General features: G+C 51.3%; 49 protein-coding genes and 1 pseudogene (2 of these 50 only partly in view). 26 read left to right on the top strand and 24 right to left on the bottom strand.

What is annotated here, in order from left to right; translation table 11 throughout:
• From ACYVH9_RS06950 to metK, 12 genes are all read left to right on the top strand, one after another.
• Positions 1 to 1,089: the 3' portion of an SGNH/GDSL hydrolase family protein gene (locus ACYVH9_RS06950; RefSeq protein WP_460635574.1), read on the top strand. The gene continues 180 nt to the left of window position 1, outside the view; only the last 1,089 of its 1,269 coding nucleotides appear in the window; its start codon lies off the left edge, out of view; the stop codon is at positions 1,087 to 1,089.
• Between the two features lie 208 nt (positions 1,090 to 1,297).
• Positions 1,298 to 2,941 (top strand): TldD/PmbA family protein, encoded by a 1,644-nt coding sequence (locus ACYVH9_RS06955; protein WP_460635575.1) that lies wholly within the window; start codon positions 1,298 to 1,300, stop codon positions 2,939 to 2,941.
• Positions 2,942 to 3,031: 90 nt separating this feature from the next.
• Positions 3,032 to 4,381, top strand: coding sequence for a TldD/PmbA family protein (locus ACYVH9_RS06960; protein WP_460635576.1), 1,350 nt, complete (start codon positions 3,032 to 3,034; stop codon positions 4,379 to 4,381).
• Between the two features lie 294 nt (positions 4,382 to 4,675).
• The gene (locus tag ACYVH9_RS06965; protein ID WP_460635577.1) at positions 4,676 to 6,316 is read left to right on the top strand and encodes a TldD/PmbA family protein; all 1,641 of its coding nucleotides are present in this window, start codon (positions 4,676 to 4,678) and stop codon (positions 6,314 to 6,316) included.
• Positions 6,317 to 6,432: 116 nt separating this feature from the next.
• Positions 6,433 to 7,770 (top strand): TldD/PmbA family protein, encoded by a 1,338-nt coding sequence (locus tag ACYVH9_RS06970; protein ID WP_460635578.1) that lies wholly within the window; start codon positions 6,433 to 6,435, stop codon positions 7,768 to 7,770.
• 145 nt (positions 7,771 to 7,915) lie between these two features.
• Complete coding sequence (locus ACYVH9_RS06975; RefSeq protein WP_460635579.1) at positions 7,916 to 8,530, top strand: DUF4159 domain-containing protein; 615 nt, start codon at positions 7,916 to 7,918, stop codon at positions 8,528 to 8,530.
• Between the two features lie 3 nt (positions 8,531 to 8,533).
• Positions 8,534 to 9,508 (top strand): AAA family ATPase, encoded by a 975-nt coding sequence (locus ACYVH9_RS06980; RefSeq protein ID WP_460635580.1) that lies wholly within the window; start codon positions 8,534 to 8,536, stop codon positions 9,506 to 9,508.
• Positions 9,509 to 9,602: 94 nt separating this feature from the next.
• Positions 9,603 to 10,463 carry a DUF58 domain-containing protein gene (locus tag ACYVH9_RS06985; protein WP_460636455.1) on the top strand — a complete coding sequence of 287 codons (861 nt, stop codon included), beginning with the start codon at positions 9,603 to 9,605 and terminating at the stop codon, positions 10,461 to 10,463.
• A complete protein-coding gene (locus ACYVH9_RS06990) occupies positions 10,463 to 11,656 on the top strand; it encodes a BatA domain-containing protein (RefSeq protein ID WP_460635581.1) in 1,194 nt (397 codons plus the stop codon). Before ACYVH9_RS06985 ends, ACYVH9_RS06990 begins: the two co-directional genes overlap by 1 nt.
• The gene (locus ACYVH9_RS06995) at positions 11,653 to 13,929 is read left to right on the top strand and encodes a hypothetical protein (RefSeq protein WP_460635582.1); all 2,277 of its coding nucleotides are present in this window, start codon (positions 11,653 to 11,655) and stop codon (positions 13,927 to 13,929) included. The genes ACYVH9_RS06990 and ACYVH9_RS06995 overlap by 4 nt, the downstream gene beginning before the upstream one ends.
• The gene (locus ACYVH9_RS07000) at positions 13,926 to 15,599 is read left to right on the top strand and encodes a hypothetical protein (RefSeq protein WP_460635583.1); all 1,674 of its coding nucleotides are present in this window, start codon (positions 13,926 to 13,928) and stop codon (positions 15,597 to 15,599) included. Before ACYVH9_RS06995 ends, ACYVH9_RS07000 begins: the two co-directional genes overlap by 4 nt.
• Before the next feature lie 57 nt (positions 15,600 to 15,656).
• Entirely contained in the window at positions 15,657 to 16,910 is a 1,254-nt protein-coding gene (gene metK / locus ACYVH9_RS07005) for a methionine adenosyltransferase (RefSeq protein WP_460635584.1), read from the top strand.
• A gap of 75 nt (positions 16,911 to 16,985) precedes the next feature.
• Here the strand turns inward: metK and ACYVH9_RS07010 are convergent, their stop codons facing one another.
• From ACYVH9_RS07010 to ACYVH9_RS07045, 8 genes are all read right to left on the bottom strand, one after another.
• Positions 16,986 to 17,360: an HPF/RaiA family ribosome-associated protein gene (locus tag ACYVH9_RS07010; protein ID WP_460635585.1), complete on the bottom strand. Its 375-nt coding sequence runs from the start codon at positions 17,358 to 17,360 to the stop codon at positions 16,986 to 16,988.
• Positions 17,361 to 17,623: 263 nt separating this feature from the next.
• On the bottom strand, positions 17,624 to 18,484 hold the full coding sequence (locus tag ACYVH9_RS07015; RefSeq protein ID WP_460635586.1) for an SDR family oxidoreductase: 861 nt from the start codon (positions 18,482 to 18,484) through the stop codon (positions 17,624 to 17,626).
• Positions 18,485 to 18,498: 14 nt separating this feature from the next.
• Positions 18,499 to 19,353: an SDR family oxidoreductase gene (locus ACYVH9_RS07020; RefSeq protein ID WP_460635587.1), complete on the bottom strand. Its 855-nt coding sequence runs from the start codon at positions 19,351 to 19,353 to the stop codon at positions 18,499 to 18,501.
• A gap of 227 nt (positions 19,354 to 19,580) precedes the next feature.
• Complete coding sequence (locus tag ACYVH9_RS07025; protein WP_460635588.1) at positions 19,581 to 20,975, bottom strand: alkaline phosphatase family protein; 1,395 nt, start codon at positions 20,973 to 20,975, stop codon at positions 19,581 to 19,583.
• A complete protein-coding gene (eboE, locus tag ACYVH9_RS07030; RefSeq protein ID WP_460635589.1) occupies positions 20,972 to 22,198 on the bottom strand; it encodes a metabolite traffic protein EboE in 1,227 nt (408 codons plus the stop codon). The genes ACYVH9_RS07025 and eboE overlap by 4 nt, the downstream gene beginning before the upstream one ends.
• Complete coding sequence (locus ACYVH9_RS07035; RefSeq protein WP_460635590.1) at positions 22,195 to 23,343, bottom strand: 3-dehydroquinate synthase; 1,149 nt, start codon at positions 23,341 to 23,343, stop codon at positions 22,195 to 22,197. The genes eboE and ACYVH9_RS07035 overlap by 4 nt, the downstream gene beginning before the upstream one ends.
• A 94-nt stretch (positions 23,344 to 23,437) precedes the next feature.
• Positions 23,438 to 24,313 carry a UbiA-like protein EboC gene (gene eboC / locus ACYVH9_RS07040; protein WP_460635591.1) on the bottom strand — a complete coding sequence of 292 codons (876 nt, stop codon included), beginning with the start codon at positions 24,311 to 24,313 and terminating at the stop codon, positions 23,438 to 23,440.
• A gap of 105 nt (positions 24,314 to 24,418) precedes the next feature.
• Positions 24,419 to 25,351 carry a TatD family hydrolase gene (locus ACYVH9_RS07045; RefSeq protein ID WP_460635592.1) on the bottom strand — a complete coding sequence of 311 codons (933 nt, stop codon included), beginning with the start codon at positions 25,349 to 25,351 and terminating at the stop codon, positions 24,419 to 24,421.
• Between the two features lie 200 nt (positions 25,352 to 25,551).
• Between ACYVH9_RS07045 and ACYVH9_RS07050 the strand changes: the two genes are divergently transcribed.
• Positions 25,552 to 26,199 (top strand): DUF4136 domain-containing protein, encoded by a 648-nt coding sequence (locus tag ACYVH9_RS07050; RefSeq protein WP_460635593.1) that lies wholly within the window; start codon positions 25,552 to 25,554, stop codon positions 26,197 to 26,199.
• A 101-nt stretch (positions 26,200 to 26,300) separates the two neighbouring features.
• A complete protein-coding gene (locus ACYVH9_RS07055) occupies positions 26,301 to 26,972 on the top strand; it encodes a hypothetical protein (protein ID WP_460635594.1) in 672 nt (223 codons plus the stop codon).
• Positions 26,973 to 26,985: 13 nt separating this feature from the next.
• Here ACYVH9_RS07055 and ACYVH9_RS07060 read toward each other — a convergent pair whose 3' ends face one another.
• The 3 genes from ACYVH9_RS07060 to rpsU form a co-directional block, all read right to left on the bottom strand.
• Positions 26,986 to 27,738 carry an EboA domain-containing protein gene (locus ACYVH9_RS07060; protein ID WP_460635595.1) on the bottom strand — a complete coding sequence of 251 codons (753 nt, stop codon included), beginning with the start codon at positions 27,736 to 27,738 and terminating at the stop codon, positions 26,986 to 26,988.
• A 36-nt stretch (positions 27,739 to 27,774) separates the two neighbouring features.
• Positions 27,775 to 28,662 carry a tyrosine-type recombinase/integrase gene (locus ACYVH9_RS07065; RefSeq protein WP_460635596.1) on the bottom strand — a complete coding sequence of 296 codons (888 nt, stop codon included), beginning with the start codon at positions 28,660 to 28,662 and terminating at the stop codon, positions 27,775 to 27,777.
• 92 nt (positions 28,663 to 28,754) lie between these two features.
• Positions 28,755 to 28,952 (bottom strand): 30S ribosomal protein S21, encoded by a 198-nt coding sequence (gene rpsU, locus ACYVH9_RS07070; protein ID WP_038120545.1) that lies wholly within the window; start codon positions 28,950 to 28,952, stop codon positions 28,755 to 28,757.
• Positions 28,953 to 29,149: 197 nt separating this feature from the next.
• Between rpsU and ACYVH9_RS07075 the strand changes: the two genes are divergently transcribed.
• Genes ACYVH9_RS07075 through ACYVH9_RS07085 form a run of 3 tightly spaced genes read left to right on the top strand, consistent with a single transcriptional unit; the run spans position 29,150 to position 31,026 of the window.
• Positions 29,150 to 30,082, top strand: coding sequence for a Ppx/GppA phosphatase family protein (locus ACYVH9_RS07075; protein ID WP_460635597.1), 933 nt, complete (start codon positions 29,150 to 29,152; stop codon positions 30,080 to 30,082).
• Positions 30,079 to 30,516, top strand: coding sequence for a MarR family winged helix-turn-helix transcriptional regulator (locus tag ACYVH9_RS07080; protein ID WP_460635598.1), 438 nt, complete (start codon positions 30,079 to 30,081; stop codon positions 30,514 to 30,516). The genes ACYVH9_RS07075 and ACYVH9_RS07080 overlap by 4 nt, the downstream gene beginning before the upstream one ends.
• A 21-nt stretch (positions 30,517 to 30,537) precedes the next feature.
• On the top strand, positions 30,538 to 31,026 hold the full coding sequence (locus ACYVH9_RS07085; RefSeq protein ID WP_460635599.1) for a PaaI family thioesterase: 489 nt from the start codon (positions 30,538 to 30,540) through the stop codon (positions 31,024 to 31,026).
• A 46-nt stretch (positions 31,027 to 31,072) separates the two neighbouring features.
• On the opposite strand, the gene ACYVH9_RS07090 is transcribed toward ACYVH9_RS07085, so the two are convergent.
• On the bottom strand, positions 31,073 to 31,825 hold the full coding sequence (locus ACYVH9_RS07090; RefSeq protein WP_460635600.1) for an SDR family NAD(P)-dependent oxidoreductase: 753 nt from the start codon (positions 31,823 to 31,825) through the stop codon (positions 31,073 to 31,075).
• Positions 31,826 to 31,964: 139 nt separating this feature from the next.
• Here ACYVH9_RS07090 and ACYVH9_RS07095 point away from each other — a divergent pair, with 139 nt between their 5' ends.
• Positions 31,965 to 33,158 carry a dipeptidase gene (locus tag ACYVH9_RS07095; protein WP_460635601.1) on the top strand — a complete coding sequence of 398 codons (1,194 nt, stop codon included), beginning with the start codon at positions 31,965 to 31,967 and terminating at the stop codon, positions 33,156 to 33,158.
• Here ACYVH9_RS07095 and ACYVH9_RS07100 read toward each other — a convergent pair whose 3' ends face one another.
• The 7 genes from ACYVH9_RS07100 to sufC form a co-directional block, all read right to left on the bottom strand.
• A complete protein-coding gene (locus tag ACYVH9_RS07100) occupies positions 33,159 to 34,691 on the bottom strand; it encodes a capsule assembly Wzi family protein (RefSeq protein WP_460635602.1) in 1,533 nt (510 codons plus the stop codon).
• A 154-nt stretch (positions 34,692 to 34,845) separates the two neighbouring features.
• The gene (locus ACYVH9_RS07105) at positions 34,846 to 35,271 is read right to left on the bottom strand and encodes a BrxA/BrxB family bacilliredoxin (protein ID WP_460635603.1); all 426 of its coding nucleotides are present in this window, start codon (positions 35,269 to 35,271) and stop codon (positions 34,846 to 34,848) included.
• 52 nt (positions 35,272 to 35,323) lie between these two features.
• Positions 35,324 to 35,635: a DUF59 domain-containing protein gene (locus tag ACYVH9_RS07110; protein ID WP_460635604.1), complete on the bottom strand. Its 312-nt coding sequence runs from the start codon at positions 35,633 to 35,635 to the stop codon at positions 35,324 to 35,326.
• Positions 35,636 to 35,646: 11 nt separating this feature from the next.
• Positions 35,647 to 36,096 carry a SufE family protein gene (locus tag ACYVH9_RS07115; protein ID WP_460635605.1) on the bottom strand — a complete coding sequence of 150 codons (450 nt, stop codon included), beginning with the start codon at positions 36,094 to 36,096 and terminating at the stop codon, positions 35,647 to 35,649.
• 119 nt (positions 36,097 to 36,215) lie between these two features.
• Entirely contained in the window at positions 36,216 to 37,454 is a 1,239-nt protein-coding gene (locus ACYVH9_RS07120) for a SufS family cysteine desulfurase (RefSeq protein WP_460635606.1), read from the bottom strand.
• A gap of 102 nt (positions 37,455 to 37,556) precedes the next feature.
• Positions 37,557 to 38,876 (bottom strand): Fe-S cluster assembly protein SufD, encoded by a 1,320-nt coding sequence (gene sufD, locus ACYVH9_RS07125; RefSeq protein ID WP_460635607.1) that lies wholly within the window; start codon positions 38,874 to 38,876, stop codon positions 37,557 to 37,559.
• An 86-nt stretch (positions 38,877 to 38,962) separates the two neighbouring features.
• Positions 38,963 to 39,718: a Fe-S cluster assembly ATPase SufC gene (sufC, locus tag ACYVH9_RS07130; RefSeq protein ID WP_460635608.1), complete on the bottom strand. Its 756-nt coding sequence runs from the start codon at positions 39,716 to 39,718 to the stop codon at positions 38,963 to 38,965.
• 188 nt (positions 39,719 to 39,906) lie between these two features.
• Between sufC and ACYVH9_RS07135 the strand changes: the two genes are divergently transcribed.
• The 5 genes from ACYVH9_RS07135 (at position 39,907) to ACYVH9_RS07155 (ending at position 44,939) form a co-directional block, all read left to right on the top strand.
• Positions 39,907 to 41,379 (top strand): arginine deiminase family protein, encoded by a 1,473-nt coding sequence (locus ACYVH9_RS07135; RefSeq protein ID WP_460635609.1) that lies wholly within the window; start codon positions 39,907 to 39,909, stop codon positions 41,377 to 41,379.
• Between the two features lie 15 nt (positions 41,380 to 41,394).
• Positions 41,395 to 42,324, top strand: a complete 930-nt coding sequence (gene ctlX, locus ACYVH9_RS07140) for a citrulline utilization hydrolase CtlX (protein WP_460635610.1) — start codon at positions 41,395 to 41,397, stop codon at positions 42,322 to 42,324.
• Positions 42,325 to 42,533: 209 nt separating this feature from the next.
• A complete protein-coding gene (locus tag ACYVH9_RS07145; RefSeq protein ID WP_460635611.1) occupies positions 42,534 to 43,082 on the top strand; it encodes a MarR family winged helix-turn-helix transcriptional regulator in 549 nt (182 codons plus the stop codon).
• 165 nt (positions 43,083 to 43,247) lie between these two features.
• A complete protein-coding gene (locus ACYVH9_RS07150) occupies positions 43,248 to 43,967 on the top strand; it encodes an SDR family NAD(P)-dependent oxidoreductase (RefSeq protein WP_460635612.1) in 720 nt (239 codons plus the stop codon).
• A gap of 99 nt (positions 43,968 to 44,066) precedes the next feature.
• Positions 44,067 to 44,939 carry an SMP-30/gluconolactonase/LRE family protein gene (locus ACYVH9_RS07155; RefSeq protein ID WP_460636456.1) on the top strand — a complete coding sequence of 291 codons (873 nt, stop codon included), beginning with the start codon at positions 44,067 to 44,069 and terminating at the stop codon, positions 44,937 to 44,939.
• 117 nt (positions 44,940 to 45,056) lie between these two features.
• Here the strand turns inward: ACYVH9_RS07155 and ACYVH9_RS07160 are convergent, their stop codons facing one another.
• The 3 genes from ACYVH9_RS07160 to ACYVH9_RS07170 are packed head-to-tail and all read right to left on the bottom strand — an operon-like array spanning position 45,057 to position 50,224.
• Positions 45,057 to 45,560 carry a hypothetical protein gene (locus ACYVH9_RS07160; RefSeq protein ID WP_460635613.1) on the bottom strand — a complete coding sequence of 168 codons (504 nt, stop codon included), beginning with the start codon at positions 45,558 to 45,560 and terminating at the stop codon, positions 45,057 to 45,059.
• Positions 45,561 to 45,587: 27 nt separating this feature from the next.
• Complete coding sequence (locus ACYVH9_RS07165) at positions 45,588 to 47,069, bottom strand: SusD/RagB family nutrient-binding outer membrane lipoprotein (protein WP_460635614.1); 1,482 nt, start codon at positions 47,067 to 47,069, stop codon at positions 45,588 to 45,590.
• 23 nt (positions 47,070 to 47,092) lie between these two features.
• A complete protein-coding gene (locus ACYVH9_RS07170) occupies positions 47,093 to 50,224 on the bottom strand; it encodes a SusC/RagA family TonB-linked outer membrane protein (protein WP_460635615.1) in 3,132 nt (1,043 codons plus the stop codon).
• Between the two features lie 835 nt (positions 50,225 to 51,059).
• Between ACYVH9_RS07170 and ACYVH9_RS07175 the strand changes: the two genes are divergently transcribed.
• The 3 genes and pseudogenes from ACYVH9_RS07175 to ACYVH9_RS07185 all read left to right on the top strand — a co-directional run.
• Positions 51,060 to 52,391 (top strand): amidohydrolase, encoded by a 1,332-nt coding sequence (locus ACYVH9_RS07175; protein WP_460635616.1) that lies wholly within the window; start codon positions 51,060 to 51,062, stop codon positions 52,389 to 52,391.
• 236 nt (positions 52,392 to 52,627) lie between these two features.
• On the top strand, positions 52,628 to 55,498 hold the full coding sequence (locus tag ACYVH9_RS07180; protein ID WP_460635617.1) for a PVC-type heme-binding CxxCH protein: 2,871 nt from the start codon (positions 52,628 to 52,630) through the stop codon (positions 55,496 to 55,498).
• A 239-nt stretch (positions 55,499 to 55,737) separates the two neighbouring features.
• Positions 55,738 to 56,017: pseudogene (locus tag ACYVH9_RS07185) on the top strand (VCBS repeat-containing protein); the annotation flags it as partial.
• A 7-nt stretch (positions 56,018 to 56,024) separates the two neighbouring features.
• Here ACYVH9_RS07185 and ACYVH9_RS07190 read toward each other — a convergent pair.
• Entirely contained in the window at positions 56,025 to 56,816 is a 792-nt protein-coding gene (locus ACYVH9_RS07190; protein ID WP_460635618.1) for an SDR family NAD(P)-dependent oxidoreductase, read from the bottom strand.
• A gap of 91 nt (positions 56,817 to 56,907) precedes the next feature.
• Positions 56,908 to 57,671, bottom strand: partial view of an aldo/keto reductase gene (locus ACYVH9_RS07195; RefSeq protein ID WP_460635619.1) — the 3' portion only. It continues 175 nt past the right edge of the window; the window shows 764 of its 939 coding nt (coding positions 176–939); the start codon falls outside the window, past its right edge; its stop codon occupies positions 56,908 to 56,910.

Here is a 57,671-nt window from a genome sequence, read left to right on the forward strand (position 1 = left end):
ATTACCGAAGCGGGCAATGGTTGGCGTGAACAATCGCTCAAATGGTTTCAGGAACGCGATCCGAAGGCGAATCTGACACACATCAACGCGGCTATTGGGGGAACAGGTTCTGACCTGGGTGCTTTTCGGCTTCAGCAACACGTGCTGGTTCACAAGCCTGATCTGGTGTTTGTCGAGTTTGCGGTGAATGATGGCGGGCAACAGCCGGAGAAAATTCATAAAGCGATGGAAGGGATTGTTCGGCAAATCTGGCGGCAAAATCGGAAAACTGACATTTGTTTTGTGTACACCCTGAACGCGTCGATGGCTCCGGTTCTGCTGGAGCGTCGGATGCCCAACTCGGTGCGGGCCATGGAACAGATCGCGAACCACTACGGTATTCCGTCGGTGCACATGGGGCTGGAAGTGATTCGGCTGGATCGGCAGGGCAAACTGGTCTGGGGCGGTAAAAAGGAAGACTATCCTGACAAGACCGTTTTCTCCCCCGACAAAACGCATCCGTATCCTGACACTGGCCACCGGCTGTATACCGAAGCGCTGGCGAAAGCCCTGCCCTCCATTGCTGCCGTTGGAAAACCCGGCGCACACCGCATCCCCCAACCGTTTGTGGCCGACAACTGGGAGAACGCCCGGATGATTTCTGTTCAATCGCTGACGAAACAAGGAAGCTGGCAGGCATTAACACCCGACAACGATACCGTGGCCCGGCAACTGAAAAACCGTTTTCCATACCTGGTAAAATCCAGCCAGCCGGGTGCGGCCCTCCAGGTCAAGTTCAAAGGAACCGTGGCTGGGCTTTATGACGTGATCGGTCCTGGCTGCGGGCAATACGCCGTTAGCGTCGATGGCGCACCGGCCACCTTGATTCCCCGGTTTGATAGTTATGCAACGTATTACCGCTCACACTACTTCTTTTTGCCAACCTTGCCCGATCAAACGCATAGCATTACCTTGACGGTTTCGCCGGAACCGCTGGACAAAGCCGCGATCCTTCAGAAACGCAACCAGACCATCACCAATCCGCGTCGGTACGCCGAAAATGCGGTATATGCCAGCCAGCTACTCATCATCGGCGAGCCCGCAAACTAACGCCGTATAAACTCTCCGAAAATCCAGGCTCTCCGGTTTTTTGGGTATCGCCAAAAATAGGTTGATCGTTAGCTTTGTGATAATTCTAGGGCGGTTTTTTGTAAAAAATGGAAATTGTTTTGTGAATAATTCCGTGTTTTTTGCGAAAAACGCATTCCAAATCCACAGGCTTTCCTAACTTTCGACTTTACTAAATCCATCAACAACAATGAGACGAAGGGATTTTATCCAGCTTTCCGGCCTGGGGTTGGGGGCGCTTATGGGATCGTCGGTTCCGGTATTGGGCGAAGCGGTTCCGCTGGAGCGGTTGCTGGAACCCCGCGCCGATGCGGCTCTGAAGAAGAAGCTGGCCGACGTGGCGCTGAATGCCGCCAAAAGCAAAGGAGCGACCTACGCTGATGTGCGCGTTGGACGGTATTTGCAGCAGTTTCTGTTTACGCGGGAAATGAAAGTGCAGAACATCACCAACGCCGAATCGTACGGTGTTGGAATCCGGGTTATCGCCGACGGCACCTGGGGATTTGCTGCCACCAGCGACGTGCGGCCCGAATCCATCGCCAAGTGCGCAGAAACGGCGGTTGCCATCGCCAAAGCCAACGCTAAAATCCAGAAAGAACCCGTTGATCTGGCCCCGCAAAAGGGCGTCGGGGACGTGAGCTGGAAAACACCCCTCAAGAAAAATGCGTTTGAAGTGCCGGTGCAGGAGAAAATCGACCTGCTGCTGAAGGTGAACGATGCCGCCCTGAAAAATGGTGCGGGTTTTGTAACGTCCAACCTCTTCTTTATCAACGAACAAAAATACTTTGCCTCCACCGACGGTTCGTACATCGATCAGGATATTCACCGCATTTGGCCAACCTTTACCGTTACCGCCGTGGACCGGCAGGCCGGAAAATTCAAAACCCGCGATGCGCTCAGCTCACCGATGGGCATGGGGTACGAATACCTGGATGGGTTGGCGTCGGACAAAATAGCCGGTCCAAACGGATTGATTAGCTACCGCAACTCCTACGACATGGTGGAAGATGCGACCGTAGCGGCCAGACAGGCCAAGGAAAAACTCACTGCCAAGTCAATTCAGCCGGGTAAATACGACCTTGTGCTCGACCCTAACCACCTTGGACTAACCATTCACGAATCCGTCGGTCACGCAACGGAGCTTGACCGCGTGCTGGGCTACGAAGCCAACTACGCCGGAACGAGCTTTGCGACACTGGACAAGTGGAAATCGAAAAACTTTAATTACGGCAGCAAGATCGTCAACATTGTGGCTGACAAAACGCAGCCCTACACGCTCGGAACCGTGGGCTACGACGACGAAGGCGTTCCGGCGAAAGAGTGGGATCTGATCAAAGACGGTATTCTGGTCAACTACCAGGCTATTCGCGATCAGGTTAAAATGCTGGGCGGAACCGAATCCAACGGCTGTTGCTACGCCGATAACTGGGATTCGATTCAGTTTCAGCGGATGCCCAATGTTTCGTTGAAACCCAGTACCGAAAAGCGATCCGTGTCCGACATGATCAAAGGCGTGGATAAAGGCATTTACATCCTGGGTCGCGGTTCGTATTCGATTGACCAGCAGCGGTATAACTTCCAGTTTGGCGGCCAGGTTTTCTACGAAATCAAAAACGGAAAGATTGCTGGGATGCTCGACGACGTAGCTTACCAGTCGAATACCCAGGAGTTCTGGAATTCGTGCGTGCAATTGTGTGACAAGGACGATTACCGGACGTTTGGCTCGTTTTTCGACGGCAAAGGCCAGCCGTCGCAGATCAGCGCGGTGTCGCACGGCTGTCCCACGACACGCTTCAACGGCGTCAATGTCATCAACACCGGTCGGAAGATCTGAAAAAGTTTAAGGTTTAAAGTTTAAACGTCTAACCTAGTGTGTGTTAGCTTCTTTATTCTTTAACCCTCAAACCTCAAACGTTAAACCAAAATGGCTATTCTGACGAAAGAAGAAGCAAAAAAAATACTGGACAAGGTATTGGGTTATTCCAAGGCTGACGAGATGAGCGTGAGCCTGGGCGGAAACCGGACCGGCAACATCCGCTACGCCCGTAACACGGTTTCGACGAGTGGCGAAACGGAAAACCTCTCACTGGCCGTAACTTCCGTGTTTGGCAAACGGGTCGGGTCGGCCACCATCAATGAGTTTGATGATGCGTCGCTGGAAAAAACCGTTCGGCGGGCGGAGGAAATTGCCAGACTAGCCCCCGAAAATCCGGAATATGTACCGATGCTGGGGCCGCAAAAATACAGCGACCCGGTGACCTATGCTGAGAGTACGGCCAAAATCAACCCGGAATTTCGGGCGCAGGCGGCTTTCGACAGCATCGAACCGTGCAGCAAAAAGAACCTGACAGCCGCCGGTTACATGGAAGACACGACCGGTTTTTCGGCTATTGCGAACAGTAAAGGGTTATTCGGTTATAATCCGTATACGTCGGTGGATTTTTCGGTAACAACTCGCACAGCCGATGGGACCGGTTCGGGTTACGTTTCCCGCGATTTTAACGATGTATCGAAGCTGAATACGAAAGCCGCTACGGAGATTGCTATGCAAAAGGCGTTGGCTTCGACCAACGCGAAGGCGCTCGAACCGGGAAAATACACGGTCATTCTGGAGCCCACGGCGGCCAGCGATCTGATTGGTCTGATGATGAATAGCCTGGATGCCCGTAATGCCGAGGAAGGGCGGAGCTTTCTGAGCCGAAAAGGAGGTGGAACACGCCTGGGTGAAAAGTTTTTCGATGAGCGAATCACGATTTATTCGGATCCGGCTAACGTCGAAATTCCGGGAGCGCCCTTTGTCGGTGGGGGTGGAGGCCGGTTTGGGGGTGGTGCTGTTGATGGGCGACCGCAGGAGAAAACGCTGTGGGTTGAAAACGGCATCATCAAGAACATGAGTTATTCCCGTTACTGGGCGCAAAAAGCGGGGGTTAAAGCCGTACCACCGGCTAGCAATTTCGTTATGCAGGGCGGAACCCAGTCGCTGGCCGACCTGATTAAGAGCACCCAGAAAGGGATTCTGGTAACACGCTTTTGGTACATCCGGGCCGTCGATCCACAAACGCTGTTGTATACCGGTCTGACGCGTGATGGCACGTTTCTGATTGAAAATGGACAAATCAAATACCCGATCAAGAACTTCCGTTTTAACGAGAGTCCGATCATTATGCTCAACAACGTTGAAGCAATGGGAAAACCCGTTCGGGCCGGGGGCGTGCTGATTCCGCCGATGAAAATCCGGGATTTTACGTTCAGTTCGCTGTCTGACGCCGTGTAAGCGGAAGCTGTTCGGGAGTCATAACGTGGCGGGTTTTAAAGGCGCGTCCGGCCTTTCGCAAGCAAAGAGCGGGAGGTTCAACATCCCGTGCAACAATCACATCAGGGAATATCCCCCAATTTGGAGGAGGTTTTACCGGCACTTATTTCGCACTTTTAACGGTATCCGTCAAGGTGGCCACTGTCGGGTTATTCGCAGAAGACGTAACATGAACCGTTTTTTCGGCAGATAGTCACAGAAAAACGACCGGATTTCGTTTCTTTTTTAACCGTATCACTTTATTAACAAACAACATTGAATCGTCGAGATTTTCTTCAATGGACCGGCCTGGGCGCAGGCGCTTTCCTGTTGCCCGGTAGCACAGTTATTGGACGTTCGGTAGCGCCGGAAGCCCTGCTCGAACCCGGAGTGGACGTGGCCGTCAAAAAACGCCTGGCCGATGCGGCCTTGAATGCCGCTAAATCGAAAGGCGCCAGTTACACCGATGTTCGGATTGGCCGGTATTTGCGGCAGTTTGTTGTCACGCGCGAAGACAAAGTTCAGAACATCGTCAACACCGAATCGTACGGGGTGGGCGTGCGCGTTATTGTGGATGGCTGCTGGGGATTTGCGTCCGTAGTAGACGCCAAGAGCGAAACGCAAACCGCCCGGGCTGCAGAGGAGGCCGTAGCGATTGCCAAGGCCAACGCCCGGTTGATGAAGCAACCCGTGCAGCTGGCACCGCAGAAAGGATTCGGCGAGGTAAGCTGGAAAGCACCCATCCGGAAAAATGCGTTTGAAGTACCTATCAAGGAGAAGGTCGATCTGCTATTGTCGGTCAACGACGCAGCCCTGAAAAACGGGGCGAACTACGTCAATTCAGTGCTGTTTATGGTCAACGAACAGAAGTATTTTGCTTCTTCGGACGGTTCGTACATCGATCAGGATATTCACCGGATCTGGCCCACATTTACCGTGACGACCATTGATGCCAAAACCGGTAAGTTCGAAACGCGGGATCAGTTGAGTGCACCGATGGGCATGGGGTATGATTACCTGCAGGCGAATCCGAGTGACAAAATAACCGGTATTACAACCCGTTACAACAAAGGGTACGACATGCTGGAAGACGTAGTTGCGGCTGCGAAACAGGCAAAACAGAAGCTGACGGCCAAGTCCGTGGAAGCCGGGAAGTACGACTTGGTGCTGGACCCTTCACACCTCTGGCTGACCATCCATGAATCCGTTGGACACCCGCTGGAACTGGATCGTGTGCTGGGCTACGAAGCGAATTTTGCCGGAACCTCGTTTGCGACGCTGGATAAATGGAAAACGAAGAATTTCAACTACGGTAGCAAGCAGGTAAATCTTTTTGCTGATAAGACGCAGGAAGGTTCGTTGGGCTTGGTCGGCTGGGACGACGAAGGCGTCAAAACCAAGCAGTGGGATTTGGTCAAAGACGGCACGCTGGTCAATTATCAGGCCATTCGGGATCAGGTCCATATCATCGGTGAAAACGAATCGCAGGGCTGTTGCTATGCCGATAGCTGGAGTTCGGTGCAGTTTCAGCGAATGGCCAATGTCTCGCTGGCGGCAGGTAAAACACCCCTGTCGGTCGAAAACATGATTAAGGATGTCAAAAAAGGCATTTACATCATTGGCGACGGTTCGTTCTCGATCGACCAGCAACGCTATAATTTTCAGTTTGGGGGGCAGTTATTCTACGAGATCAAGGACGGAAAAATTGCGGGTATGCTGAAAGACGTGGCCTACCAATCGAACACCCAGGAGTTCTGGAATTCCTGCGTGCAAATCTGCGATGAGAAGGATTACCGCCTGGGCGGATCGTTTTTTGATGGAAAAGGGCAGCCCATGCAGGTAAGCGCCGTGTCGCACGGTAGCTCAACCGCTCGATTCAATGGGGTGAACGTGATCAATACAGCGAGAAAAATCTAGTTTACAGTTTTCAGTTTACGGTACGGCCTCCGCTGCTACTGGCGCGCTATTCGTAGAATGCGTCAGGTACTGTAAACCAAAAACCGTACCCTATAGACCAACAAACCTGAAAGAAAATGGCAGTTATATTATCCGAAGCAGAAGCCAAGGCGTTGCTTCAGAAGGTACTGAGTTATTCCAAAGCCGACGAGTGCGAGGTGAATCTGTCGGGCGAGGAGCGGGGCAATATCCGGTACGCCCGGAACGAAGTCTCGACGAGTGGCGCTATGATTAACCAGAATTTACAGGTTCAGTCGTCGTTTGGCAAAAAAGTGGGCGTTGCCACCATCGACGAGTTTGACGATGCCTCACTGGAGAAGGTGGTGCGTCGGGCCGAGGAACTGGCGCAGCTGGCCCCCGAAAATCCGGAACATGTGGGCGTAATGGGGCCACAGCAGTACCTGAAATCAAACGGTTTTTTTGAATCAACGGCCAAGATCAATCCGGAAGCCCGGGCCGAGGCCGTGGCTAAAAGCCTCCAGGAATCAGGCAACCAGAAACTGGCTGCGGCCGGTTTCATGGAAGATTACCGGGGCTATTCGGCCATGATGAACTCCAAAGGGTTGTTTGCCTATTACCCCAGCACCAACGTGAATTTTTCGCTGACGGTGCGCACCGACGACGGAACCGGTTCGGGTTATGTGACGCGCGGCTACAGCGATTTTTCGAAACTGGATACCGCAGCGGCCAGCAAAATTGCCGTTCAGAAATGCCTGGGGTCGGTGGGCGCAAAGGCGCTCGAACCGGGAAAATATACCGTAATTCTGGAACCCACGGCGGCTGCGGTTCTGCTCGAAAATATCTTTTTCAGCATGGACGCCCGCAGTGCCGACGAAGGCCGTTCGTTTTTGAGCAAACCCGGCGGGAAAACCAAGCTGGGCGAAAAAATTGTGGACGAACGCGTAACGATCTATTCTGATCCAACAAATCCGGAACTGCCCGCATCCCCGTGGTCGGGCGATGGCCGGGCACAGGAGAAAATCAACTGGATCGAAAAAGGCGTGGTAAAAAACATGGCCTATTCGCGGTATTGGGCGCAGAAAAAGGGCGTGAAAGCCGTGCCGTATCCCAATAACGTGATCATGGCGGGCGGAACAGCCTCACTGGACGAGATGATCAAAAGCACGCAGCGCGGTATTCTGGTGACCAAGCTGTGGTACATCCGCTCCGTGGATCCGCAAACCCTGCTGTTGACGGGGCTGACCCGCGACGGGACGTTTTACATCGAAAACGGCAAAATCAAGCACCCGGTCAAGAATTTCCGGTTCAACGAAAGTCCGGTCATCATGCTCAATAACCTCGAGGCACTGGGCAAGCCGGAGCGCGTGGTGAGCACCGAATCGGATTCCAATTACCTGATTCCGCCGATGAAAATCCGGGAGTTTACGTTTAGTAGTCTTTCGGACGCGGTTTAGATTTTAAAGTTGTTTCGCAGACGGGGCCGCCCGGCGGTTAAGCGGAGAACATCAGAGGTGAGCAGAGGCTCCGCTAAACTCTTTTTAAGCTCCGCTTGTCTCTGCGAAACAACTCTTTATAATACGCAACTTCATCAACCTGCTTTTGAAACCTTTCTTTTTCACACGCATCCAGTATACCTCCGGCGATTGGGACACGGACCAGCGAATGCCCTCCAACCTGCTGCATTCACTGGTTCAGTATACCACCATACCGGTTGATGAGAAAGAACGGATTGTACAACTGACCAGTAACGAGCTTTTTAAAAGTCCGTTCTGCTACCTGAGCGGGCATAAGCTGGTGGAGTTTTCGACGCAGGAGCGGGAGCACTTCAAACGCTACGTGCAGAATGGCGGTTTTGTATTTGTTGATGATTGCAACCACGACATCGACGGCCTGTTTGCCAAATCGTTTGAGCAGGAAATGGCTCGCACATTTGGCTCGAAAGCGTTGCAGAAAATTCCGAATACCCACGCGATTTACAAAAGCTTTTTTCAGTTTGAAGGGCCGCCAACCACCACGTTCGAGTTGAACGGCTGGGGCGATGACCTTGTCCATGATTACCTCAAAGCCATCTCGATAAACGGACGCATTGGCGTTCTCTACAGCAATAAAGATTACGGTTGTGAATGGGATTATGACTTTCGCAACAAACGATTTCTGGCCGAAGATAATACCAAATTCGGGGTCAATATTGTTACCTACGCATTAACTGCTTAGCTATTGGAAACCAAGGAACTGACGCATTATAAAACACTCGTTGGTAAGCTTCCGCACCTGAAAAAAGAGATTGCCAAGGTGATTGTCGGACAGCAGGAAGCCATTGATCAAGTGCTGATTGCCCTGCTGGCGGGCGGCCACTGCCTACTCGAAGGAGTACCCGGACTGGCTAAAACGCTGCTGGTGAAAACAATGGCAGATGCCTTGGACATGCATTTCAAGCGGATTCAGTTTACACCCGACCTGATGCCGGGCGATATCGTGGGCACGGAAATTCTGGAAGAAGATCATCAGTCGGGCAAGAAATTTTTTAAGTTCAACCGGGGGCCAATCTTTGCCAACGTGGTGCTGGCCGACGAAATTAACCGGACACCACCCAAAACGCAGGCGGCTTTGCTGGAAGCCATGCAGGAATACAAGGTTACGTACAGCGGTTCCGACTACGAACTGCCGCGGCCCTTTCTGATTATTGCCACTCAGAATCCTATTGAACAGGCCGGAACCTATCCGCTACCCGAAGCCCAGCTCGATCGGTTTCTGCTGTACATCAAACTGAGTTACCCGTCGGAGCAGGAGGAGCTGGATGTGTTGAAAAGTACCACCGGAACGGCCCGCCCGGTGCTGAAAACCGTACTGACGGATCAGGAAATTATTGATTTGCAGAACTTGACGCGGCAGGTCCACATCAGCGAGGAATTGATTGGGTCTATCAACAAACTAGTTCGCTCGACTCGTCCGGAAAGCAGTTCGTCGGCTTTCGTTAAACAGTGGTGCGACTGGGGCGCGGGGCCGCGGGCGGGGCAGGCCCTGGTACTTTGTGCCAAAGCCCGGGCGGTGTTGCACGAACGGTTTTCGGTGATTCCAGACGATATTCAAACGCTGGCGTACCCGATTCTGCGCCACCGCATCGCCCTGAATTTTCGCGCCGAAGCGGAAAGCGTGACGACGGATCAGGTGATCGGGGAACTGTTGAAATAGGTTCTTTGGTTTACGATTTTCATTTTATGGTGTGCATCAACGAATCGTAAATTATAAACCGTAAACCCTGAACTGTAAACCGAAAACCGTAATGCTGTTAACCACGGACCTCATCAAGCTCAATAATCTGCAATTGGCCGGCAAACTGGTCAGTGATGAACTGCTGTTGGGTATCCACGCCAGCAAGCGTTCCGGTTCGGGTACGGAGTTTGAACAATACCGGCATTACGAACCGGGCGACGATCCCAAACGCATTGACTGGAAGCTGTTTGCCCGGACGAATAAACATTTAGTCCGCGAGTCGGCCACGGAAAGTAACCTGCAAATCCGGTTTTTGCTGGATTTATCCGGGTCAATGAATTACAAGGAAAAGGACGTTAGCCGACTGGATTACGCAAAAATTCTACTGGCATCGCTGGCTTATTTAGGGTACCGTCAGAACGATCAAATGAGCTTATACGGTCTGCAAAATGGCAGCTTGCCAGCGCTTGTACCGTCGGGGAAGCAAGCATTTCAGCGGATCTTGTTTGCGCTGCAAAATGCCACCGCTTCCGGACCGTGGTTGCCCGGCTCGTCCCGGTTTCCGGAATTTCAGCAGAAGCAGAAAGAGTTGCTGGTGATGGTGTCTGATTTGTGGCAAGTGGACGACGAATGGTTACAATTGGTGAAAGCCATGACTAGTCAGCGACGGGAGATGGTGATTTTTCAATTGCTCGGCGAACAGGAAACGGTGCTCAATCTCAACGGTTTTTACCGTTTTAAAGATCTGGAGACGGGCCGGGAAGTAGAAATACAGGCCGAATCCGTCCGGGAAACGTACCAACAGACGGTTTCTGACTATCTGAAGAAACTGGAAGAAGATTTGTGGTTACCACATGTGCATTTAATCCGTGTAAAGCTCAGCGAACCCGTCGGGCGGGCGTTGAGCAATTTTTTGACCCAAAGGAGAGTCTGATGGAGTTCGTACAACCGTACATGCTATGGGGGATGGCGGCCGTCATCATTCCGGTCGCCATTCATTTCTGGCATCAGAAAAAAGGGCAGCCGATTGACTGGGCCGCCATGCGCTGGCTGCTGGAAAAAGATCAGCAACAACAACGAGGGCTCAAAATCGACAACCTGCTGTTGCTCTTACTCCGCTGTTTACTTATTCTGTTGCTGGCTTTTTTACTAAGTCAACCAATTGTTAATCAACGAACAAGGTCAGCTGCGATTCGGAAAATTCATCTGGTGCAAGCGGAAAAAGGGGTCACGGAAAATTTTCGGTTTGAACTGGAAGAAGCCCTTCGGACAGGCGAAGCGGTTTACTGGATCAATACCGTTCCGGAACCGGTCAGGCAGCTGACGCAGTTGCCCGACCCGCGCCCCTTCAACGCCGGGGTTTTACAAACGGCGATTAACAACACGCTGGACGAAAATACGGCTCTGCACCTGTATGTGGTCAATGACCAGCGATTGGCCGAAATGCCCTTTATTCAGGTTCCGGCTACGTATCAGCTACACACCGTAGCCGATTCGGTCCGGAAACCGTTGCGCAGTTACCTGGCGTTTTCGGCGAATAAAAATGCATTTGTGGACCAGGCTGGTCGGCTGACCACGAACTCGACTCTGGCCCCTGCTGTTCGCTACACATCGACGCCCGCCCACGCTGGTTCGCTGGCGGTTTTGGTCGAATTTAAGGATAAAACCGAGGAGCAGACGGTTTTGGCCGCGATCCGGGCGCTGACGGAAGTCTATTCGCTTGCTCTGCAACTGGATATTCAAAAAAATAACACCCGAGCGTACGATTGGATCTTGACGGATCAGGACGTGGCAAATCCCAATCCGAAAACGCTTTATGTGGTTTCGAACCAGTTGAAAATACCGACGGCACCGAATGTGGTATACACCCCGGAAAGGTTCAGTCCGCAAAGCGCTGACCGGGTTCGGAATGGGCAGCTGCCAGAATGGCTGGGTGATGCCCTGGTACGGCATTTCAATCTGAATCCGAAACCGCTATTCCTGAGCGAACAACAGCTACGTACATTGTTTATTCCGACGGCGAAACCTGTATCAGGACCGATGCAAACGGTTCGTAATTGGCTCGTGCTGGCCCTGGTTATCGTGGTGGGAGTTGAGCGCTGGCTCGCTTTACGAAAGAACGCATGAACGAACTTAAACGAACCCTGACGATCATCACCCGTCAGCTGGTAGCCAACGCCCTGCTGAATAGCTTGTTGCTGGGGCTGACGCTGGGCCTGGGTGCCCGACTGTTGGGTTTTTCGCCGGTTTGGGCGGTGGTGATGGGCGGGCTAGGCTTCGGAATGGGCGCTTGGCTGACCCGACTTTTTACCGACAAAAAAACGCAGGCTGTCGCTATCCTTCACCAAGCCGTTGGCGATGCAGAGTACAGTTTGGCCTTGCTAACCAAAAACGAGCTGAATATCGCCGAACAGCTTCAATTGGAGCGATTGAACGAACGGGTGCAAACCGTCCGGCTTCCGGCCCGGCAATTCGTATCGGTAGTTTTTTCAAAAACCGGGTGGTACGGCTTTTTGATGCTGGGGTTGCTGGGCGTTTATTACGGTTATCCACAACTTCGGTCGAATGCACCCAATCAGAAACAAATAACGGAGAATATACCGTTCCGCAATGGACAAAAAACGCTTATTTCTCCAACCTTTCAATCGGCGAGCTTGCGGATTACTCCGCCCAGTTATACGGGTTTACCCGCAACGGAATCGCCGGAATTGAATACGGTGGCCGTGAGCGGTTCGTCGCTTCGGTGGCTGGTCAAATTCAGCGAACAACGCGCATTATCAGTCCGGCTGGTGAACAGTCGGGGGGAAGAACTTGCTTTTCAGCCAACCCAGGTGGGGTTTGAGTACCGGGATCGGTTGGTTAGTTCCGGAATCTACGCGTTGAAAGCGTACTGGCGGCTACCTTCCGGCCAGGATTCACTGGTTTACCAGTCCGAATTTTACCGGCTTGAAGCCCGGCCTGATCTGGCACCGAAAATCCAGCCGGATTCCAAAGAATTGTACCAGTTTCATTTTTTGAAAGATTCTAAAAGACTGCGCATTTCGGCCCGGATTTTCGATGATTTCAGCGTTCGTCAGGCTTACATTGTTGCTACGGTGGCGCGTGGTTCCGGCGAAAGTGTGAAATTCCGGGAGGTGAAGTTTCCGCTGCCCAAAACCAATTTCAAGAATGCGCGACTGAGCCAAACCATTGATCTGAACGCGTTGAATTTTACGCCCGGTGACGAGCTTTACTATTATTGGGCGGCTATTGACAACAAGCAGCCGGAAGCCAACTTTACGAAATCGGATACCTATTTTGTGGTTTACAAAGACACCGCCCGGGTTGAAGAGGCTGAGCTGGCCACGATGGCGGTGAACATCATGCCGGAATATTTCCGGAGTCAGCGACAAATCATCATCGATACCGAAAAGCTAGTGGCCCGGCGGAAAAAGCTGGCGGTCAAGGATTTTAAAAGTGCCTCCAACGAAATTGGCTTTGATCAGAAAGTGCTGCGGCTCCGGTATGGGCAGTATCTGGGCGAAGAGTTTGAAAATTCAATTGGCGGGCACGACCTCCAACCCGAAGGCAACGTGCTGGATGGCTTTATTCACAAACACGATACAGAGGCCGAGAAAGATGCGCCTAAATCGTTTGCCTTCAAGATGATTGAAAAGGCAGAAGAGACTCAGCATAAGGAATTGCCAGCGCCTGGGGCGCACGGCCATGACCACGGCGGAAAATCGGCGGAAAGTGAAAATAAAGACCCCGTGGCGGCCTTGATGGAGCAATACATTCATTCGCACGATGATGGGGAAGCGAATACCTTTTACGAGCAATCGACCCGCAGTTTATTGAAAATGGCCTTGGAGCAAATGTGGCAGTCGGAGTTGCATCTGCGCTTGTATGAGCCGGAAAAAGCCCTGCCGTTCGAAAATAAAGCCTTGGTTTATTTGAAAGCTGCCCAGCACAAAGCCCGGACGTTCGTGAAGAAAAGCGGCTACGATCCGCCCCCGATCAAGGAAAAAGAAGTCCGTTTGACGGGCGAATTAACGAAAGTGAACACCAGCTTTACGCAGGAACGCCAGTATGACCAGGCCCGGGTTGAGCAACTGGTGAGCGAGGTGCTGGGCTTTTTGGAGTTGAAAAAGATTAGTCCGCAGCAGCAGATAACCATTCAGAAATTGAGTACGGCCTTGACCAATTCCGTCCTGAACAGCGGCTTGTCGAATTGGGCAGTGCTGACGGGGTTACAGAAGCTAGGCAGTGGAAAGACCCTCTCCGGCCCGGAAAAGGCGGATTTGAAAACAAAACTGCTGGCGGTAGCCGGGTTCTCGGCGCGTGACCGGTCCACGGCACAACCCGGATCGTACGCCAGCGAACGAAAATTAGAACAAGCGTTTTGGCGGCATTTGAAATGAAACTAACGGACCGGTTGACCATCCATTTTGATCCGAGTGATCTCGCCAGCTGGTTTGTGCTGGCCTGTCTGGTTGGTCTGATGGTATTGCAGGTTTTGTTAATTATTAGGAATCAGCAGATTACGGTTTTTCGAAAAGGTCTCCGGGTGGTGCTGAATGGGTGGCTGTGGCTGGTTTTAGTAGGCTATTTTCTGGATGTGGATTGGACGGTTTCTGAATCGGGGAAAACCGTATTATTGGCGGACCAAACCGTTCCGGCCGACTACCTGAATGGACTGAAAAGCAGCCTGAATATTCAGCGAGCCGTTCGGGTCGACGCATTCAAAGAACCCGCTTTCCGGGCGCAATTGGTGGAGGGCAAAATCGATTCGATCCTTTTGGTTGGAGCGGTTTTTTCGCCCGACATTTTGGGCCAGCTGAGCCGCCAGGGAGTGCATTTGATTCCGTATTATCCGCCCGACCAGGTGCAGCAGATTCGGTGGAAAGCTGTGCTTCGGCAGGGCGAAATGCAAACCGTGCGGGGCAGTATTGAATTGGCGCAAAAACAGACGCTGACGGTCCGGTTTGGGAATCAGACGCTTGACAGCTTGGAACTAGAAAAGGGATACCGGGAATTCAATCTTCAGTTCCCGGTTTTGGCGCAGGGGCGCACGGAGGTGGAGCTGTTGCTGGGGCAAAAACCGTTGGATACGCTTCGTTTTTTTACTCGAAAACCAGCGCCCGTTTCGTACCAGTTTATCCTGGATAGTCCAGATTTTGAGAGTAAAACCCTCGCCAACTGGCTTGGTAAACGGGGGCATTCGGTGGAGGTGACGTCGGCGATTTCGAAAGACATTCGTAACCGGATTCAAATCAACCGCCCGGCTCCGGCCGACGTGATCGTGACGGACCCGATCCATGCAGGTCATGCGGCTGTCAAAAAAGCCGTTGCGCAGGGAAAACCGGTGTTTTTTATGAACGGGACGGAGCCGGAGACCGATAGCAAAGCCATCAATCGGGCGTTGGGAACCCGCTGGAGCGTAAAGAAAATCTCGAATGAGGCCACGGTATCGGTTGGCCAGGGTATTCAGGCGTTGCCGTACCAATTCCGCGAAGCCGCGAATCATTTTCCCGTTGCGGGCTACCCGGTGGCGGTGCAGCAAATTGGCGCTCTTGTTGGCTACAGTTTGTTGGGAGACACGTTTCCGTTAGAGTTAAGTGGAGATAGTGTGGCGTATAACCGAGTCTGGACCGCCGTTTTTGCGCAACTGTTGCCTTCTTCCAGGAATACGATTCAACTGGATGCACCGGTTTTTTCCGGGCTACAAGCACGGCTTTACTTCAACAACTGGGTTGATAAACCCGCTATGGTTCAGGTTGGTACGGATACGGCTCGCCTGAATTATTCGGCCCTCAACGGGTTGTCGGCGGAAGCATTCTGGCTACCCAGCCGGGCGGGCTGGCAGGCTTTGCCGGACTCGGTGGCGATTTACGTAAACGATGCTGACCAAACGCCGGTTTTCGGGAGCGAACAACTGCGGGCGTATGTGCGTGCCCGTTCTCAGGAGAACCGCAGCCCGAAAACTGGGCCAGAAAGGGAATCTACGGCTAAAATTCCGGACGGGATCTGGCTGTTGCTATTCCTTGGCGGTTTGACTGCGCTTTGGATCGAACCCAAATTTAGCATTTGACCTATCGTAAAATTCCAGTAGCTTTGCGATTGTTTTTGGCCTTAAATCTTACGTACAATGCCCTATCTATTTACCTCAGAGTCAGTCTCTGAAGGACATCCCGATAAAGTTGCCGATCAGATTTCTGATGCATTAATTGACCATTTTCTGGCTTATGACCCTTCCAGCAAGGTCGCTTGTGAGACCTTGGTTACAACGGGTCAGGTGGTACTGGCGGGCGAGGTGAAAACAACGACCTACCTGGATGTTCAGAAAATTGCCCGGGAAGTCATCAAACGCATTGGCTACACCAAGAGTGAATATATGTTTGAAGCCGATTCGTGCGGTATTCTGTCAGCGATTCACGACCAGTCGGCGGATATTAACCAAGGGGTTGAACGTTCAAATCCGGAAGATCAGGGCGCGGGCGATCAGGGAATGATGTTTGGGTATGCGACCAACGAAACGGACAACTACATGCCGTTGCCGCTCGACCTGGCCCACAAAATTCTGCAGGAAATGTCGTACATCCGGAACCATGAGAAGGATGTGATGACCTACCTTCGGCCGGATGCCAAATCGCAGGTGACCATTGAATACAGCGATGATGATAAGCCGGTTCGGATTGATACCGTTGTTGTTTCGACACAGCATGATGATTTTGGGACCGACGCGGTTATGCTTGAGCGGATTCGTGAAGATGTGATCAACATTGTGATTCCACGTGTGAAAGCCAAGCTGAAACCGGAATTACAGGATTTGTTTAACAGCGATATCACGTATTATATCAACCCGACGGGTAAGTTTGTGATCGGCGGTCCACACGGCGATACGGGTCTGACGGGCCGTAAAATCATCGTTGATACCTACGGTGGCAAAGGCGCTCACGGTGGGGGAGCTTTCTCCGGCAAAGATCCTTCCAAAGTAGACCGTTCGGCGGCTTATGCAACACGGCATATTGCGAAGAACCTCGTAGCGGCCGGTTTGTGCGACCAGGTACTCGTTCAAGTTTCGTACGCCATTGGCGTGGCAAAACCGTGCGGGCTGTATGTAAACACTTACAATTCGGCCAAGGTGGACCTGACCGATGGTGAGATTGCGACCAAAATTGAAGAATTATTCGATATGCGTCCGTACGCGATTGAGCAACGGCTGAAACTGCGTAACCCCATTTATTCGGAAACCGCGGCTTATGGCCACATGGGACGCCAGAATCAGGTTGTTAAGAAGGTGTTTGGCGCCAATGGAAGCACAAAAGAAGTGGAAGTAGAACTGTTTACCTGGGAAAAACTTGACTACGTGGATAAAATTAAAGAAGCATTTGGTCTTTAAAATTTTTGAAACGTCATCCGTACCCAACAAAAAAGCCGTCTCGAAAAGACGGCTTTTTTGTTGGAATACAAGGGGTTAAAAATCGATGTCTTCATTAACGACATCTGCCTCTACCAACTCCTTGGACTCCTTAATCTGCTGAGCAGAGATATTTCGTTGTTTGTCTTTATGACGTTTCAGTTTATTTTTCAGGGTGTCGATGGCCATATCCGTTGCTTCCTCGAACGTGGTACCTTGCTGACGGACAAAAATGGAATCTCCCGGCAGGAACAATTTAACCTCAAAGATTTTCAACTTAATCTTACTGGTTTCACTTCCTTCCAGCCTTAAGTAAACCTCACCGCTAACGATTCGGTCGTTGAAGGTCTCAAGCTTGTTCAGCTTTTTTTGAATGAAATCCAGCAAACTTTGATCTGCCGTAAAGTGGACGCAATGAACTTGAATTCTCATACGTGTCGCATGGTTATAAAGTTAAACAAAGAACCCATGGACTACCTAAGTTTGGAAAATCAGGGGAAAGAATCAAGGGCCTGATCGAAATATCCAACTTGGGAAATTGTCCGTTTTTTTACGAATACTACCTCACAGGTCAAAACCACCACTTATCGTAACCAACCCCCGAAAGAGTTGATGTAAAAGTTCTTCTTATTGTCTAATTCCGGAATCTGATAAATCAGACGGAAAGCTGATTTTTAACAGGATTTTTAGCGGTTTTAGGTATTAACTACTTCGCCCCCGTTGACATGCATCACCTGGCCGGTCATGTAAGAGGCATCTTCCGAAGCCAGAAAAACGAACGCAGGTGCCACTTCGGCGGGTTGCCCTACGCGCTCCAAAGGAGTATCTTTCCCGAATGTAGCCACTGTTTCTTCCGATTTCGTGGAGACAATCAATGGAGTCCAGATGGGGCCGGGTGCCACGGCATTGACGCGGATGTTTCGCTCAACCAAATGCTGCGATAAAGAGCGCGTAAAAGCGGTTACTGCTCCTTTGGTGGACGCATAGTCGACGAGCGCTTTGCTGCCCCGGTACGAAACCACCGACGTGGTGTTGATGATGCAGTCGTACGCTCCCATGTGGGATAATGCCTGTTTAATAAGCCGGAAGAGGGCCAGAATATTGAGCTCAAAGGTTTCAATTAGTTGCTGGTCGGATATTGCCGTAAAGTCGTGCTGTTCAACATGATTGGCCGCATTGTTCACCAGGATGTTGATGTGGTGGTATTCGCGGACGACCTGCTCAATCAGTTGTCTGATAAATGCCGGGTCACGGAGGTCGCCGGCGATGAGCAGACAGCGTCTTCCCTCAGCTTCGATCAGGCTTTGGGTCTTCCGGGCATCCTTATCTTCACGTGGGTGGTAGACAATGGCCAGGTTGGCCCCTTCACGAGCAAAATGGACCGCAACCGCCCGGCCAATGCCGCTGTCGCCCCCGGTAATGAGCGCGATTTTATCCTGTAATTTGCCGCTGCCCTTGTAATCATCCCGGATGTAAATGGGCTGCGGGTGCATGAGCTCTTCCAGTCCCGGCTGTTCGTCTTGGTGCTGGGGCGGTGTTTCAAGTTCTAAATTCATGGTATTTCCGGTTATCAGGTATTGATAATCGTGCCGCCGTTGGGGTGGATGGTCTGGCCGGTAACATAACTGGCATCGTTGGAGGCCAAATACACATAGGCCGGCGCCACTTCGCTGGGCTGCCCGGGGCGTTTCATCGGGACATCCTGGCCAAACTCCGCCACTTGCTCGGCATCAACGGATGCGGGATTCAGGGGTGTCCAGATGGGGCCGGGCGCTACGCCATTAACGCGAATTTTTCGATCGGCCAGATTCGATGACAACGCCCGGGTAAAGCTCATGATCGCTCCTTTTGTAGCCGAATATTCCGGCAAATCGGCGCGTCCCTGGTAAGCCGTTACCGACGTGGTATTGATGATGCTGTCGCCTTCGTGCAGGTGCTTTACGGCCGCCCGCGTTACCCGAAAAAATGAGTAGATATTGATCTCGAAGGTGTTCACCAGGTCTTCGTCGGTCATTTCTTCAAACCGTTCGTGGGCCAATTGTATTGCTGCATTGTTGACCAGGATGTTCAATCGGCCATACTGGTGCACGGTATCGTCGACCAGGCGTTCACAGTAAGCCGGGTCGCGCAGGTCGCCCGGAAGGAGCAGACATGCTTTTCCTTCGGCTTCCACTAATTCGCGGGTTCGCTGGGCATCGCCTTCTTCGCGTGGGGTATACGCAATGGCAACGTCAGCTCCTTCTCTCGCGAAATGCACGGCTACGGCGCGACCAATGCCACTGTCACCGCCTGTAATCAGCGCTACTTTGTCTTTTAATTTGCCGGATCCAACGTAGGTATGCCGAATCACTTTGGGTTGCGGAATTAATTCGCTTTCCAGCCCGGGCTGTACGTCCTGGTGCTGGGGAGGGATTTTTGTTTCCATACCGTTCTTCCCGAGGTTGAGTAAATCAGAAAGCTGATTAAACAAGGAAGAAAGACAAAATGATTAGTACCGCAGCGGGATTTTTTCACATCTCATGTCTCTCCTCTTTTGTCTAAATTCAGAACTCAAACCGTCCGGTATTGATTGGATTCTGTTATCAAACGGGACAATCCTGCCAGCCGTATACGGTTAATTATACGGCTGGCAGGGTTTTAAACGGTTCTTTTTCAGGTAGTTTGGAGGGGTAGTTCGGAGGTCAGAGCCTGCCAGATTTTATCGTATACCTCAATAGCCTGCAACGGTTGATCAGTTTGTTGATCCTGGCGGGATGACACAAAAACCGGATGATAGGCAGGTTGGGTACCGACACGGCCGTGTGAGCCTTTGATCAACGTGGCATCCAGCGGAATGACATTCATCAGATAGCGGAAACCCAGCTTTTTACGAATGAGTTTATACCCGGCTTTTAGCTTGACCAGCGGGTTGGCCGGGTCCATGAACATTTCGACCGGATCATAGCCTGGCTTCCGGTGAATGTCAACCAGCCGGGCATAGTCCGGGGCTTTGGTATCGTCGAACCAGTAATAGTAGGTAAACCAGCTTTGGGCGTCGGCCATCACCACAAAATCACCCGACCGTTCGTTGTCGATGTGGTGTTGCTGCTTACCAACTTCGTCCAGAATTAATTCAATACCGGGCGTTTTTTCCAGAATGGAGCGCACCTGTGCCGTACAAGCGGGATCGTTGATGTAAATGTGAGCCACCTGGTGATCGGCCACCGCGAACGCCCGCGACGCCCCCGCATCCAGTAGTTCCAATCCCTGTTCAACGCGGACATTAATCAAACCGGCTTCACGAAACAGCCGATTCAGGTGAATGGGCTGACTGACATTGGTAATGCCGTATTCCGACAATATGATAATTTCGGCGTTTTGCCGTTCGTAGTGCTGAATCAGGTCTTTGAGTACGTCGTCAATCTCGTGAAGTTCCTTCGAGATTTTACCCAAATCCTGCCCGAATTTCTGGAGGCAGTAGTCCAGGTGCGGCAGGTAGATCAGCGTTAATGTCGGGTTGTGCCAGCGATCCACCAGCAGCGATGCATCAGCAATCCAGCGGGTTGATTTGATGTTGGCGTTGGGGCCCCAAAAGTTGAACAGCGGAAACGTCCCCAGGGCTTCCTGAAGCCGGTCGCGCAGGTCGGAGGGATGGCTGTAACAGTCGGGAGCTTTTACCCCGTCGGCGTGGTATTGGGGGCGTGGAGTTACCGAAAAGTCGGCGGATGAGTACATATTGTACCACCAGAACATTTTGGAAACCGTGAACGACGGATCAAGTTGCCGGGCGCGTTCCCAGATTTTCTCGCCATTTACCAGCTTATTGGATTGTTTCCAGAATTTGATTTCGCAATCGGTTCGGTCGTACCAGCCGTTGCCCACAATGCCGGTTTCGGTGGGCCATTTTCCCGTGACATACGCCGATTGAACCGCCGTGGTGACGGCCGGTAGCATGGGTTCAATGGAAGACAACTGCTTATCGGCGATCCATCGTTTCAGGAAAGGAGTGTGTTCGCCAATGAGGGAAGCCGACAGGCCAACTACGTCGATTACTACGGTTTTTTTCATACAACACGTTTCAAAACCCATTCCAACTCGCGCCCGATGGAGTCGTTCAGCCGCATTTTCAAATCTTCCGGCAGCACTTCCCAGGTATATGTTTCAACTTCCAGTTGTGCTGTGAACGGTTTTTCACGCTGCAAACGGAGCACCTCAATGATGTCATCCTGCGTGGATTGCAACAGACCGTAATCATTCACAAACAGGGGTACGTGGAAGTGCGATCGCCATTCGACATGGGTTTTGTCAAAGGCGAGCAGCGCTTCCGGCAAATCCGGAAACCGCAGCAGGTCACCGGCGTCATTTCGCGCTACTACCTGATGCAGGTACGTGGGTTCGTTGAACCACCTGAATTGCTCCAGAACGGCTTCGCGGCTATTTTCCTCTACCGGAAAAGTGGCCTTCAAGGCTGCACTAATCTGTATTTTGCCCACTTTCAGGTCGTTGTCCTGGAGTTTTGTCAACACCTCTTCCGGGCGTTCGTAGCCGACCGCAAAATGGCAGACATCATAACACAACTGGACGTGTTCCCGCAGAGCCGCTTCGCACTCGCCCGCCGACAGACCGAACTCGTCGTTCAGTCGCTCGATGCCGATGGGCAGCAAATAAAGGTTAAACCATTCGATGAATTCATCGGCGGTTTCCAGCAAACCGTCGGGTTCGGGCTCAATATCCAGGTGAAGGCTCAGGCCTTCCTGCTGTTTGATCCGAACCAGTTCTTCCACCACCGTGAGCAGACGCTGGGTGGTCGCTTCAAAAGCCAGATCGCGTTGATCGCGGTTGTTCCACGAAAACCAATACCGGTACGAAAGCGGTGAGGTAGAAATTCCAGCCTCGGTCAGCTTCGTCGAAGGATGGGTGGTCAGCAAAGCCGCCAGTTGCCGGAAAAGCCGGATGGTATACTCAACCCGCTCCGCCGTGCGCCAGTCGGGAGCGTGAACCTGGTCTTTGACGCGGGTCCAGTGAAAACCGCCGTACGGAAAACCATTCATCGTAAACACGTAACAATCCGTATCCGCCAGCCACTGCTGAAATTCCCGAAACCGTTCCGGTTGGCTGAGTTCCTGGCTGGCAATGTTGGACAGACGAAGGCCAAGACCAAAGGGAGCGTTGGGGGAAAGTGCCTGCTTGAGCGTTGGGACGGCCTGTTGCAGCGCGATGAAATGCTCGGCCCAGTGTTCACCGGCGTGAATATTGGTGCAATAGCCTAAATGTCCGAGGGGTGTTTTCATGCGGGCTGGGTTTCGTCTTCTTTCAGTTTGCCAATCACGTGGCGGATGAGGTCCGGATTCATTTCGTGGACTTCTACCCCGTGCCCAATGGCGTCGAGCAGCATAATGGTTAGTTGGCCGCCCAGGTGTTCCCGAAATTCATTGAGACCTTTCAGAATACCGTTGCCCTCCAAAGCGGGGTGAAAGAGGGAAAACCCGAGGGTTCGCTCCAGATTCAGAATGCGGGTTGCATCAGCTTCGCTCAGCCAGCCTAGTTGCTGGGAGTACAGACTATCGAGGGCAATGCCAATGGCAACAGCTTCGCCGTGGCGAATCTCAAAATCTGTCAGTTGTTCGAGTTTGTGGGCGCTCCAGTGGCCAAAGTCGAGCGGACGGGAAGACCCCATCTCGAACGGATCGCCACTGGCGATATGGTTCAGGTGCAACTCCGCGCAGCGGTGGACCAGGTACTGCATGGCGGTCAGGTCGCGGGCCGCCAGTTTTTCGGCTTGTGCTTCCAGCCATTCGAAGAAAGCCTGATCTTTGATTAACGCCACTTTGATGGCTTCGGAAATACCCGCCCGCCAGTCGCGGTCGTCGAGGGTGGTCAGAAATTGGAGGTCATTGAAAACCGCAATGGGCGGGGCGAATGCACCTAAAAAATTCTTCTTGCCCCGGTAATTAACGCCGTTTTTAACGCCAATACCCGAATCGTTCTGCGACAGAACCGTCGTTGGAATGCGGATATGCCGAATACCCCGGTGGGAGATGGCGGCAACGTAGCCAACCAGATCGAGCACCGATCCACCGCCGATAGCCACGACGTACGAGTGCCGGTCGATACCGTAGCGATCAATCGCTTCGACAATTTGTTCCACCAGCGCCGGATCGTTTTTGGCACCTTCTCCGCCCGGAATAACGATTAAGTCGGGGACGAGATCGACCAGCGAAAGGGTGGAAAAATAGGTCTTGATCTGCTGAATTAAATCAGGATGGTTGGCTGTAACTCCTTCATCCAGAATGAATAGGAGTTTCTTGCGAAATCCTTCCGTATGCTGTTTTTTCAGGAAGTCAAGTAAGGTTGGGTTAGTACTTTCAAACAGTTGATCGGAAAAATAAACGTCGTAAGTGAACCGAACACTGAATGCTTGGTGAAGGGTGTTCATTCCTCGCAATGATGGTTGATAAAATGTAAAGTTACTAATAAAACAAACCTGATGGCTTGTCTTTTAGAACATGCAATTGCTTCGATCGGTTCGGCTAGGTGACCGCAAAAACGTTGGCCAGGAGCCGGGATAGCGGCAAGAGACAAACGACCAGCATCGCCAGCGGGAAAGAAGCAAAAGCTGCTACCCAGGCGGCATTCATAACGATCAACGACAAAACACCCGCTTTAACAGCCATACCAATGTTGTGGCCCTTGGGATGACGGATGGCGTGCCAGAGCGGGGGAAAAATAAAATACCCAAATAGCAGCAGAAACGGGAAGGCAGTTCCCAGGTGATCTTGCCGATGGGCAATGGCCGCAATGCAGCCGATGACCAAGCCGTAGAGCAACCCGGCTACGCGCAGAATTCCGGCGTTTCCGCCGTGCACTTCGCCCCGGCTGATCATGGTGATGGCGGCAATATACACAATGGGAATAAGCCCCAGCGCCCCCCATACCATGACCTGATCCGGCAGGATGCTGATGCCCAGTGCCAGATTCAGGCCCCGGCACAAGCCCATGTTCAACGGCCCGAGCAACGCACTGTGTTTCCCGAATTTGTCGTAAACCAGCGACGCAATGCTGATGGCAACCGCCAGCCAGCCCGCGGTTGAGTTGACTAGCCAGGCGGCTGCAATCCCGATTGCCAGCAGGAATAGCCCCAGCATCGTTGCGGCCTGTAGGCTGACCTGTCCGCTCGGAATGGGTCGTTCCGGGCGCTCAAGAGCGTCCAGTTCGGCGTCAAAAACGTCGTTGAACACCACTCCTCCGCCATACAATCCTACTGTCGACAAACAAAGCCAGCCCACCGGTACGGGGTCAGCGTCGGGAATCAGATAGTACCCGGCAATGGCCATACCCGCTATAACATCAGCAACAGCGGTAATCAGGTTGGCGGGGCGCGTTAAGCGGAGAAGCGGAAGAAGCATGGTAAAATACACGATGAAGTATGAATGATGAAAGTATACGTAATGAACTAGGCTAACGCGTGGTTAAAATTCATCGGTTATAATTCATCATTCAATTATAATTCATCATTCTATGATTGTGGACGATTTGTCTACGCGGGGTGCTTGGCCTCCACGGAGCACTGAGCTGCCGTTGTAGCGCTGACTTTGGTCGATACCAAGGGGTTGTTCAAGATCTTCCAGACTGAGCTGACCACTCTGGGCAAAAGCCGTCACGGCGTTCTGGAAAGTGACCAGTCGAATGGTTTCGTCGGCAATACCACGTTCCTTCATCAAAGCTGCGGTTTTGGGCAAAGCCAGCGGATCGCTGATGCCCCAGTCGGCAGCCGAGTTGATCATGATGCGTTCCGGTCCGTATTGTTTGACCACCTCAACCATGCGCTCGTTGCCCATTTTTGTGAATGGGTAAATGGTAAATCCGGCCCAGAAGCCCCGATCCAGTACTTCCTTCACCGTTTCCTCATTATTATGATCGACGATCACCATGCCGGGGTCCAGACCATGTTCCAGCGCGATGTCCATGCTGCGGCTGGTTCCCTGTTTTTTGTCGCGGTGGGGTGTATGAATCTGCACGGGTAAGTTGGCCTCCTTGGCCAGATCGAGCTGCGCGCGGTAGTATTTTTCTTCGGCTGGGGTCTGGTCGTCAAAACCAATTTCACCAACGCCCACAACACCTTCCTTGTAGATAAACAACGGCAGAATTTCCATCACCTGCTCGGCCAGCGCTTCGTTGTTGGCTTCCTTGGAGTTCAGGCCAATGGTGCAATAGTGCCGGATACCGAACTGTGAGGCCCGAAACCGTTCCCAGCCTACCAGACTGGCGAAATAATCGCGGAATGAATCGACACCCGTGCGCGGTTGCCCGAGCCAGAAAGCCGGCTCAATCAGGGCCACAATACCAGCATCGGCCATCGCCTGATAATCGTCCGTGGTGCGGGAAGTCATGTGGACGTGCATGTCGAAGAACTTCATGCCCCGTACAGTATCTAAAAAACTCATAGTGGTAGCTGAACTTGTCTAAAAACAAAGGTAGTCGGCCTGCAACCCAGTTGCAAGGGCCGAAGCCGCGTGGCTTCGCTCATACCACGAAAAAACGATAAAGATTTATTAAAACAGGAGCGAAAAACGTTTAGTTAATAGGGTGGATACCCCGGTATCGATCCATTTTAAATCAATTGTACAACTTTGTTTTATTAGCTATGAAGTCCATATTAAAGATTCTGCTGTGGCTGGGTGTAGGTGTAGGGTTCGGAAGTGGAATCAGTTCCTGCCGTCCCGATCCGCTGGATAATTTGTCGCCTGAAGAAAGTCAGGTGTTTATCACCAACCGTGACCGTTCGGCCAATTTTGCTACCTATAAAACGTTCAGTCTACCGGATTCGGTGATTGAAGTTTCGAATGACCAGGCGCGTGTTTCGCTGACGGGACTCGAGACGCCGTTCCTGAATCGACTGGCGCAGGAGCTGACCAGCCGGGGATATACGCGGGTAAACCGTCGGGACAGCACGGATTTGGGAGTTGCCGTTATGCGGATCAACAACAGTTATATTGGGGTCAATTCGATGCCTTTTTCGCCCTATTACCTCGATTATTGGGGCTTTGGCGGCCTGGGAGGCTGGGGCGGTTTCAATCCGTATTTCCCCAACTACTATTCGTTCTATGAGGTGAGTGAATCGTACTGGATGATTCAATTGATCGATTTGAAAAATCCGAATACGGCGGATCAGGAATTGAATGTGATCTGGCAGGCGCAGATTCGTGGCAACGGTATTTTCGACGCCAATTCCATCGACGCAATGCTCACGAAAGTGTTTGAACAGTCATCGTATTTACGGGCAAATCAGTAATCGTAACGAAAAGAACTGAGGCAAGAGTGCGTCGGCTTCGTCGGTATTTAGCCACTCACGTCTTTTGCCTCATTTCTTGAAGCTAATCCATTTTTAAAGTCATGAATAAGAAGATCATATTCAGTATCATCGGTTTTTTCTGGGCGCTGGGGTCGTTTGCGCAAATTGGTGCCGACCCGGACGATTCGCAGAAAGCCTTTCAGAACACACTCTATAATCGGTTTGTATCGGGCCGGATTACGGCTTTTTACGGAGCCAGTTTGCCGCTGGGGAGTCTGCCCAATTATATCGATAAAACCGGGGGACGTAATTTTTCCGTAGCCGTTGAAGCCATGTTTCCGGGACGGTTTTCGGTGGGCGGACGCATCGGACATCAATACATCAGCGAACGACTGCCCCGCCAGACTTATTCCTTCGACGACGGGTCGGATATCTCGGCGGTACAAACCCGCACGTTAACGGTGGTGCCCTTAATGGCCATCGGTTCGGTATATCTGAACGATATCCATGCAACGGTTCGGCCGTATTTGCAGCTAGGGGCCGGTGGCGCTTATGTGGATTACACGAAGTACTACGGCACCTTGGCGGACCAGAAGACGGGCGTTCGGACTGCGGTGGCTCCGGCCATTGGTGCGAAGTTTCAATTTGGTAAAAATAACAACTTCGGGGGCGAGTTACAGGCGCAGTATCAGAATGTCTTTTTCAAGTATAATGAGCTGAACAACAGTGCCAATCTGATGTTGTCGGTCGGTTTGTCGTACCGCTGGTTATAACCATATGCACGGACTAGGCGGGGTCGCCCGCCGGTCCGTGCATATGGAATAGCTGTTCTAATTCGGTTTGAGTGGATTCGGTAACGAACGGTTTAATCAGCGTCCAGAGCGCGGGGTGAATACTGCGTCCGGCAGCCCGGCGTTCCTGGGCGTAATCGATAGCGATACGGGCTAGTTTTTCGTTGGCCCGTTCGGTAAAACCCCTAATCTGTTCAACGGTTTTGTCGCTGAAAAACGCCTTCATAACCAGTTGATTCCAGGCGGGTTCGTCCAGCTGCTCCGCAGGGTAGGGGTTCTGAATCATCAGCGCTTCTTGCACGGGTCCGATGTTACTCCGTACGGCTTCTGTTGCCAGAAACCGCCAGTGTTCCGGAAAATGAAAGACGGGCAGGGCCGAATACAGCGCCACTAATTCATTCATTTCGGCGGCTTTGAATAAGGTTTCGATGGTGCTGGTGTAGGTCCCCGGGTCATTGGGTGACAACTGCAACAACCACCAAACGCGCGCCAGCCGGTCGAGCGTCCAGCCCTCAACCGTAAAACCGTGGCGGAGTTCCTGAATTGTTTGTGCCGTAGTAGGCGAAACCGTAACGAGGGCTCGTCCTACAAAACGCGGAATGGCCGTAAAAACGCGGTAGAAGATGGCCGTCGTCGGGGTTTGGTGATACGCATCGGCTTGTTGCGTCAGGTAGTTGAGGGCTTTTTCGGCGTTAGGTTGTCGTTCGATCAGCTCCAGCAGGGCGTTGGAAAGTGCGGAAGAATTCATGCCGTAAATGTAGCAAGCAGATCACCGTTTGCCAACTCACCCCGCTTTCGGGTGCGCCTGGTTGTAGGCTTTCTTGAGCTTATCAATAGTAGTGTGGGTGTATATCTGGGTTGCGGCCAGACTACTATGACCCAACAGGTCCTTAATCGCATTCAGATCGGCCCCACGGTTGAGCAGGTGTGTAGCGTAGGTATGACGCAATACGTGCGGACTTTTCTTCTCCAGCGTTGTTACCAGTTCTAAATACCGTTTTACAATCCGCTGAATCAAAACTGGATACGCCCGGACGCCCTGGTCACTCAGGATTAGGTAGGTGGGGTCCGATTTAGGTCCAAATTCGGTTTCTTTGGCTTGCTGGTACTGCTGAATCAGTGCAAACAGCGGTTGAGGCACGGGAATAATCCGGTGTTTATTCCGCTTGCCCAAAACCGTGATGGTTTTCTCGTACAGGCTCACATCCGCCATTTTCAGACCCACCAGTTCGGCCAGCCGGATGCCGGTACCGTAGAGCAGCTCGAGCACCAGCTTGTCGCGCAATCCCTTGAAATCGTCCGGAAAATCAACGCCGTCCAGCAGCGTTTCCATCGGTTTTTCTTCCACAAAAACCGGTATTTTCTTACTGGTTTTCAGCGCTGAAACTTTCAGCGTGGGATCGGTAGTAATGATTTTTCGACGCATCAGAAAACCGTAAAAACTGCGGAGCGTAGCAATTTTGCGGTTTACTGAGGTTTTGTCCATGCCCGATTCAACCAGGCTGACAATCCAGGAGCGAATCTGGTGAAAGGTGGCCTGCTCGGGTTGGTCCAGCTCGTAATCACTTTTCAAATACGCCAGGAACTGATCCAGGTCAGTTCGATACGCCGTGAGGGTATGATGGCTCAGGCGTTTTTCGTAGCGGATATGTTCGAGAAAGAGCGTGACCATAAGAATGCAGCCGAAAAGTAAACAAAAGAAAATAAAAAAGCAGTAAGCGATGCCTACTGCCAATCCGTGCTGTTGCCGTTGCGTATTTCAGACTATGCTTCGCTGTTGCTACCGTACATTTTTTCACGGTAAACGGCTTTCAGAATTTCCTGACGACGTTTGATCGATGGTTTCTGGAAGGCAGTGCGCGAACGCAGAGCGCGTAATACGCCGGTTTTCTCAAATTTCTTTTTAAAACGCTTCAGCGCTTTATCAATTGACTCGTTTTCTTTGACGTTTATGATGAGCATATCCTGCTATTCGTTAATTTTCTAGTATCAAACGGATTGCAAAGGTAGGCTTCCGAAAGGAAAAAAACAATAGTTTTGCGCGAAATGATTCAGCCCGAAACGGTTGGCACACCTGGGAGTAGCCGCAGTGGCAAAACCGCCAACCAACCATACGGCCTTCGAAACCGTTTAACCAGCAGACTATTTAAATTCCGTTTATGAAAAAAGCCGTTATTGACCTCGGAACGAACACTTTTCATTTAATGATCATGGAAAGGGACCAGACGCTTTTCCGGGAAAGTCGACCGGCTAAAATTGGGAAAGCGGGCATCAACCAGGGCATTATTACCGAGGACGCGACGGAGCGGGCTATTGCCGTTTTGCAGTACTTCCGGAGCGTGCTCGACCGGTACCAGATTCCGGCGGAACAGGCTGTGGCAATCGGTACCAGTGCGATACGAAACGCCGGAAATCAGGCCGAATTTATGGAACGGGTTCGCCGGGAAACGGGGATTATCATTCGTTCGATCTCGGGCGAACAGGAAGCGGACTACATCTATGCCGGGGTGCGGGCGGCTGGTGCGCTGGATCAGCAGATGGCGCTGGTGGTTGATATTGGGGGCGGAAGCGTCGAGTTTATCCTGGGTACCCAACAACGGGTCTACTGGAAACAGAGCTTTGAAATCGGCGGGCAGCGCTTGCTGGAACGGTTTATGGAAACTGATCCCATCAGCACCTCGGCAGTGGCTCGTATGAGTCGTTATTTTCAGGAGCAGTTGTTGCCGCTGACCAACGCCGTCCATCAGTACGCACCTGTGGCGCTGGTGGGCTCTTCCGGTGCATTCGATACACTCATTGACATGCAGTATAAGCACGAAAAAGGCGAGTTGCCGCCGGAGGATCAGACAACGACTGTATTGCCACTGGATGCGTTTTACCGCTACTACGAGCTGGTACTGACCCGAAACCGGGCGGAGCGGATGCAATTGCCGGGCATGATCGAACTGCGGGTGGATATGATTGTGGTGAGCGTTTGCCTGATTGATTACATTCTGCGAAATTACGAGATTCCGCAGATTCGGGTTTCCACGTATTCGTTGAAAGAAGGCGTTTTGGCGGAAGGGCATCATTTAAAAAGTGGATCGTTTTGAGCCAGAACCAGGACGAAGCGTGCAGTAGCCACATGGCGGATTGCGTTGCCGGTCGCCTGCGGATGCTATCGCGGATGATTACTTCGTTGTATAATGAAGCCTTTGCGGCTGAAGACGTTACCTTTGCGCAAGCCAGCCTGCTGATGCAGATTTTGTTGCAGCCCGGCGTGCGGCAGGTAGTTTTGTCGAAGCGGTTACAGATTGAAAAATCAGCTTTGAGCCGGGATATTCAACTGCTGCAACGAAAAGGCTGGTTGACCGGTCAGGTCCGGAACGGTTTGTTTCTGACCGAACCGGGTGTTCAGATCGCCCAACGGTGCCAGACCATCTGGCAGGCGTTGCACCAGCGGGTTGAAGCACAACTGGGCAACGAAACAATTGAGGCATTGGCGCAAATTTCCCGGCAGGTTTTTAATTTGAAATCAACTAATTAAACCATACTATCTTACATACGAATGGCCATAGAAAGAGAACGGTCTTACAACTGGGAAGATCCGATGCAGGGCGCGCAGGCTGCCAAGACCATGTCCGGACTGGAGTATCTACAAAGTATTCTGGATGGTGAAAACCCATTACCACCGATTTGCCAGACGATGGATTTTGATCCGGTAGCCATGGAAGATGGCAAAGCGGTTTTTGCCGTGACGCCCTCCGAGTTCCATTACAACCCCATCGGCGTAGTCCACGGTGGCTTGCTGAGCACCCTTTGTGATTCCGCGATGGGTTGTGCTATTCATACCAAGCTGGCGGCTGGCGCAGGCTACACGACCCTCGAACTGAAAGTGAATCTGGTGCGACCTGTTACGGCCAAAACCGGTAAGCTTACCTGTACGGGCACCGTGATCCATGTCGGGCGGAGTGTTGCCACCGCCGAAGCCCGGGTGGAAGACGAGCAAGGCAAACTGTATGCGCACGCAACATCGACGTGTATGATTTTTCAATAAAAGAAGGAGGGATGGAAAGCGGTTTCTTTCCATCCCTATCCTCCGCTTATTTTCTGTAAATCGTTGTGGCGGCTGCCTGGGCAGAAGCCAGAATGGTTAGATCCGCAATGGTGACGTGGGGTGGTGCCGTCACGGCGTAGACAACCGCATCGGCAATGTCGCTGGCTGTGAGGGGCGTGAATCCTTCGTAAACCTTAGTGGCCCGGGCTTCGTCACCCTTAAACCGAACCAATGAAAACTCGGTTTCGACGGCACCGGGGGCTACATTCGTAACCCGAATACCGTGCTGGGTCAGGTCCAGTCGCATGCCTTCGCTCAACGCTTCAACGGCGGCTTTGGAAGCACAATATACTCCGCCATTGGCGTAGGTTTGTTTGCCGGCAATGGAGCTGATGTTGACGATATGCCCCCGGCCCCGCTCCACCATGCCCGGCGTTACGGCTTTGGAAACATACAACAGCCCTTTTACATTGCCGTCAATCATCGCATCCCAATCGTCAATATTCCCTTCCTGAATTGGGCCGAGACCGTGGGCGTTTCCGGCGTTGTTAATTAAAATATCGACGACTTTCCAATCACCCGGTAGGGAGTCCACAGCGGATTCCACCGCAGCCCGGTCGCGTACGTCGAAATTGAGAATATGACAGTCCGATTGCTGGCTGAGCGTCTGTTGGAGCTCATCCAGCCGATCCTGGCGTCTTCCACACAGAATCAGCCGGTAATTTAGTTTGGCAAAGGCATTGGCAATGGCCAGACCGATGCCCGAAGTGGCGCCGGTAATTAAGGCAGTTGGAGTCATTTTGATGGATTATTAGTTGACAACGGTTTCTGAAAAAGTTGAGAATCAGGTGCAGCGATACGTCCCAAGCGGTTTTAGGGAGCTAGTATAGTACTTTTTTAGTGATTCTTTTCTAACTTGGGACATAGACCATTTGTTGATGAACGCCATTTTTTCCTTTCTTTTTCTGCTCTTTATTATTCTTTTGCCATCCGATCGGGATACCCGGAAAGCGCATAAAATTCACCAGCGTGTACTGACACTCGATACCCACGCCGATGCCCCGATCAACATGATTAGAAAGGGGTTCGATGTGGGCGAACGACACGATCGAGTGCGGGATCAATCCCAGATTGACTTTCCGCGGATGAAGGAAGGGGACATGGATGCCATGTTTTTTGCGGTATACATGGCACAGGGGCCGCGCACGGTTGAGGGCCACGCCAAGGCAAAGATCAAAGCACTCGAGATTTTCCAAAGCATTCACGACGCCCTGCAAAAACACCCCGATCAGGCCGAACTGGCCACCACGCCGGCCGACGCCTATCGGATTGAGAAAGCCGGAAAGCGGGCGGTTTTTATTGGTATGGAGAACGGGTATCCGGTGGGCGAAGATCTTTCCCTGTTGAAAACTTATTACGATTTGGGATGTCGATACATTACGCTATCTCACTTTGCCAATAATGCCATCTGCGATTCGGCTACGGATCCCGATGGGCCGTTGCACGACGGATTGAGTGCTTTCGGGAAAAAGGTAGTGCAGGAAATGAACCGGCTGGGTATTATGATCGACGTTTCGCACGTTTCTGATAAATCGTTTTACGATGCGCTGGCCCTGTCAAAAGCGCCGTTGATTGCCTCTCACTCCAACGTGCGGGCACTTTGTGATTTTCCGCGAAACATGACCGATGAGATGATCAAAGCACTGGCTGCAAAAGGGGGCGTTATCCAGGTCAATTTTGTGAGCGACTACCTGCGAAAACCGTCGGATGAACACCGGCAGGCGTTGAATGCTGTCCGGATGTCTGGCGTTGGCCGTGTGGTAACGCCAGAATTACAGGCGAAGCTCGATGCCAAGGCAGACTCCATTCAGAAGCGGTATGCTTATGAGCGAGCCAGCGTGGCCGATCTGGTGAAACACATCGATTACATTGTTCGTCTGGTTGGCGTTGACCACGTTGGCATCGGCAGCGATTTTGACGGCGGAGGGGGCGTCAATGGGCTGGAAGACGTCAGCCAGATTGAAGCCCTGACGCTGGCGCTGGTCAAACGGGGGTATTCGGAAAAAGATATTGCCAAAATCTGGGGTGGAAATCTGCTGCGGGTGCTGGGGCAGGCCAAAGTGAATCCCTAGTTAGAGCCAGCCAGCGGGCTTTTTAGCAAGCCGACTCCGTGTGGTTGACCAGAGGGATTTGCGCAGGCTCACGAAACCGCCCGTCGTATTTTTGTACAATTGCCCGGAGTCGATGGCTAGGGCGGCCGTCAGCCAGGTGCCACCAAGCCAGGAGACTGGCATACCGAGCTGAAGGATGGAAGACCATTGGGGGAGTTTTTTGGGAAAAGGGAAATTATAGGTGCCCCTGTTTTCGCTGTAAGACACTTTCGCCATAAAAGTAAGCGTGCCTGCAACAGTTGCCTGAAAACCAATGTGAGCCATCTTGACCCGGTTGTTGTTCACCACATAACCAATCCGATTCTCGGGCTTTGCATCAATCAAACGAGTTAAAAACGGTGTTCCAATAACCCGGTTTCGATAAATCCAGCCTTCCTGATACTGGGCATGATTAAAATTGTTGTCACCTCCCCAGCCAAATTGTAAATCCTTCATAGCCGGATCTCCGCTTTGGAAAACCGTTGTCAAATATTCGATATTGACCCCATTGATCTGAATAAAGGCGTTGCTGGGTCTGGTGGTCCGCAGGCGAATACCGTACAGCCCATCCGGAAAACTCTGAAAAAGAAAGCTGGAGGCATCCTCGAAGGAGTGCTGGTGGTACGCCAGGATGTTCAGACCGTTGAGTGATGTTTCCAGCGCGAAATCGCTGCTGCCGACGTGGTTGCCGTACATATTTTCCCAGTCGAATTGGGTGATCCGGTCGTTGTTTAAACCGTTGGTGCGGATCGCAAACATGACATTGGGTAAATCGCTGAACCGGTTAGGCATCTGGCCATTGACGGCAATTGAATTATCCGGTAAATAGGTGGTACGACCCGCCCACTGCACGCTGTGATTGATACCGGCATAAAAACGTAGCCGCGACGAAGGCCGGCCAAACCGCCATATCACGGATTTCTGATGCAGGTAGGAACGTTTAACATACCAGGTATTTCCAAACCAGCCGTGCGCCAGGAATGCGTTGATGGCGAGCCAGCCTCCCGACCGAAACGGAATAAACCCCCGCGTTCCGAACTGAACTTTAGGAATAGGTAGGGCGTTCCCCGACCAGCTATATGAGCCCGATGAAAGCGTAGAATCGACCAGTCCGATAACTTCGCGTCGACGGCCCGCCACCAATTCGAACCAGCGGTGGGTCAGCCTGATGTGTGCTTCCGGCAGTAAAATCTGGCTGTTTTTTTCGGCATTTGCAATGCCTTCTGCTGCATAGGATACTGTCCATTCACGATCGGGCCGGATAAAAGACCGGACGGATGTTGTATCTGTGAGTAAAAGAGAGCCTTGTACGCCAAGCCGGAGGGTTGCGCCGGGCGACGATAAAGGAATAATACCATACTGGTTGGCCCGCAACCAGAACGGGCTGCGGTCGGATGTCGAGCCGAAGATACCGGCTTCAGCGTAAACCGTACTCTGGTGAGGATGTGGGGATTGGGCGAACGTGATGCATGTAACGAAAAAACAGAGAAAAGGTAGGTAGTAGAGTTTATTCATAGAGCAAAAAAATGCAAATGTTTACTTCTATACAACATTTGGTTACATGCTACTATCATTATTAGCCTTACTTGACCTACTCTTTTATTAAAAGGAAAAAATAAAGCCGGTAACAGAGTTGCTACCGGCTTTATTTTTTCAAAAAAGCTAGCTGTTATGCTTTTTCGCAGAATTCTTCGAACGCCATTTCCAGGTGTTGCGCAATCATCTGGGCCGAACGACCTTCGATGTGGTGACGTTCGATGAAATGCACCAGCTCACCATCTTTAAAAATACCAATTGAGGGCGAAGAAGGAGGGTAGGGCAGCAGGTAATCGCGCATGCGGGCCGTTGCGTCCATATCAACTCCCGCAAAAACCGTTACCAGTTTATCCGGTTTGATGCCGCTCTGCGCCAGAGCCGCTTTTACACCCGGACGGGCCGCACCAGCCGCACAACCGCAAACCGAATTGACAACCACAAGCATGGTGCCTTCGGCATTGTCCATAACCTCGTCAACTTTCTCGGCCGTATTCAGGTCCTCGAACCCGGCGCTCAGGAGATCGTCCTTCATCGGGGCAACTAAATGTGGAGGATACATATCGTTATTCTTGTTTATTGATTTAAAATATTGCGTTTTATTGACTCATTCCTTACATAAATCCTAGCTCCAGTTTGGCCACTTCCGACATCATTTCAGTCGTGTAGGGTGGGTCAAACGTAAGCTCGACGCTGACGTCGTTAACGGCCTCAATGGCCCGAACCTTAGCCTCAATTTCGCCCGGAATAGTGCCTGCAGAAGGGCAGGAGGGCGAAGTCAGCGTCATCAGGATGTATACGTTATTAACCGGAAAGATTTTGATTTCGTAGATCAGGCCCAATTCATAAACATCGACCGGAATTTCCGGGTCGTAAACTTCTTTCAGGGCTTTTATAACTTCTTCTTTCAGTTCAGACTCGTTCATGATCATTTCCGTTAAAGAGTAGGCCGGTCGGCGGTTGGTTTGTGGCTAAGTTGCTCGGTGGCAAAGTGCTTCATCTGCTGAATCATTGACGCGAGCCCCCCGGCACGGCGTGAGGTTACTAAGTTACTCAATCCAATCCGGTCGATAAAATACAGCTCGGCGTTGGCAACGGTTTCCGGTTTTTCGTCCGAAAGCACCCGGATGAGCAGACTGACCAATCCCTTGCTAATCTGGGCAGTTGGTTCACTGTCGGCTTCAAAATGAACGGTATTGCCCTGCATCTCGGAGTGTAGCCACACCTTCGACTGACAGCCACGGATCAGGTTATTGTCCGTCTGGAACTGCTCCGGCATAGGGGGGAGTTTTTTGCCTAAATCAATGATGTATTGCGTTTTATCGAGCTGATCGTCAAAGAGATCAAATTCTTCGATAATCTCGTCCTGTTTTTCGTTAATTGTCATTGTATTCGACCAAGATCACCGGCTGAATGCCTGATGGCTACATTTTATAGGTAGATAACTAAACCGGCGGGTTTCATACCTGATACTTTATTGTCTTGCTGAGATCAGTACAGTGACAATTACAGCATCATCTTCTGCACCCGGTGCAAGCCCTGCACGAGCCGGTCGATTTCTTCTTTTGTGTTGTAAACCGCAAAGGAGGCCCGGGTGGTTCCCGTAATGTTAAACCGTCGCATCAAGGGTTGCGCACAATGGTGACCCGTGCGGACGGCAATCCCTTGCTGATCGAGAATTACGCCGGTGTCCTGGTGGTGAATACCGTCGATAACAAACGAGATAACGCTAATTTTTTCGGCTCCCTGACCGATAATTTTCAAACCGGCTATACTTTGCAGGGCGTCGGTGGCGTATTCGAGCAGGCTATGTTCGTAGGTGGCTACTTTATGCTTGCCGAGGGTTTCGATATATTCCAGGGCGGCATAAACCGCAATGACATCGGCGATGTTGGGCGTTCCGGCTTCGAATTTATAGGGCAAATCGTTGTAGGTGGTTTTTTCGAATGTCACCTCCTTGATCATTTCACCACCTCCCCGCCAGGGGGGCATTGAATTCAAGACGTCACGTTTGCCGTATAGAACGCCCATGCCCGTCGGGCCGTACAGTTTATGCGCCGAGAAAACGTAAAAATCCGCATCCAGCTTCTGAACGTCGATATCGATATGCGAGCTGGCCTGCGCCCCGTCAATCAGTACTTTGGCACCAACGGCGTGGGCCTTTTCAATAATGGTTTTTACGGGATTGATAATGCCCATTGCGTTGGAAACGTGCACCACCGATACGAACTTGGTCCGTTCGGAAAGCAGTTTCTCGTATTCTTCCAGAATCAGATCGCCGTTGTCGTCAATCGGAATCACTTTCAGAACACACCCTTTTTCCTCGCACAACATCTGCCAGGGAACGATATTGGAGTGATGTTCCATTGTGGTGATGATAATCTCATCCCCTTCGTTCAGAAACCGTCGCCCGTAGGTCTGCGCCACCAGGTTAATACCGTCGGTGGTCCCATACGTAAAGATGATTTCTTCGACATGGGCGGCATTCAAAAACTGTTGAATAGCCCGGCGTGACTGTTCAAAAGCCGAGGTTGCTTTTTCGGCCAGGGTATGGATACCCCGGTGGATATTGGCGTTGTACCCTTCATAATACCGGGCCAGAGCATTCAGGACGGGCAACGGTTTTTGGGTGGTAGCCGCATTATCAAAATACACCAGCTGCCGGCCATTCACGACCTGATCGAGAATCGGGAAATCCTGGCGGATGGCCTGTATGTTCAGTATTTCGTGGGGGGCGATTTGCATTGGAATGATGAGTTATGAATTATGAGTTATGAATTAAGACGGAGCTGCCCGTGCGGTGATAAGTTATTTCTCAACTCATAATTCTTAACCCATAATTCGTAATTATCGTGCGAGTTTGGCCTGAATACGGCGCTCGATCTGTTCGCGCAGAACGTCGATTTTGATTTTTTGAATCACGTCTTCGGCAAAAGCGTACATCAGCAGTGACTGGGCTTCTTCTTTCGGAATGCCGCGCGAACGCATGTAAAACAAGGCTTCCTCGTTGAGTTTACCCGTGGTGGTGCCGTGCGAACATTTCACATCGTCGGCAAAAATCTCCAGCTGGGGTTTGGTATTCATCGAGGCTTCGTTCGACAGAACCACGTTTTTGCAGGATTGGTACGCGTTGGTTTTCTGCGCATCTTCCTGGACGAAAATTTTGCCGTTGAAAACGCCCGTCGAGCGGTCTTCCAGGATTCCTTTATACAACTCGTTACTGTGCGAATTCGGTTTGCGGTGATCCACCAGCGTGTGGTTGTCGATGTGTTGCCGGCCGTTCGGGAAATATAAACCGTACATATGGGCCTCACAATTCGATCCGTCGAGTGCAATGTTCAGGTTGTTGCGGATAAATCCGCCATCGAGGGTGATCGTTGCGGAGTAAAAATGGCTGCTCTCTTTCTGGTCCACCTGCGTTGTCCCGATGTGATACGCCATATCCGACTCATTCTGAACTTTGTAATACTCCATCCGGGCGTCTTCAGCCAGCACAATTTCAGTGACGACGTTGGTAAAGCTGGCCTGGTCGCCCAGGGTTCGGAACGATTCGGCAACTTTGACTTCCGCGTTTTCGCTGACAATGAACAGGTTGCGGGGTTGAGAGGCCACGTTTACCTGCCGGGCGTCGGAAATAAAGCGCAGAATGGTGGGCACTTCGACGGTGGTATGAGCCGGAACGTGAATCACCACACCTTCGCTTGCAAATGCCGTATTCAGGGCCGTAAAGGCATTGTCCTGGTAGTCTGCATATTTGGCGAAATACTGCGTCAGCAGTTCGGGCATCGTTTTAATCGCTTCTGACAGCGGAGTGATCGATAGCTGGTCGGCGGGGCTGACAATCTTCGATAACTCGGGCCGATACCGTCCATTGATAAAGTACAGAACATTCCCGGCCAGATTGGAAGAATCCAACTGAACCAGATCATCCGCCGTAGCCTGAGAAACAGCGTCGAACTCGAAGACTTCCTTAATTAACGTATTGACATTGGTATATTTCCACTCTTCGTGTTTGACGGTTGGAAAACCCAGCCGGTCGAACTGGTTAAGAGCCTCACGGCGAATCTGGTGAAAGGGCGATTTACTGGCCCCGTTCATCCGCTCTTCCGAGCTTCTGAAATCCGCCAGCAGTTGCGATTTAAGATCGTTATTGGGCTGATTATTCATTTGAGTCAGTTAGGAGTTAAGAGCTAAGAGTTAAATGGTTGATTGAGCCTCAACCAATTCATAATTCCTAACTCATAACTTGAAAGTTATACCGTTTCTACTTCGGCTTTGATCCAGTCGTACCCTTTTTCTTCCAGCTCAAGCGCCAGTTCTTTCGGGCCGGATTTTACGATACGGCCTTTGTAGAGTACGTGAACATAGTCCGGAACGATGTAATCCAGCAGGCGTTGGTAGTGCGTTACCACAATGGTAGCCCGTTCCGGTGAGCGCAGCTGGTTTACACCTTCGGCCACAATCCGCAGGGCGTCAATGTCCAGTCCCGAATCGGTTTCGTCCAGAATCGCCAGTTTAGGTTCCAGCATGGCCATCTGAAAAATCTCATTCCGTTTTTTCTCGCCACCCGAAAACCCTTCGTTCAGCGATCGGCTGAGCAAGGATTGGTCGATATTGACCAGTTTCATTTTTTCCTTCATCAGCTTCAGAAACTGAACGGCGTCCAGTGGGTCTTGGCCACGGTATTTCCGGATTTCGTTCATGGCCGTTTTCAGGAAGTTGGTCGTGCTCACGCCCGGAATTTCAACGGGGTACTGAAACGCCAGGAAGATTCCTTCCGCGGCCCGTTCTTCCGGTGCCATTTCCAACAGATCGTTGCCTTCAAATACAACGCTACCACCGGTTACGTCATAATCTTCACGACCGGACAACACCGACGCGAGGGTACTTTTGCCGGAACCGTTCGGTCCCATAATTGCGTGTACTTCACCGGCTTTGACTTCCAGGTTGATACCCTTCAATATTTCTTTACTGCCAATGGATGCTTGTAAATTGCTAATAGTTAGCATAATGGAAGGTTGATTTCTACTTAATTAAACTGCAAAGTTAATCGATCGCGCGATAGCTGCACGATTCAATAACAATTTAGAGCCGTTAAAAGTTGACACTCACCGGATTTCATTCACGGGTTGGGATGACTTTTTTTTCGCTACCCAATGCTTTACCTTGCAATCGGAAGTAATTTCCCTTTCCGGCAATGAATTCAATGCAGAATGGCAACCAGCAACCCGCAAAACAGGAGATCAGCGTAACCTCGGAGATCGGTCCGTTGAAGCGCCTTTTGATCCACAGTCCCGATCGGGGATTGGGCAAAGTTGTGCCCTCCAAAGCTCAGGATTGGCTTTTTGAAGATATTGTGCATCTGGAAACGATGCGGAAAGAAGAGTACGATTATTACGTAAAAATCCTGCTGTACTTTCTGGATCCCGATAAGATCCGGGGCAAACTGGACGATATTGATGCCGACACCACCCGCAATTTCTTCAAGCCGGACCATCCAGACTATTTCCGTTCTGATGCTGTGATCGATATCCAGCGCCTGCTGGCCGAGATTCTGGAGGACGAAGTGATCCGAACCCGGTTGATTTCGGGTATTTGCGCCGTCGAGCGGTGTAGCTTTGCCATTCAAACCCAGTTGTATACGTACGACCCGATCGAGCTGTCTAAGATTCTGATTTCTGGCTCTTTACCCGATCGAACTATGCTGTTTGCGCCCTTGCCGAATTTCATTTTTACGCGTGATATTGGCATCGTTATCAACAGCTACATCTTGTTGAACAAACCCGCCAAGCTGGCCCGAACGCGTGAAGCGTTCCTGGCTCAATACATCTTTTTCTACCACCCGCTGTTCAGTAGCTACCGGGATAAAATTATCGAAATTCCGGATAACGAACACCACTTTCTATTGCCCGATAACGAGCTCAGTCACGATTATTCCCGTTCGACGCTCGAAGGTGGGGATGTGATGATGGTGGCGAAAAATCACCTGGTAATCGGATGCAGCGAACGGACTACCTTATATGCCGCCCAGCAAGTCATTCGGATCGTTTTTGAGAAGAAAATTGTTGATAAAGTCACCATTATCAAAATTCCGAAAAAACGGGATTTTATGCACATCGACACCATCTTCACGCAGGTGAAACGGAATATGTGGGTGTTGCTGGGGTCACTGGGCCGGGTGGGCGATGAGGCCAAGAAGAGCGATTTGCTGCATTTTCTGGCTCCTAAAGAAGTGCCCGAATCGCTGCGGATCATCCAGTTTATACGAGGGGCGGAACACGCACCCGTTGACTACGAAAATCTGGAAGATTTGCTTACGGCAATCAGCCAGGACGACCTGGGATGTACAGAACCGGTCCGGTTCATCTATTCTGGAAATAACGAATTTCCGTTTGGCGCCCGCGAGCAGTGGACCGATTCCTGCAATTTGCTGGCGTTGAAAGAAGGGGTTGTCATCGGTTATGACCGCAATGACAAAACCCTGGAAGCGTTTCGGCAGGCAGGCTTTGAAACCGTGGGTGCGGCCGATTTGCTGGCGCGTTTTGAGCGCGGAGATACGAGCCCGGACCAGCTGGAAAATACCTTTATCCTGTTGCCCTCCGCCGAACTATCGCGGGCTCGGGGCGGTTCCCACTGCATGAGTTTGCCGTTATTACGTGCTGAATTATAAACTTAACCCTAACGTATGCAATCACAGACTACGTCAACCCTATTGATGATCCGGCCCGTTCGGTTTGGTTTCAACGAGCAAACGGCCGCAAGCAACGCTTTTCAGGATGCTACGCTGGCCACGAATGAACCGGAAAAAGTTCAGCAAGAAGCGCTTCGCGAGTTTGATGAAATGGCCCGGCAGCTGGGGGCTGCTGGCGTCAATGTGATTATCTACGAGGATACGTTAGAGCAAAATACGCCTGATTCTATTTTTCCCAACAACTGGGTGTCGTTTCACTTCAGCGGTACGGTGGTGCTGTATCCGATGCAGGCCGAAAACCGTCGCCAGGAGCGGAGGCTAGACATTATCGACGATCTGGGCAAAGAATATCACGTGGCCAAAATTGTTGACCTGACTCAATTTGAGCGGGAAGGAAAGTTTCTGGAAGGAACCGGCAGCATGGTGCTTGACCGGATGAAGCGGATTGCCTACGCCTGTTTGTCACCCCGAACCAATCAGGAAGTGTTAAACGCGTTTAGCGAGCAGACGGGTTATCAGGTGGTTGCTTTCTCGGCTGTTGATGCGGATGGGATTCCGGTGTACCATACCAACGTTATGATGTGCATTGGGGATGCCTTTGCGGTGGTTTGTCTGGCTGCCGTAGCCGACCCGGATGAGCGGCTGATGTTGCGGCAAACACTCGTCAATAATGGCAAGCACGTGATCGATATTACGCTGGAACAAATGGCTCGTTTTGCCGGCAATATGTTGCTGGTTGTGAGCCAGAAAGGTCAGAAACTTCTGGTAATGTCGAAGCAGGCTTTAGAGTCGCTGACCCCCCGGCAACGCGACGAACTGGACGATTTTGCGGCCTTACTTCCTTTCGATTTGTCTACTATTGAACGCTACGGTGGCGGATCGGCCCGCTGTATGCTGGCTGAGGTCCATCTGCCCTTTAAGTGAGCACTACAAAAGCTTCTGAAGATGCACCAATGCATTTAAATGCATTGGTTTGATAGCTTTGTTTTGTGTGGTTTAAAAATTGTACTTCGCTCACAATAAATAGAATCCTTTATACCGTTTAATAACTTAATTGTTGATACAATTATGGTAGTTAGTTGAATTTGTGGAAAACTACAGTGATTTGCGTTAACAAATTAGTAACAAACCATTTGGAAGAATTTGTATTCACTTGCTTTGACAAACTAATTTTCTTAAGTTCGTTATTATTACAAGTTGGTTACAAAATTTTATTACGTTTTAATGCCCTAGCAATCATGATCGCAGAGAAAAAAAGAGTTTCCAAGTACAGTAGTTGCCTGAATTTTACGGCAAATGCCCTGGCTAGAGTAATGACTAACATTTCTGATGAAGAATTTGGTCGGTTGGGTCTAACGGCCTCCCATGCCTTTGTGTTGAAAGAATCCATTGAAAACCCCGGTATTCAACCAAAGGAATTAAGTGGAGAACTGCATTTAACACCATCCACAATTACGCGGCTTATCGAAAAGCTGGAGCTGAAAAAGCTGGTGGAGCGGAAAATTGAAGGGAAGCACACGCTGGTTTACGCAACTGAAAAAGGCATTGCCATGCTGCCGGATATCAAAAAGGCCTGGGATAACCTGATGCGTCGTTATGCCGAAATTCTGGGTGATGAAAGCTCTCGCCGGATGACGGATATGATTTATGGAGCTGTAAAAGCGTTAGGGAAAGACGCGTAAGGCGCTTACCGAAAAGTCAAGAGTTAATTGCACATGCCCGAATCTTCTTCTAAGTTGAGGACAGAGGCCGTTTTTTAAACAATTTCAATGATTGAATTGTAAGGTTGAAGAGATTGTGTGGAAGCAATAATCTCAGTGCAGGTTTACAATTCAATCATTGAAATCATGAATACCAACCACGAGAAAGTTGCCTTGGTAACCGGTGCCAACCGGGGACTTGGAAAAGAAATTTCGCACCAACTGTGTAAGCAGGGTTTTGCGGTTTTCATGGCCTCCCGCGATGTTGAAAAAGGGCGGGAAGCCGTTCATGAACTCTGTGACCAGGGGTACGAAGCCATCTTTCTGCATATGGATGTCACTGACCCTGTGAGTATTAAAAACGCTTACGGAGCCTTCTCTCAAAAAGCTGATCACCTCGACGTATTGATTAATAACGCGGCCATTCTGGAAGAAACCGACCGGCACGTTACGATCTGTAAACTCAATATCGAGTCGCTGGAACGGACGCTCAAGACCAACGTGGTTGGTCCCATTATGGTGATTCAGGACTTTCTGCCATTTCTGGAGAAAAGTAAAAAAGGAGCGCGAATCATTAACATGACCAGTGATCTGGGGGCGCTTTCGCACATGCGCGATGGATACCCTGCCTACAGCCTTTCCAAGACGGCTTTACACGCAATGACCCGCCAGTTTGCAGCCGCTTTGGTGGGTAAAAATATTGCCGTAAGTTGTGTTAATCCCGGCTGGGTGCAAACCCAAATGGGCGGGCCTGGTGCCAATCGTTCGCTGGAGCAAGGAGCCGAAACCGCCGTCTGGCTGGCTACAGAAACTCCTTTGCACGAAACGGGTAAGTTTTGGAAAGACAAGCAGGAAGTGCCGTGGTAAGCGGAATCTGCTATCTTTGCGCTCTCCTGAACTTATAAAATATCTCCTATGAATCTTCGTAGAAAAACCGTATTGCTCTTTGCGGTTTGGGGCCTGTTTATGGCAGAAAGCTTTGCTTATGAACCCAATACGGGTGGAATCGATTCTGTAAAAGTTACTGCTCCGGGTGCCGTTCCGAAACAGATTTCCAGTCAGTTTAAGTTTACGGAAGGCCCGGCGGTCAACAAGAAAGGGGATATTTACTTCACAGATCAGCCCAACGATAAAATCTGGAAGTACGATGTGGACGGGAATTTGTCCCTTTACATGGACAAGACCGGGCGCTCGAACGGGCTGTATTTCGACAAAAAAGGGAATTTGATTGCCTGCGCCGACGAAAAAAATGAATTATGGTCGATCAGTCCGAAAGGTAAAATTACGGTATTACTGACGGATTTCGAAGGCAAACGGCTTAACGGGCCGAATGATCTGTGGATTGATTCGAAAGGAGGAATCTATTTTACCGACCCGTATTACCAGCGCGATTACTGGGATCGTAAGAAACCGGATATCGAAGGACAGAAAGTGTATTACCTGCCCAAAGGAAAAAAAGAGCCGGTGATTGTCGATGATAAGCTGATGCAGCCCAACGGCATCGTAGGAACGCCCGACGGCAAGTTTCTGTACGTCGCCGATATTCGCGACAGCAAAACCTACAAATACCAGATCAATTCCGATGGCTCGTTAACCAATCGGCAATTGTTCGTGCCGCAGGGCTCTGACGGCATGACCATTGACACTCAGGGAAATATTTACCTGAGTGGCAAAGGTGTGACGGTTTACAGTCCTACGGGTGAAAAAATCCAGAATATTCCAGTGCCGTCGCGTTGGGTAGGCAATATCTGTTTTGGGGGTACAGATCGCAAGATCCTTTTTATTACCGCAACGGAGTCTGTTTACACAATTGACATGCAGGTAAAAGGAGTGGAGTAGCGAGTTTGCCCTGGACGGCTGAACGGCACAAATGGGCCAAGGAACCGCATAAATTTACTTAACGACATAAAAAAACCGACCTGAATCTCAGGTCGGTTTTTTTATGCACGCCGGGCTTTACGCCAGAATCCGAATCCGTACTGGCTGGGCAACGATTTCAGAACCGTCATCCAGGGTTACCAGAAACATAAAGGCAATTTCCCGTACCGGTGTATTAGGAGTGATAGCAACCGAAGGACGCTTGGTGGCAAAATCCTTCAAGGTTGTGGTAAACTCTACAGTTGTACCGCTTGCGGTGATAGGAGCCGAAATGTAATTGGTCGAAGCGGTGTTCAAGGTTTGCACGGTGATGCTGGTGGCACCAGCAGCTACCCGCGTAATTTCCTTGATGGTCCGGCCACTGGAAGAAGGAATGGACAACGTGATCTTGATGTTACCACCCGCAGCCGTAGAGACTTCGTAATAAGGATCAAAACCGTAGGTTGTAGCACCCGTATAGGTTACGGGTACGGCCGGACGGTTATCCCGTACCAGGTCGCTGTAGACGCCATCGTCCTTGCAGGAAAAGCCCGCGAATGCGATAACGGAAAGCAGAAAAAATTGAAACGCTATTTTTTTCATGATAGTATTCTGTTAACGAATGACCGATTAATCAACATCCCACCACACACGTACGTTAGATTGCGGGCCCGGGTTGGGGAAGTTGGGGTTCCGCTCGATTTCCTGTGTAACGTACGCGGCCCGTACGGGCCGGGTGCCATCAATACCCGTTGCATTCTGAGAAGGCTGCAGTCTGGGATAACCGGTGCGACGCCAGTCGTTCCAGGATTCTAACCCGTTGCCGGTCCAGGCAATCCACTTCTGGGTAATGATTTGCTCGCGTTTTTGCTCGGTGGTACCCGTTAACGTGGCTATGTTCGGATTGGCAGCCAGATACGCGTCAATGGCAGCCGTCGAAATTCCGGCCAGCGTCATCGAAGCCCGAATGCCTTCGGTATACAGTGCCTGCGGATCGCCGGCGGTGCCAAGCGTCAACGCCGATTCGGCCAGAATAAACGCCCGCTGGAAGTTAGTGATCAGTCGCACCGGACCTTCGCCCTGAGCCCCCGTAACGTAAGGACCGTACTTTGACCAGCTCGTAATTGGTTGCGGTAATACGCCATTGAAACCGTTGTCAATGGTTACGTAATCGGCAGCCGGTTTGGTAAAGAAAACGGGCAGACGCGGATCGGTTTTTGACGGGTCTGTAGGGTTGGGCCGCAGCACATTCAGGAAGCGCGTGCTCATGATCAATTCATTGTTGAATGAACCAAAAATAGCCAGGTTCCAGATGGCGCTGGTACTACCAACGCTGCTACCGTATTTCACGTTCAGATCCTGCGCGTTGCTCGTAATGTACATGTTCTTTTGCAGCACCTCGTTGATAACCTGCGTGGCGAGCTGAGGCTCTTTTTTGCTGATGGTATTGGCCAGTTTCAGCAACAAAGTATTCCCGGCCCGCTTCCAGTTGTCAATGTTGCCGGCATAAACGATATCTTCAGCACCCGGCTTGGAAGTAGAAGGTGCATCCAGATCCGCCAGGCCTTCCCGAACCAGATCGAACAGGCTTTGAATACCCAGCGACTGATTCCCTTTGTAGATATCTTCCTGTTTGTCCAGGCGAGGCTGAACAATGGCCTCACCCTGCAAAGCCTCTGAATACGGTACGTCGCCCCAAATATCCGTTGCCATGCTGAACATATAGGCTTTCATAATTTTAGCGACACCGGTATACGCTTTGGAATTCTGCTGATCGGCGGCTTCAATCAGCTTTTGATAGCCGATCAGGGTGCGAGCGTAGATGTCAAAGCGCCACTGGTTACCGAAATCAGCGCCATTCGTGGTGAATCGGTCATAGTTGGCAGGGCTTCCGGCCGCTCCCGACAGGTAGTTCATCAGTACGGATGCAAACCGGTTTAATTCACCGTTGTTCGCAAATCCGGAACCCGCCAGTGCAGAAGGCAGCAAAACGGGGGGCGTCACTGCCGTCGGGTTATTCGGCGTCACGTTGACGTCGAGGTATTTGCTACAGGCCCCCATGGAAAGCAGCATGGGCACCAACAGAAATTTTTTATACTTGAAAATGTTCATTGTCAGAATTGTGATGAGGTTGATTAAAACGTAAACCGCAGGTTAACGCCGAAATTCCGTGTGTTAGGAATACCGTTCAAATCAAGTCCCTGAATGTTACCAGCACCTTGGGTATTGGTTTCAGGGTCACCCATGTAATTAGGTGCGTAGAACCACAGGTTCCGGCCGCTGACACCAACTGAAATTCCACCAAAGGGGGTTCTGTCAGTGAGGTTGGCTGGCAGGCTGTAGTTCAGGGCCAGTTCGCGCAGGCGGTAAACCGTGGCGTCGAAAACCGCGGCCTCCGAAGCCAGACCACCCAAGTTCGCCCAATACGTTTGCGAGCTCACCTGAATGTTGTTGGGTCGGTATGATTTAGAACCGTCAGCGTTGGTCACCTCAATCACACCCGGCAAAATACGGGGCTGGTCGCGGTCGATTCCGGTCACGGCTAAGTGGCCCTGACCACGAAGATCGACTGCACCAAACGAGTACAGCTGGCCACCCTGGCGGGTATCGAACAGGATGGAAAGCGAAATTCCTTTGTAGCTGAACGTGTTCGTCAAACCAGCGGTCCAGTTCGGGTTCGGGTTAGAAATAACCTGACCGGCAATTCCAGGAGCAAACAAACCCGTGGTTGGGTTGATCAGGTACTCACCCTGCGGGCTGCGGGCATTGGCCGTTCCAACAATCACACCGTACGGTTGACCAACAACAATGGAAGGGTTGATCCCGATAAAGGCATTTCCCGTAATCGGCGACTGCGTTACACCCGGGGCGATTTCTTCCACCTTATTCCGAATCCGGGTAAAGTTCAGCACCAAATCCCATTTGAAACCGTTTTGCAAACGGATTGGCGTAGTGTTAAACACCAGTTCAATACCTCTGTTGCGGAGTGCCCCAACGTTGGTCGTACGCGTGTCAAAACCGGTTGAGTTCGACACCGAAACGTTGAAAATCTGGTTCGTACTGCGCGTATCGAAGTAAGCCAGGTCAATGCTGGCCCGGTTGCGGAAAAGGCCCACATTAAGACCAAATTCATACGAACGCACAAACTCCGGTGTCAGGTTGTTGTTACCAATCCGGTTGCTGGGGCTAAAGCCTGGCAGGCTGGCTCCTCCTACCGAAATCGGGAAGGTAAGACCGGCTGCGTTGTTTCCGTAGCTGGTAGGCACGAAAACCGAGTTCAGCAGGTACGGATCCGCATCCCGACCAACGCGGGCCACACTGGCGCGAACCTTGGCGTAGGACAGAACATCTGAATTAAGTTTGAAAGCGTCAGTTGGCACAAAGCTGACCGAAGCCGCCGGGTAGAAATACGTGTTGTTGGCTTTGGGCAGTGTCGACGACTGATCCACCCGGCCCGACAATTCCAGGAACAGGTAGTTCTGGTAGCCCAGTGATAATTGACCATAGTATCCAACCAATCGACGCATGGTGGTTTCTTCCTGGCTGGCGGTAAAGACCGAGCCATTGCTGACGTTGTTAAAGCCCGGAATTGTCAACTGCTGCGAAGATAAAGTGGTGTTCTGTGTTCTGCGCTGGTTGATGTTGTTACCCAGCAACAGATTGGCCGTCAGTCCTTCCAGGAATAAATCATCCTTATGGGCAGTGATCAGCAGGTCTCCGTTCAGTTCCGAACGGAAGAACATGTCTTCGATGATCTGTCCGGCTGGTCCGCGGGCCGATCCAATGGCGAAATTCATTTTCCGGCGATCGGTGTAGGTATCACCAGTGACACGGTAAGCTACGTTCAGCCATTTAGTGATGTCGTAACCCGCCTGGAAGTTTCCGAAAATCCGGTCAACCTGGCTTTTCATCGTTTCGTAGTAAGCACTCCACAGCGGGTGGTTTTGGGTCAGCGAGTAGAAAATGCTCCGTCCCAGTGCGTTCTCGTAGGGGCTTCCTGCCAAGTCGAAGCTCCGCGGAATCCGGGTGATCTGGCCAAAAGCACTACCCCCGTTTCCGACTGGGGTACCATTCTGAGCGGTTTTAACGTACGTTACCGTGCTGCTCAGTTTCAGGCCGTTTTGCAGCTTGGACTCCCCACCAATCTGGATGTTTGTCCGGTCAAATTTAGAGTTGGGCACCACCCCTTTCTGCAGCGTGTTGCCAACGGCCAGAATGTAGTTACGACGTTCGTCGCCGGAAGCAATGTTAACGGAGTTTTGCCAGATGCTACCCTGTTGGTAAAAATCTCTGACGTTGTTCGGGTAAGCCCGGTAGGGAACGGTGTTGCCCTGAACGGTCGTAACCTCAGTCAGGCTGCCGCCGAATCTAGGACCCCAGGAGTTGGCAGACGTGTTAACAAAGTTGTTCTGCGTACCCTGTCCATACTCATTTTGCAGGGGAGGAAGACCGTAAACGTTCTGAACGTTAAAGGAAGAATTGACGGTTACCTCGGTTTTACCTTTGAGATTGCGCCCCGTTTTGGTCGTGATAACGATCGCACCAGCTGATGCCCGCGAACCGTACAGAACCGATGCGGCAGGGCCTTTCAGAACGTTGATGGACTCGATGCTTTCGGGGTTAATATCGGCCAGACGGTTTGCCGACTGAGCGCTGAAAAGCGTGTTATCCGTCGATGGGTTCTGGTTGACATCGTTGTTGAAAATAACACCGTCGACGATAATCAGCGGCTGGTTACTTCCGTTGAACGACGTAATCCCGCGAATGTTGATGTTGGTTGATGCGCCCGGGGCACCGCTGGAAGGTGTGATGTTTACACCGGCCAGTTTTCCTTGCAGGGCATTCAGAACGTTGGGCTCGGAACGCTGCGCTAACACATCACCCCGAACATCCTGCGTTGAGTAACCCAGCGAACGGCGATCCCGCTCGATCCCCTGAGCTGTAACAACTACTTCCGTTAGTTGGCTGGCATCGGCCTTGAGTTGGACGTTAATCGTTGTCTGATTACCGACTTCAATTTCTTGAGTGGCGGTTCCGATAAAGCTAAAAACCAGGCGACCGCTGGCTGGAACGTTGGGTAGACTGTAGTTACCTTCGGAATCGGTAGTCGTACCGCGGCTAGAACCTTTCAGTTGGATGCTCACACCGGGGAGGGTGGATCCGTCATCGGCGGAGGTGACTTTACCAGTCACTGTCCGATCCTGAGCTAATGCGGGCAGGGCAAAAAGCACGCATAGTAGCCATAAGTAGGCTAAACGTTTTCTCATAGATAGGTTATTGTTTGGATGAACTAAGAAAATGGGTACAAAACTACTTCTATATCCGCAATAAATAAACCAAAGAAGAAGTTTTGTGCTAACTTTTTTAGACATACTTAAGATTTGTTTATTATATGGTGTTGTCTGTCAGTAAGTTATTTTTTGGTGATTAGAATCTTTTTAATCTTTTTCTAAGTAAAAATATTTCGCTAACAACGAAGTTACACCAACTGGACGAAGTTGAGGCTGGGCGAATTTGCTCAATTCGAACGTGCCAATAATCAGGCCAGGGAATATCCGATATGCGATGGAGAACGATTAGTTTTTAACGTTCTATCTTTCTCACAGAATGGCCTGCGTACACACAAATACTGGCACGGGACAAGCTGGAGCGTGGCTCTGGCCGTTAGGAAAGATTTTGGCGGAGCGAACTACTAAGCAGAGAACCGCTGCCGAACAGTTCAGTACCTCATTCTGGTAAAAAATGGCTGTTTGGAGAGCAATAGTGTCTGGAAACGCCGGAGAAACCGTTGCCGGGTTCGATTATCCGCAAAGGGCCATCAGCCGGTCAGGGCGTCGTTTTCTCAGCATTGTTGGTAATCTTCCAGATAATCGGGCTATTGGCGCTGGAGTAGCTATAAAACAACGTGACACATCATCGCCGTAGGAAGGCTACTAATTTTTTTATAAATCTGTATTTTAATTCAAATTATGGGTGATAATAATTCAAAAATCATCGCATAATACCTTATTATCAAAGATTTAGTAAATTCTTACGGTATTTGTTTGCTGCACTTGAGCCATGATTCCAAAAAACGCTTTCAACAAATTTATTACCCGAACGATGAGGGACGCTTCACTGCTTTGTGCGTCCATGCTAGTGTCAACGGCAGCTCTTTATGCGCAGTCGCCCCTGAAAAGCCAGATCAATAAAACCGCCGATGGGCTTGAAAAAAAGATCGTTAGCTGGCGCCGGGATATTCACCAGAATCCGGAGTTGGGAAACCGTGAGTTTCAGACTTCTGCCAAGGTGGCCGCTCACCTCCAGGCGTTGGGAATGGACGTCAAAACCAACGTGGCCAAAACCGGGGTGGTCGGCATCCTGAAAGGCGGAAAGCCCGGCCCCGTTGTGGCGTTGCGGGCTGATATGGATGCACTGCCGGTGACGGAGCGGGGCGACCTGCCGTTTAAATCCAAGGCCACGACGGAATACAACGGCCAGCAATCGGGCGTGATGCATGCCTGTGGGCACGATTCGCACGTCGCCATCATGATGGGTGTTGCGGAGGTATTGGCCGGTGTTAAAAACGAGTTGAAAGGTACGGTGAAGTTTATTTTTCAACCCGCGGAAGAAGGCGCGCCGGCGGGCGAAGAAGGCGGAGCGCAGTTGATGGTGAAAGAAGGCGTACTGGAAAACCCGAAAGTCGATGCCATTTTTGGATTGCATATCAACTCCCAGACCGAAGTCGGAACGATCAAATACCGTCCCGGGGCAACAATGGCTGCGGTTGACTTTTACAGCATCAAGGTGAAAGGCAAACAAACCCACGGGGCGGCCCCTTGGTCGGGTGTCGATCCCATCGTTACCTCTTCGCAGATTGTGATGGGGCTACAAACCATCGTAAGCCGGAACCTCCCGATCACGGAGTATCCCGCGGTTGTTACGGTGGGCGCAATGCACGGCGGCATCCGGCAGAATATCATTCCGGAAGAAGTAAACATGATTGGCACGATTCGGTCTTTTACGCCGGAAATGCAGAAAACAATCCACCGTCGGATCAACGAAATAGCCACCAATGTGTCGGAAAGCGCCGGCGCCAAGGCTGATGTTAAAATTGATGTGATGTATCCGGTAACGTACAACGACCCCGCCCTGACCGATCAAATGGTGCCCACGCTCGAAGCCGTCGCCGGAAAAGACAAGGTGCACATTCGCCCCCTGGATACGGGTGCGGAGGATTTTTCCTTTTTTCAACAAAAGGTGCCGGGCTTTTTCTTCTTTCTGGGTGGGATGCCGAAAGGAAAAAAACTGGAAGAAGCGGCTCCCCACCACACCCCCGACTTTTTTATCGATGAAAGCGGATTTGGATTGGGTGTCAAGGCCCTCTGCCACCTGACGGTCGATTATATGGATCAATGGAAAGGAAGCGGCACTGCGGGTAGCAAAAGAAAGTAATACCGTTGGGTAATGATTTGAGCAACGGTTTTCCACGGCTTTTTACCGCCCGATTGCGTGTGTTGGCCCAATGAGCAGGCTGTACAGGATAGAATGTTGATCATTCAGTCACTGCCCGGTCTGCTCATTTTGCTTTAGCAGGAAAACAGCAAAAGCCTGGAAACTTGCCTTGTTATCAGTAGGGTTTTTTTATACTTTTAACGAGAATATTCCTAAGCATTCGACGGCCCTCAATCATGTACAGATTCCGTTTGGTCACCCTTTTTCTGGGCACCACTCTTTTCTTCACTCAAACGCACAGCCAGGCCCAGACTTCCAAAAACCGGGCTGCTGTTCAGGATACCGCTAAAGTTGACCGGGATTACAAACTGGAAGCTACTATGCTGGGCTTTTTCGGGAAAGATGGTGCCCGCAACCCGACTTTAAAAGCCAACAGGGGCGACCGGGTTCGGATCACGATCACCAACGGCGAGGTTATGACGCATGATATTGCCCTGGAAAAGCTGAAAGTAAAGAGTAAAACCATTCTGGAGAAAGGCTCCAGTACCAGCATTACGTTTCGGGCCGATCAGAACGACACCTACTATTGTTCGGTGCCGGGCCACCGTGGTGCCGGGATGGTCGGCAGTTTCGAGGTGGTCGAAGGCCCCATCGCCGACGTGACGGTAGCCGGGCAAACCCCCATGAAAGACGGAAAACCGCTGAATCTGAATTTTGAAACAGGAACCTTGCAGGACTGGAAGGCCACGGGAGACGCCTTTGTTAACCCCTTGTTCAGTACTGATCCCTCGCCGGTACATGAAAAAGACATGACGATCGGTTTCGGAGGGAAATACTTTCTGAGCAGTGGGGGAACGGTTAATTATAAACAAATGGGTACCCTGACCTCCGTGCCGTTCAAAGTGACACAGCCTTTTGCCTCCTTTAAAGTGTCGGGTGGTGCTTTGCAGGACACGCGCGTCGAAATTGTGCAGGCGGCTACCAACAAGGTTATCTACCACATTACCGGCCAGGGGCGCGCTACACTTCAACCTACGGTAGTAGACCTTCAGCCGTACCTGAACCAGGAGATTTTTATTCGGATTGTCGACAATGAAACCGGTATCTCGCAAATACCGTACATCCCAAACGACAAGTGGGCACATATCAATTTTGATGATTTTCAATTCTACGCCACGCGACCCAATTTCCCGAATGAGCTGAAACCGAAGGACATCATTATTCTGCCCCCCCTGGACCCCGTTCTGCACGCCGGGCTTTCGGGCATCGAAGCGGCCAGGGCCATGACGCCACCCAAGGGTTTTAAAGTTACACTAGCCGTGTCTGAACCGGAGCTGGTCAAGCCAATCTGCTTTACCATTGATGCCCGCGGGCGGCTCTGGGTTGTTGAATCGCATACGTATCCCATTCCGGCACCGGAGGGGCAGGGCCGGGACCGCATCCTGATCTTTGAGGACACCAACGGCGATGGCACGCTGGACAACAAGAAAATTTTTGCCGAAGGGCTGAATCTGGTCAGTGGCATTGAGGTCGGTATGGGGGGCGTATGGCTCGGAGCCGCTCCCTATCTGCTGTTTATTCCCGCCGACTTCAAAAATGACAAACCAACCGGACCCGCTCAGAAATTGCTCGATGGCTGGGGAACGCAGGATACCCACGAAACCCTGAACAGTTTGCGTTGGGGCCCCGACGGCTGGTTGTACGGCAACCACGGCGTGTTTACCCACTCGAACGTTGGCAAACCGGGCGCGCCGGATTCGGAGCGGACCAAACTAAATGCCGGAGTCTGGCGGTATCATCCAACAACCCAACAGTTTGAGCTATTTGCCGAAGGAACCAGCAACCCTTGGGGACTGGATTTCAACGATTATGGCCACGCGTTTATCACGGCCTGCGTGATTCCGCACATGTACCACATGATTCAGGGCGGACGCTACCAACGGCAGGCGGGCAAGCATTTCAACCCCTATACCTACGACGACATCAAAACCCACGCGGACCACGTTCACTGGCTGGGCGAACGCGGACCGCATGCCGGTAATTTCCGGTCGGCAGCGGCCGGGGGCGGACACGCCCATTCCGGCGCTATGATCTATCTCGGCAACAGCTGGCCGCAGGAATACCGCAATGATATATTCATGAATAACATCAACGGTGCCCGGCTGAACCACGATCATCCGGCGCGGTCGGGATCGGGCTATACAGTAACCCACAAGCCGGATTTCCTGGCCATGAACGATTCCTGGTCGCAGTGGCTGAATATGAAATACGATGCCAGTGGTTCGGTCTTTGCCATTGACTGGTACGACAAAAACCAGTGCCACAGTGCCAACCCGGATGTGCATGATAAAACAATGGGCCGGATTTTCAAGATTACGCACGACAACGACAAATGGGTGCAGGTCGATCTAAGCAAAGCGTCGGATCTGGAACTGGTAAAATACCAGCTTCACGGCAATGAGTGGTATGTCCGGCAGGCACGTACGCTTTTGCAGGAGCGTGGCCCGAACAAAAAAGTACACAAGGCTTTAAAGGAAATACTCGCTAAAAATCCGGATGCGACCCGGAAACTCCGGGCACTCTGGGCGCTTCATGTTACAAAAGGGCTGACCGAAAAAGAGCTGGCTGATTTGCTGGGCAACGAAAATGAATACGTCCGCAGCTGGGCCGTTCAGTTGCTGGCGGAAGACAAAACCGTTACACCCGAAACCATGAAGCGACTGACGGATCTGGCTAAAAACGATAATTCTGCGCTGGTGCGGCTTTACCTGACTTCGGCCATGATGCGCCTGGAACCGAATCAGCGTTGGGAAGTTCTGGAGGCCCTGGCGCAGAAGGCAGAAGACAAAGACGATCACAACCTGCCGTTGATGGTGTGGTATGCCTCTGAACCGCTGGTGGCAATTGACATGAAACGAGCGCTGGAAATGGCTCAGAAAGCAAAATTGCCGAAGCAACTGCCCTACACGGTTCAACGCATCGGGGCGCTGGGAACGGATGATGCCAAAAAACTACTGAAGGAATTAAACAACCGCGTGGGCCAGCGGGAACATTCGCACGAAAATCACGAGTTGCAGGCGTTGATTTCGAAAGTATTGGAAGAGTAAGATTCTTTTCAGGCAACCTCAACTGGATTGCCAGCCAAAACCGTCGATACCTGTTGAGCGGGTTGCTGTTGTTGGGATACCTGACAACCGGCTATGGGCAGGAAAAACCGTTGTTCAACCTGCGGAAGCAGATGGTAACGGATACGCCAACGGCAGGTAAGTTAGCCAAACCCGTGGTGCCGGGCGGTGACTTCAAAAAGACCAAACTGACAGGGGATTTCATTTCGGAAGGTGTGGCCGTGGCGGATTTGAACGGTGACAGGCGCGCCGATTACATCACGGGCAAGCGGTTTCTGGCGCACCACGGTCGTGATCCCGGCGATAGTGACTAGGCCATTTTGTTGTGGTTTGAATTTACCCCCGGCAACGAACCGTATTTCAGGGAGCACGCTATCGACAACGATTTCGGGCGCCGGGCTCAACATCGTGGTGCAGGATCTGAACAAAGACGGAAAACCGGATATTGTGGTAGCCAACAAAAACGGCGTTTTCCTGTTTGAGAACCAGATCCGGAAATAAAAGGGACCTACCAGCTGGTCCAGCCGCCGTCGACCAGCAAATTCTGGCCCGTTACAAAAGCAGAAGCCTCCGACGCCATGAAAACGACGGGTCCTTTGATATCGTCGTCATCAGCGAAGCGACCGAGGGGCGTCAGCCGCTTATAATTCGCCACAAATTCTTCCTTTCCGCTCATTTGCTCAACCCCCGGACCGTAACCACCCGGACTGATGCAATTGGCTCGAATGTTGTCTTTTCCGTAGAAGTTCGCCAGCCATTTTGTAAAGCCCACCATGCCCCACTTATCGTAGGTGTAGTTGACCGGACTGCTCATACCTGTATCGCCATAGACCGGAAAATGAGGCCCCACGGCGCCCTGAATGGAGCTGATGTTGATGATGTTGCCGGATCGCTGCGGTTTCATGACTTCAATCACGGCTTTGGTGATCAGGACCAGGCCGGTCGCATTGATACGCTGGGCTTTTTCCCAACTGGCTTTTTCAATGTCTTCCAGGTTGTGAAATCCTTCCCGCGAAACGGCATTGTTGACCAGCACATCAATGCGGCCAAACTGATTTTTTACCGCATCGACAAACGATTGGATTGATTTCTCTTCCTCCAGATTCAAGGCAAAACCTTCGGCCCGAAAGCCATTTGCGCGGATGGATTCGGCAAACCGGCGGCATTTGTCACCGTCGCGGGAAGCGATCAGGACCGTAGCACCCGCTTCGGCCAGCGCCCACGAAATGGGCGTGCCAAAAAAGCCCGCTCCGCCCGTGACGATGACTATTTTACCTTCCAGACTAAATAAATGGTTCATGATGTACGGTTTTGGATTAGAGAACGTGGGGCAGGATTTGTGATCTGCCTTAACGGCTATTACCATCGGCGTTCGTACGCTAGGCGGTATTTTACAACACCCATAAACCCGGCGTAATAATCGCTTCATCCATTTGCTGAAATACATCCTGCATTTCGGTCCTTACTGACGCTGGAATGGCCGGACCGTTCAGCAATTCAATGTTCTGCCGGATTTGAGCCTCGTTCACGGCCCCAAAAACAAGGCTATTTACGGCAGGCAAATCCCGGACGAACGAAAAAGCGAGCTGGGCAATGGATAAGTGGGTCTGCTCCGCCATTTTTTGTAAACGCTTTAGATGACAACCGGCGTTTTTCAGGTTGCCGCTTAGTTGGTCGGGTTTCATGAAAAACAGTCCCTGCAGGAATACGCTGCGGGCAAACACCAGTTTGGAGCTCAAGGCAAGCTGGTCCAAAACCCCATTTTGGAGGAGTCGCTGGTCGAAAATATTCAGCGGAATCTGGAGTGCTTCCACTTCGTTTTCCGTCAGAGAGGCTGCAACATCCTCGGGGCAATACGCCGATAAACCCCCTATATCAATTAGGTCTTCTTCCTGGAGCTGGCGCAGCAACGTGGGCAACAGTTTCATCACCGCATCGATCGGTTCCGCGCCTTTGTGCAACAGGCAGACCGGCAGTTTATCAATTTTGAGCGTATCGACGGATTGCTTAACACTGTTGTAGACCTCGTTCCAGGCGCGGTTTGGATGAGAGAGATGACCGGGGCTGATCTTGAATTTGGAAACCAGATGAATGGGCTGTGCCAGAGGTTGGGTAGTCAGAAAATCACCCAAAATTTGTTCGGAATGGCCATACT

This window comes from Larkinella harenae (assembly GCF_054780515.1).

What these genes read in the sequence shown, in the direction of transcription:
- ACYVH9_RS07180 (WP_460635617.1), top strand. Translation starts at nt 52,628, where the DNA reads ATGTACAGATTCCGTTTGGTCACCCTTTTTCTGGGCACCACTCTTTTC.
- ACYVH9_RS07110 (WP_460635604.1), bottom strand. Translation starts at nt 35,635, where the DNA reads ATGAACGAGTCTGAACTGAAAGAAGAAGTTATAAAAGCCCTGAAAGAA.
- ACYVH9_RS07010 (WP_460635585.1), bottom strand. Translation starts at nt 17,360, where the DNA reads ATGAGAATTCAAGTTCATTGCGTCCACTTTACGGCAGATCAAAGTTTG.
- ACYVH9_RS07115 (WP_460635605.1), bottom strand. Translation starts at nt 36,096, where the DNA reads ATGACAATTAACGAAAAACAGGACGAGATTATCGAAGAATTTGATCTC.
- ACYVH9_RS07060 (WP_460635595.1), bottom strand. Translation starts at nt 27,738, where the DNA reads ATGAATTCTTCCGCACTTTCCAACGCCCTGCTGGAGCTGATCGAACGA.
- ctlX (WP_460635610.1), top strand. Translation starts at nt 41,395, where the DNA reads ATGCAATCACAGACTACGTCAACCCTATTGATGATCCGGCCCGTTCGG.
- eboE (WP_460635589.1), bottom strand. Translation starts at nt 22,198, where the DNA reads ATGAAAACACCCCTCGGACATTTAGGCTATTGCACCAATATTCACGCC.
- ACYVH9_RS07025 (WP_460635588.1), bottom strand. Translation starts at nt 20,975, where the DNA reads ATGAAAAAAACCGTAGTAATCGACGTAGTTGGCCTGTCGGCTTCCCTC.
- ACYVH9_RS06955 (WP_460635575.1), top strand. Translation starts at nt 1,298, where the DNA reads ATGAGACGAAGGGATTTTATCCAGCTTTCCGGCCTGGGGTTGGGGGCG.
- ACYVH9_RS07100 (WP_460635602.1), bottom strand. Translation starts at nt 34,691, where the DNA reads ATGAATAAACTCTACTACCTACCTTTTCTCTGTTTTTTCGTTACATGC.
- ACYVH9_RS07045 (WP_460635592.1), bottom strand. Translation starts at nt 25,351, where the DNA reads ATGAGTTTTTTAGATACTGTACGGGGCATGAAGTTCTTCGACATGCAC.
- metK (WP_460635584.1), top strand. Translation starts at nt 15,657, where the DNA reads ATGCCCTATCTATTTACCTCAGAGTCAGTCTCTGAAGGACATCCCGAT.
- ACYVH9_RS07065 (WP_460635596.1), bottom strand. Translation starts at nt 28,662, where the DNA reads ATGGTCACGCTCTTTCTCGAACATATCCGCTACGAAAAACGCCTGAGC.
- ACYVH9_RS07015 (WP_460635586.1), bottom strand. Translation starts at nt 18,484, where the DNA reads ATGAATTTAGAACTTGAAACACCGCCCCAGCACCAAGACGAACAGCCG.
- ACYVH9_RS07000 (WP_460635583.1), top strand. Translation starts at nt 13,926, where the DNA reads ATGAAACTAACGGACCGGTTGACCATCCATTTTGATCCGAGTGATCTC.
- ACYVH9_RS07020 (WP_460635587.1), bottom strand. Translation starts at nt 19,353, where the DNA reads ATGGAAACAAAAATCCCTCCCCAGCACCAGGACGTACAGCCCGGGCTG.
- ACYVH9_RS07155 (WP_460636456.1), top strand. Translation starts at nt 44,067, where the DNA reads ATGGCAGAAAGCTTTGCTTATGAACCCAATACGGGTGGAATCGATTCT.
- ACYVH9_RS07160 (WP_460635613.1), bottom strand. Translation starts at nt 45,560, where the DNA reads ATGAAAAAAATAGCGTTTCAATTTTTTCTGCTTTCCGTTATCGCATTC.
- ACYVH9_RS07170 (WP_460635615.1), bottom strand. Translation starts at nt 50,224, where the DNA reads ATGAGAAAACGTTTAGCCTACTTATGGCTACTATGCGTGCTTTTTGCC.
- ACYVH9_RS06970 (WP_460635578.1), top strand. Translation starts at nt 6,433, where the DNA reads ATGGCAGTTATATTATCCGAAGCAGAAGCCAAGGCGTTGCTTCAGAAG.
- ACYVH9_RS07090 (WP_460635600.1), bottom strand. Translation starts at nt 31,825, where the DNA reads ATGACTCCAACTGCCTTAATTACCGGCGCCACTTCGGGCATCGGTCTG.
- ACYVH9_RS07035 (WP_460635590.1), bottom strand. Translation starts at nt 23,343, where the DNA reads ATGAACACCCTTCACCAAGCATTCAGTGTTCGGTTCACTTACGACGTT.
- ACYVH9_RS07095 (WP_460635601.1), top strand. Translation starts at nt 31,965, where the DNA reads ATGAACGCCATTTTTTCCTTTCTTTTTCTGCTCTTTATTATTCTTTTG.
- ACYVH9_RS06990 (WP_460635581.1), top strand. Translation starts at nt 10,463, where the DNA reads ATGGAGTTCGTACAACCGTACATGCTATGGGGGATGGCGGCCGTCATC.
- eboC (WP_460635591.1), bottom strand. Translation starts at nt 24,313, where the DNA reads ATGCTTCTTCCGCTTCTCCGCTTAACGCGCCCCGCCAACCTGATTACC.
- ACYVH9_RS07135 (WP_460635609.1), top strand. Translation starts at nt 39,907, where the DNA reads ATGAATTCAATGCAGAATGGCAACCAGCAACCCGCAAAACAGGAGATC.
- sufC (WP_460635608.1), bottom strand. Translation starts at nt 39,718, where the DNA reads ATGCTAACTATTAGCAATTTACAAGCATCCATTGGCAGTAAAGAAATA.
- ACYVH9_RS07150 (WP_460635612.1), top strand. Translation starts at nt 43,248, where the DNA reads ATGAATACCAACCACGAGAAAGTTGCCTTGGTAACCGGTGCCAACCGG.
- ACYVH9_RS06995 (WP_460635582.1), top strand. Translation starts at nt 11,653, where the DNA reads ATGAACGAACTTAAACGAACCCTGACGATCATCACCCGTCAGCTGGTA.
- ACYVH9_RS07075 (WP_460635597.1), top strand. Translation starts at nt 29,150, where the DNA reads ATGAAAAAAGCCGTTATTGACCTCGGAACGAACACTTTTCATTTAATG.
- ACYVH9_RS07050 (WP_460635593.1), top strand. Translation starts at nt 25,552, where the DNA reads ATGAAGTCCATATTAAAGATTCTGCTGTGGCTGGGTGTAGGTGTAGGG.
- sufD (WP_460635607.1), bottom strand. Translation starts at nt 38,876, where the DNA reads ATGAATAATCAGCCCAATAACGATCTTAAATCGCAACTGCTGGCGGAT.
- ACYVH9_RS07055 (WP_460635594.1), top strand. Translation starts at nt 26,301, where the DNA reads ATGAATAAGAAGATCATATTCAGTATCATCGGTTTTTTCTGGGCGCTG.
- ACYVH9_RS07175 (WP_460635616.1), top strand. Translation starts at nt 51,060, where the DNA reads ATGAGGGACGCTTCACTGCTTTGTGCGTCCATGCTAGTGTCAACGGCA.
- rpsU (WP_038120545.1), bottom strand. Translation starts at nt 28,952, where the DNA reads ATGCTCATCATAAACGTCAAAGAAAACGAGTCAATTGATAAAGCGCTG.
- ACYVH9_RS07190 (WP_460635618.1), bottom strand. Translation starts at nt 56,816, where the DNA reads ATGAACCATTTATTTAGTCTGGAAGGTAAAATAGTCATCGTCACGGGC.
- ACYVH9_RS06960 (WP_460635576.1), top strand. Translation starts at nt 3,032, where the DNA reads ATGGCTATTCTGACGAAAGAAGAAGCAAAAAAAATACTGGACAAGGTA.
- ACYVH9_RS07085 (WP_460635599.1), top strand. Translation starts at nt 30,538, where the DNA reads ATGGCCATAGAAAGAGAACGGTCTTACAACTGGGAAGATCCGATGCAG.
- ACYVH9_RS07165 (WP_460635614.1), bottom strand. Translation starts at nt 47,069, where the DNA reads ATGAACATTTTCAAGTATAAAAAATTTCTGTTGGTGCCCATGCTGCTT.
- ACYVH9_RS07120 (WP_460635606.1), bottom strand. Translation starts at nt 37,454, where the DNA reads ATGCAAATCGCCCCCCACGAAATACTGAACATACAGGCCATCCGCCAG.
- ACYVH9_RS07105 (WP_460635603.1), bottom strand. Translation starts at nt 35,271, where the DNA reads ATGTATCCTCCACATTTAGTTGCCCCGATGAAGGACGATCTCCTGAGC.